The organism is Pantoea sp. JGM49, from assembly GCF_018257655.1.
GTDB lineage: Bacteria > Pseudomonadota > Gammaproteobacteria > Enterobacterales > Enterobacteriaceae > Pantoea > Pantoea communis.
On the sequence record NZ_JAERJM010000012.1, the window covers coordinates 86,439 to 144,109 of the forward strand.

Consider the following 57,671-nt stretch of genomic DNA (forward strand, 5'->3'; position numbering starts at 1 on the left):
GGGGTGGAGCAGCCTGGTAGCTCGTCGGGCTCATAACCCGAAGGTCGTCGGTTCGAATCCGGCCCCCGCAACCAATTGTCTTAAGAAGAATACAATGTGAAAAGTCGCTTAATGCGGCAGACGGACGCGGGGTGGAGCAGCCTGGTAGCTCGTCGGGCTCATAACCCGAAGGTCGTCGGTTCGAATCCGGCCCCCGCAACCAATTACAGATAAGCACCTTAACGGGTGTTTTTTTGTTTTTGGCTTCCGGTAAAAAAAGCGGCGCAGTGGCCGCCCTCCTCTCAGCGACGCGCCAGCACCGCACCTTTATCGAAATACGCCTTAATCCCATGCAGAATCGCCTCAGCCACCTGATGCTGATAACGCGGCGTGCGCAGCTTACGCTCCTCCTCCACATTACTGATAAACGCGGTCTCCACCAGAATCGACGGAATATCCGGGGCTTTGAGCACCGCAAACCCCGCCTGATCCACCGTGCGTTTATGCAGGTGATTAATGTGGCCCATGCGCGATAACACCTCTTTGCCGAACTTAAGGCTGTCGCTGATGGTCTGCCGCTGCACCATATCGAACATGGTGTGATCCAGATAGCGGTCACCGCTCATGCTCACCCCACCAATCAGATCCGATTCGTTCTGGGTTTGTGCCAGGAAGCGCGCTGCGGTTGAGGTTGCGCCGCTGGTCGAAAGGGCGAACACCGACGAACCGCGCGCCGCACGGCTGGTAAAAGCATCGGCGTGAATCGAGACAAACAGATCGGCGCGCTGTTTACGTGCTTTCGCTACCCGCACGCGCAGCGGGATAAACACATCCTCGTTGCGCGTCATATACGCCTTCATGTTGCGCTCTTTGTCGATCAGCGCCTTCAGATAGCGACCAATCTTCAACACAATGTCTTTTTCGCGCGTTTTGTATTTGCCATGCGCACCGGGATCTTCGCCACCGTGGCCGGGATCGATCATGATGATGATCGGACGATCGCGCCCCGCTTTGCCCGGCAAAGGTGCTTGCGCCGGTTGATCACGCTCAAGATCGCCCTGGTTGTAATCGTTCAGTAACGCCAGTAGCGGATCCTCTTCCGGCGAGGGCTGGCTCGGATAGAGATCGACCACTAAGCGATGTTTGATGCCCGCAACCGGTGCCAGCGTGAAGATCTTCGGCGCCACGTTGCGTTTCAGCTCCAGCACCACTCGCACCGTGTTGGCATCAAACTGGCCAACTCGCGCATGTTTGATATAGGGATCGTCAACGCGCACTTGCTTATCCACCCCTCTCAGGACCGGATTGATATGCAGGTTATCGATGTCGATCACCAGACGATCGGGATTGCTCAACGTGAACTGTTTGTACTTGAGGGGGACGTTCGACTCCAGCGTCACGCGGGAGTAGGTTGACGATGGCCAGATGCGCACCGCCACAATGTGCTGACTGGCCGCCAGCCCGGTTCGCGTTACGCTTAATAGCATGAGCGCACCCGCGCCCTGCAATAATCGTCGTCGTGTAAAAGCCTGGGACATGCCGCTCCAACTGCCGTGTAGTGTCTAAAATATCGTCAATTGACGAGAGGAAGGCGAAAACTTTGCTTAACAAGCCATGGGTTGTTTTGCCAGAAAAACCAGATAATGCAGGCTGTTAGCATGGGTTGCATCAGGAAAATCGTAAAGTAACGTCAGGCCCGGCGCTTGCAATAGCCGGCAAAAGAGCATAAAAATACACAAATTACGAATAAACATTCACAGAGGGTTTGCCGTGAAGGAACGTAGTACTGAACTGGTTCAGGGTTTTCGCCATACCGTTCCCTATATAAATGCCCACCGTGACAAGACCTTTGTCATTATGCTTGGCGGCGAAGCTATCGAGCATGAGAACTTTTCCAACATCGTTAACGACATTGGCTTGTTGCATAGTCTCGGCATTCGCCTGGTGGTTGTCTATGGTGCCAGACCGCAAATTGATGCCAGCATGGCGCAACAGCAGCTGGAACCGATTTACCACAAACACACGCGCGTAACCGATGCCCAATCACTGGAACTGGTGAAGCAGGCAGCAGGACGTTTGCAGCTGGATATCACCGCACGCCTGTCGATGAGCCTGAATAACACCCCGCTGCAGGGCGCGCACATCAACGTGGTAAGCGGTAACTTTATTATTGCCCAGCCGCTGGGCGTCGATGATGGTGTGGACTACTGCCACAGCGGCCGTATTCGTCGTATTGATGAAGAAGCCATCCATCGTCAGCTGGATAATGATGCCATTGTGCTGCTCGGCCCAGTCGCGGTGTCGGTGACCGGTGAAAGCTTTAACCTGACATCAGAAGAAGTGGCCACGCAGTTGGCGATTAAGCTAAAAGCCGAGAAAATGATTGGCTTCTGCTCTGAACAAGGCGTCACCAACCGCGAAGGTACGATTATCTCTGAGCTGTTCCCCAACGAAGCGCAGGCGCGTATCGATGAGATGGAGAACGACGGTGATTTCCTGTCAGGCACCGTGCGTTTCCTGCGCGGCGCGGTGAAAGCCTGCCGCAGCGGCGTGCGTCGTAGCCACCTGATCAGCTATCAGGAAGATGGCGCATTGATTCAGGAACTGTTCTCGCGTGACGGTATTGGTACGCAGATTGTGATGGAGTCCGCTGAGCAGATTCGTCGCGCCACCATCAACGATATTGGCGGCATTCTCGAATTGATTCGCCCGCTGGAGCAGCAAGGCATTCTGGTGCGTCGTTCGCGCGAGCAGCTGGAAATGGAGATCGACAAATTCACCATTATTCAGCGCGATAATCTGACCATCGCTTGTGCCGCACTCTATCCGTTCCCGGATGAGCAGATTGGTGAAATGGCCTGCGTGGCGGTGCATCCCGATTACCGCAGTTCTTCACGCGGTGAGCTGTTGCTGGAGCGTGTGGCGCTACAGGCTCGTCAAATGGGCCTGAAGAAGCTGTTTGTACTGACCACCCGCAGTATTCACTGGTTCCAGGAACGTGGCTTTACGCCGGTGGATATTGAGTCATTGCCGGAGAGTAAGAAGCAGATGTATAACTATCAGCGCCGGTCCAAAGTGCTGATGGCGGATTTGCGCTAACGGCGGGGAATGCCAGCTAACGCGGTTAAAGGCGGTTAAAGGCAGTTAAAGGCAGTTAAAGGCAGCGTAGGGTAGGTTTCGCTAAACGGTCTGGAATTGCCCAACGTCTTAAACTGATAACGTTGTCAGGATGCGCATCCACGCGCATCCAATAAAACATCTGCATTGCCTGCGGTCGGTTTCTTTACCGACCTCAACTCTCGCTCAGAATGACTCTCCGCTTAACCGGTCCAACAATCCGCTGCGACGCTGAGTGCGTAATTGCACCGCACGACGAAATACGCCTTCATCGCTGTAAAGGGTTAACTGTTTGCGCGCACGCGTAATGGCGGTGTAAATCAGTTCGCGGGTGAGTACCGGTAAAAACTGTGCCGGCATCACCAGCGCGGTATGCTCGAACTCCGATCCCTGCGATTTATGCACCGTCATCGACCAGGCCGTATCATGCGCCGGTAACCGGCTTGGCTGTACGGCTTTGATGCTGCCATCCGGCAACGGGAAGAAAACTTTCAGCAGCCCTTCATCATCAAACAGCGTAATGCCAATATCGCCGTTAAACAGCCCAAGCGCGCTGTCATTGCGAGTCACCATCACCGGACGGCCCTGATACCAGCGGCTCCCCCCCAGCGGACGACGAATCAGCTGCATCTGCATCAGTTTTTGCTCAATACGCTGATTTAATCCCTGCACGCCAAACGGCCCTTCGCGCAATGCGCACAGCAGCTGATAATGCCCAAATGCGTGCAGAATCTCTGCGGGCTGTGCTCGCTGGCTCACCAGCCGCAGGAATGGACGGTAGCCTTCCGCGATAGCATTCAGCATTGCCTGATAGGCCTCGCCATCATTGAGTGGCTGGCGTGATATATCGCTGAAGCCCGCGTTAAATGCCGCCTCAACCGCCTTTGGCTCACCGGCATTGACCGCAGCCGCCAGCTTGCCGATGCCCGAGTTAGCATCAAAGCGATAGCTCTTGCGTAGTAGGCAGATGGCGTCGCGCACGGCTGGCGCGCTGTCATCATCGTGGCCTTCAACCTGGCAACCGGTTAACGCACTCAGCTGGGCTGCACGCGCGACGCTGTATCCCGCTTCCGCACAGCGGCAAATATCGCCCAGTACCGCACCGGCTTCTACTGACGCCAGCTGATCGCGGTCACCAAGAAAAATCACGCGCGCCTGGGGTGGCAGTGCGGCGATGAGATTGGCCATCATGCCCAAATCAACCATTGAGGCTTCATCCACCACCAGCACATCCAGATGCAGCAGGTTACCGGCGTGATAGCGCAAGCGCTGGGTTTCGGGCTGGGCACCTAGCAAACGGTGCAGCGTGGTAGCTTCCGCTGGGAAGCGTTGGCGCTCAGTGTCGCTGACCGGCAGTTTTTGCAGCGCTTTACCGAGCGATTCGGTTAAACGCGCCGCCGCTTTGCCGGTCGGGGCTGCCAGTTGAATGCGCAGTGCCCCCTGGCTCAGGCGAATCAATGCCGCCAGCAATTTTGCCACGGTGGTGGTTTTCCCGGTGCCTGGGCCGCCGGAAATGACTGCTGTTTTCTGCGTTAGCGCCACCGCCGCCGCGATTTTTTGCCAGTCATCGGGTTCAGTACCAAACAGGTTATCCAGTACAGCACGCACCTCTTCATCAGGAAATGCCTGCGGAGCAGACTGCGCCTGAAAGAAACGCGCCACCTGCCCTTCATGGTGCCAGAGACGATGCAGATAAAGACGGCCTTCGGTCAGTACAATCGGTGCTGCCTGATCGTTGTTGCTGTTGCTCAGAGCAGGCCAGCCAGCCAGAATTTGCGTCCAGTCCTGCGGCTCGCCCGCCGCCAGCCAGATGGCCTGCGCCAGTTCAGGATGGCGGCCATTGAATAACCCTTCACGGCTCAGCTGTGACAGCGGTAAGCAGACGTGCCCCTCACCCGCTTCCGCGCTGAGACAGGCAGCCGCCAGGAGGCGTGCTGGCTGCGTGTCATCCGCCAGCAACAGGGCGAACTGAACATCCAGTGAGCGCAGCAAACGCAGCTCAACCGCCTGTTGAAGTAGCGCTGTAATGCCACTCATGCCGAGGCTCCCTGCCCGCGAAACAGGCTATCCAGTTGTGAAACAAAATCCAGAGTTGGCCGTGTGTGGAATACGCCGTTGGCCGGTGAAGTGCCATCCATGCCACGCAGGAACAGATAAAACACGCCGCCAAAGTGCTGCTCGTAGTCATAATCTGCCAGGCGATGTTGAAGATAGCGATGTAGCGCCAGCGTGTAGAGTTGATATTGCAAATCATAGCGGTGGTCGATCATCGCCTGTCTCATCGCTGCTGGCGTATAAGCTTCGTGGCTGTCGCCCAGCCAGTTGGATTTGTAATCCAGCAGGTAATATTTGCCTTGCCAGCGGAACACCAGGTCAATGAAGCCTTTCAACATGCCCTGTACCTCACGAAAATCGAGCGGCGGCGCATCGGACGATAAAGCATCCTGACGGATCAGCGCATCCAGATCATTCGCGGTCAGCAAACCGTCAATCGGCAAGTAGAAGCCCATCTCCACGAGTCGATCGCTGGTCTGTACCTGACCGAGCTGTATCCCCTGATAGTTGAGCGGCGTACTCACCACGCGCGCAATCCAATCCGTCAGTATCGGTTGCCAGTACAATGGATAGCCATTCTGCTGCAGATGTTGCTCCAGCAATGCGGCCGTGGGGGGATGTGGGAAATCGAGAGATTCGAACAGTTCATGCAGGAAAGTCCCCGGCGCGGCGCCGCGCGGGAAATGGTGCGGTGTCAGTGCAGCTTCAGCGATCTCTTCCTGCTGTTCTTCGCCTGCGGCTTCCAGGTCAAAACTCGGCATCACATCTAGCAGCCGCTGGCTGCCATGCTGCTGCAAACCGGAGTAACTGGTGACACGCCAGGGTTCCACCAATGTGCGGCTGACGGTGCGGGCGGCCAGCGCGTCATGAGCGGCATCAGGCGCCTGCCAGCGTTCGGCTTCCTGATCCTGCACGCGCATCACTTCAGTGCCCGCGACATTGATCTGATTGAGTAACATGTCCAGCTGTTCCGCTGTCGCCGCTTCACCGCGCTGCAAAAGATGGCCCAGTGCGCTTTTATGCAGATCGCTCTCGCCTTCTTTTTTGCGCGTGCCGCGAAACAGCGGTGCCACACCTACGCTACAGTGATACACCGAACGGGTAAGTGCCACGTACAGCAAGCGCAGGTCTTCGGCCAAACGCTCCTGCTCGGCCATCGCCAGGCTTGCGTCATCTGCCTGCAGATCCAGCACCGCCTCAAAGTTGTCGCGATCGTGATACAGCGCGGTATCTGCCTCGCGGAATCCGGCAGCGAACGGCAGCCACACCAGCGGATATTGCAGTCCTTTAGATTTATGGATAGTGACGATCTGCACCAAATGGCGATCGCTTTCCAGACGCAATTGCTGGCTGGACGACTGACTGTCCGGGCTGGCTATCTGCTGCGCCAGATAACGCACCAGCGCGTGCGGGCTGTCGAGCTGCGCCGCCGCTTCCTGCATCAGTTCACCCAGATGCAGCAAATCGGTCAGGCGGCGTTCGCCATTTTCTGAGGCGAGCAGGTTTTCCGCAAGCTGGCGTTCCTGTATCAGCTGGCGCAGCATCGGCAGTACGCCGCGCTGCTGCCACAGCAGTTGCCAGCGGGCAAAAGTCTCTACCAGCTCATCCCAGCCTCGCGCATCCTGATCCAACGCATCCAGCTGTGCCGCATCGAAGGCAAACAGCGAGGTAGCGAGCGCCGTGCGCAGCATGCGCTCCTGCTCGGGAGCCAGCACCGCCTGCAGTAACCACAGCAACTCGCGCGCTTCGGGCGTGGTATAGACGCTGTCGCGGTTCGATAAATAAACCGAGGGAATGCCAAGCTGGTTAAGTGCTTCGCGGATCAGATTGGCTTCGTTGCGGCTGCGCACCAGCACCGTGATGTCCGATGCCTGCACCGGGCGTTGCGCGGCCGCTTTACCCAGCAGTGCACGCTGTTGCTGCCCCGCCTGTAACCAGTGGCTGATATCCGCGGCACACTGTCGCGCTAACGCCTGCTGATAATCGCCTACGCTGCACCCGTCGCCCGGCAGCAGCCAGAAACGCAGTGCCGCCTGATCCTGGTTATCCAGTGTGAGAGAAAGCGTCTTATTTGGCTCTGCGAAGTGCACCGGCAAGAAAGGGATAGCATCAAAGACAAAAGGCGCTTCGAGCCGATTGAACAGCTGATTGACGCTCTCCACCATTGCTGGCGAAGAGCGCCAGTTGGTGTCGAGGGTGTAATGCGCGCTCACTTCATTGCGCGCGCGGATATAGGTAAAGATGTCTGCGCCACGAAAGGCGTAAATGGCCTGTTTTGGATCGCCAATTAACAGCAATGCATGGTCAGGCTGATTACCGTACAGCGTACGGAAAATACGGTATTGCTGCGGATCGGTGTCCTGGAACTCATCAATTAACGCCACCGGGAAACGCTGACGAATCGCCTGCGCCAGCATTTCTCCTGCAGGCTGCTGCAGGGCATCATCCAGTCGGCTCAGGAGATCATCAAAACCCAGCAGCGCCTGCTGGCGTTTCTCTTTCCGTACGGCGGCGCGGATATCCACCAGCGCGCGCGCAATCAGCAAATCGCGTAGTGAAATGGGCTGAGTCAGAAACAGGTCGATGGCCGCAAACAGGGCATGGTGTGGAGGATGGCCTTTTTTGGTTTTCTCCTCCAGCACCCGTTGACCAAAGCGCGCCAGCTCTGCGGGCACCTGATAATCCAGGGTTTCACTCTGTGCCCAGAAACTGACTTTATTCACCCACACCGGCAGATTTTTACTGCTGTAGCTGCGTTTGTCCACGTCGGACTGCCCCACCAGCGTCAGCACCTCTTCACCCACCGCGCGCCACTCGGCTTTCATCGCGTTAATACGCGCCAGGTTTTCGTTGTGGCGCATCGTCAGCGTTTCGTCGTCAGCGGGCGCTAAACGCAGGTTAGGTGATTCGCCTTGCAGCCACGGCCGCAACGTCGCCAGCAATTGCTCCGGACCACTCCACTCACTGACAATCACGCGGGCGATATCCAGTGAGAGTGGATAACAGTGGCGACGCCAGAAATCGGCAGTGGCCTGACGCAGCAGCTGTTGTTCATCTTCAATCAGCTGCTGTTCAAACAGCATGCCGGATTCAAAGGCGTTGAGATTGAGCATGCGCTGACAAAAGCCGTGGATGGTAAAGATCGCCGCTTCATCCATCTGCCGCTCTGCAGCCAGCAGTAGCGATGCCGCTTCTGCAGGTTGCGGCATCTCCAGTAGCAACTGCATCAGCATCGGATTGCGGCTGGTACCGCGAATGCAGGCCAGCCGCAGCTCATGGATGTTGGCACGGATACGTCCGCGCAACTCTGCGGTGGCCGCCTCGGTAAAGGTCACGACCAGAATTTCTTCGACCGACAGTGGCCGGGCATAGGCATGTTGCCCGCCCAGCCCCAACAAAAGCCGCAGATAAAGCAGCCCAATAGTGAAGGTTTTGCCGGTTCCAGCAGACGCCTCAATCAGCCGCTCACCACGCAACGGCAGCGTCAGCGGATTGAGCGATTCTGGCGGCTGAATCAGACTCATTGCGCGTCACTCTTAACCGGCAGGGATTGCTGTAGCTTCTCCACCTGATCCCAGGTCGTGAAGCCCGGCAGAGGTGCATAATCATCTTTGGTGGCGCCATCGTGGCTACCGCCAATCTGCGAAATCATCGCCATGCCCTGCTGTTCCAGCACCGCTTTATGGAAGAAATCGGCCACGCCCTGCGGCGTGAGCTTTTGAATCTGCTCGATGGCTTTTTCACGGGTATCGAAAGCAAAATTCTGCCGGTTGAAGTCACGGCTGTAGCGATTCGCTTCTTCATCAAGCGTTTGCGGGCGCTGTTTTAAGTCATTGATCAGCGCCTGCTGATACTGGGCAAAATCTTCCGGTTTCATGTCGCGCAGGCGTTGCTCAGCCTGCGGATAAAACGCCTCAAAGCGCTGCATCAGATAGGCTGGCTGCTTGCTGTTACTTTGCAGCAGGAAGCCAATCCCCCACTGGCGACCAATCGGCATCTGATACGAGAACACCGCATAGCCCAACTGTTCCTGGGTGCGCAGTTGGTTATAGAACCAGGGTTGGACAATCTGGCTCAACATGGTGCTGTTGGCCATGCTTTGATACTCGTCGTAACCCAGTGGCACGTAGAGTGCTGCCAGTGCTGAATCCGTGCTGCTTCCTGCGGTTTGCAGGTTGGCCTTCATGGCTTTATCGATCACCACGTAATCGCTGTGCCAGTAACTGTGACCATCGCTGTGCAACTGCTGTTGCAGATCGGTGCCCAGTTGTTTAACGCGATCGGCGGAGAGGTTGCCCACCACCATCATTTCCGGCGTGGCGTTGCGCAGTAAGGCATCACGGTAATCCGTCACGTCTTTCAGCGTCAGATCTTTCACTAACTTGCGGCGCGTCTCACGCTGGGTATACGGCAGCTGTGACAGCATCTGCATCGGTTGAATCGCCTGCTCGAAGGCTTTGCCCTTCTCGGCGGCTTCCAGTCGATCCAGATACCAGGATTTTGCCTGTTCCAGCTGCTGTGCATCAGGCTGGAAGCTGGCGTAACCCTCAACCAGTTTTTTCAGCAGTTCCGGTAAACGCTGGGTAAAGCCACTGGCGCTAAATACGATGCCGTCATCTTCTCCAGTAGAGAAACTGATGCCGCCCACCGATGCCTGCGAGTTCAACTCATCCAGCGCCACGCTTGAGAGATAATCATTCAGACCAAATAACACCTGCTGACGCGCGTCGCTTATTGCCGCTTTGTTGCGCAGTGCCAGAGTAATGGCTGCCTTTGGTTCACTGGCGTAGAACTGGCTTGGCATCCAGTAGATGCGCATGCTGTCACCGTCGGTCAGCGCCACCGGATGCGTATACGTTTTGCCATCACCAGGCATAATGGAGAAATCCGAAGGGATATACGGATTCAGCGTCGGCATCGACAGTTGAATCTGCGTGCCGCGCTGCTGCCAGTCACTGAACTGTGTATCACTGATTTTATCGACCTGGTAAGGCGCATTGACAAAATAGGCTTCTTTGTTGTGCGGCTCATTCGGGCTGATATACCAGATGCGGGCATTTTGCGGTGTCATCTCATCCAGACGAGATTTGATTGCCGCAGGGTCAAAGTTATCCGCGAGATAAGGTGCATCCAGCGTATGATCCACTGGCACGCGCAGCATGGTATCCACTAACCATTCAATATAATCCATGTCACGGGTGATCGACGGATAGCGGAAATCCAGCGCCAGCACATGCGACACCTCATCGAAATAACCCTTATCGATGCCTTTACTACGCAACATGTCGAGGTAGCTAAAGATCGCCGCCACCACTTCATCACGCTGTGCCAGGCCTTTGTCGGTCAGGGAGACCGTGATGGCAAACACGCCGCTGTTGCGGTCCGTCATCGGATCGGCACCGGCATTCACGCCGTCGGCCAGCCCCTGCTTTTGCAGCCAGTCGTTAAGGGTGTTTTTACTGCGGTTACCCAGGATGTAACTGATCAACGTATCGGTTTTGCTGCGGAACTGGTCGCTGTTGTTGGCGATGCGGAATTCAACTTTAAGCTGTTTTCGCGGTTGGGCAGGCACGTAGTGGATGATGATGCCTTTCTGCGCATCGGTCACCACCGGCACTTCGATTTTCGGTACGATGGCCTGATGGTTAGCCACTCGTCCAAAAGTCTGGACCGCAATGTCGGCCATCTCTGGCAGCGATTTGTTGCTGTATATCACCGCTTTCATCAGATTGGCGGAGTAGTGGCTGTGATAAAACTCGGTCAGCGCCTGATGCAAATTGCTGTCGGGTTTATCGCGCAGCGTATCAAGGTTACCGCCTGAGTAGCGGGAAGCTGGATGCGCTGGATTCAGGGTTTCCGCCCCGACCTGCGCCATACGCAGGCCGTCGCGCGAACGCGCCATAGTGAGCTCTGCATTAACTGCATGACGCTCACGATCGGCGTTGACCGGATCGAGCAAAGGCTCTGCAATGGCATCGGCCAGACGATCCACCGCCGGTTGCAGTGCATCGTTTTCCACTTCCAGATAGAACGCGGTGCGATAAGAAGCGGTACTGGCATTGTGACTGCCGCCGTGCTTTTTCAGGAATTCGGCCAGATTATCCGGTTGCGGATAGCGTTTTGAGCCCATCAACACCATATGTTCGGTATAGTGCGCCAGCCCTAGCTGCTGATTGGGATCGTCCAGCGAGCCGATAGGCAACGTCAGTGCGGCCAGTGATTTAGGCGCTTCTTTGTCAGACACCAGCAACACCGTCATACCGTTAGTCAGCGTGATGGCCTGATAACTGCGCGGATCGTGATCGCTTTTTCGAATTGTTTCATTGATGGGCTGCCAGCCGCGATCGCTATCGGCAAAGGCATTCAGCGCCAGCATGCTCAGCAGCAGCGCTCCCATCCAGCGTGCGTAAATCCGCATTTAAACCCCTTTCTTTACCCTTTACCGCTGGCTGTGTGCCCAGCGGCGCAATAGACAACTTTTTATGATTTTGGGAACACCCGCAAAAGCGGCGTTACCCAATTGCTATTCATCATCTTGATGCGCAAGGCGCACCGGTAAATACCACTGGCGAGCGGCGGCAACAATTACCTGCACCGCCTCATCATCCAGCGTCCGGCTCAGGCGCTGCAGATAAGGATCGCTGCCTTCGCCCTCCACCTGAAAACCACCCTGCCAGGCTTGCAGCAATTTGTTCAATGCCTTTTTCTGCGTGGCGTCATCGTCCAGCAACTGGCCGGATTTTCGATCAAAACTGGCATCCAGCCACGCGCCACCCGATTTGTTCAGCAACATCAACGGTTCCGTCATCCCCGCCTGATAAGCCGTCACGTATTCGTTCAACAGTGACAGCGCAGACTCAGCGTCGATGGCTTTAAAACGCCAGCGGCTTTGTTTGCGCCCGTACATGCGGCTTTCTCCTTTGCCGCCCAGCGCGCAATAAACCAGATGCTCCAGCCACAATAGCAGACCATCGTTCATGTTCAGCACACCCGGACGCCAGCGTAACAGTCCATCAGCTTGCACCTGGGTTAACCAACCGGTCAACTGCACCCCATTCAGCGGCAGATTGATTTCCCAACTCTCTGAGGGCTGACGCTGTCCACTCACTTCCGCAGCCACTTCCTGCATCTCTTCGGTTTGGCTCTGCCAGAAAAGTTCCCCAAAAGCACCATAAGGCAGATTGCCCGCAGCGCGATGACGCGCATAAAGCTGCGCGGGATCCTCACCGTTGACCAGGGTATTCAGTAGCTGCGCATTGATTTGATAACGCTCCAGACTATCTGGCGCAAACGGCTCGCTGTCCGGCAATTCGCTCTCTTCCATCCAGAAAGCCACGCCCAGCCGCTGTTGGAACCAGGCCCGTACCGGATGACGCCAGAAGCGCAGCAATTGCTCAAGCGAGAGCGTTTCCAGCGGCAGTGGCGGCAACCGTTGCACAAAGTCTGGCTGTGCCACGCCACTGTCGGTAGCAGCAGGCAACCACTCTGCGGCGAAGCTCTGGCCGTAAGCGTCAGGGCGGAAGTTCTCCGCTGCAAAGGGCATGCGGCTGTGGAGCTTCTGTAAATGCTCACGTACACGCTGCTCGCTGACGTCGGGTTCGCACGCTTCATCGCCTGGCAGACAAAAACTCTGACCAAGATAATCCACCAACTCTGTCACCAGCACTGAGGGATAACGCTCGGTGTTGTCCTGAATCGCGCGGCCGATATAGCTGATGTAGAGCTGATGCTGTGCCGAAATCAGGGCTTCAAGGAACAGGTAGCGGTCATCATCACGGCGGCTGCGATCGCCTTTGCGTGCCTGCTGCTGCATCAGGTCAAAACCGAGCGGCGCCAGCGTGCGTGGATAGACACCATCGTTCATCCCCAGCAAGCAGACGACTTTGAACGGAATCGAACGCATTGGCATCAGGGTACAGAAGTTTATCGGCCCGGCCAGGAAGCGCTGACTGATACGCTGCTGATCGAGGCGCGAGCGCAACTCATCACGCAGTAAGGTGACGGGAATCGGTTGCTGATAATCAGCCTGCGTGCCCTGCTCAATAATCTGTTTCCACTGGGTTTCAACCAGTAGTAATGCTGCGTCGCTTTCGGCATCGCCGTTGAAGAAGCTGTCGATCAGCTCGCGGCACAGCGGCAGCCACTCCGGTAGCGTACGCTCGCCGGTCAGTCGGGTGCGCCACGACTCTAAGCGAGAGAGCAATTCGGCCAGATGCCCGGCCAGTTCGGCAATCAATCCGCTGGATTCGTCGTAAGGCAGAATGCCCTGCCAGTCACCGTTGCGGCTTTCCAGCGCGTAACCCAGTAGCATGCGCTGCAGGCCAAAGCGCCAGGTATGTTGACCGGTGGCAGGCAGTGCCAATGCTTCGACGCTGGCATCATCCAGCCCCCAGCGAATACCGGATTCCATCACCCAACGGCGCAGCAGGCGCAAACCGCTTTCATCCACCGAGAAGCGCTGCGCCAGCGCAGGCACTTCGAGCAGTGCCAGCACCTCTTCGGAAGCAAAGCGGCTGTCTGGCAGCGCCAGCAAGCTCAATAAGGCCAGAATCGCCGGATGTGCCTGGCTGGCGCGGCGATCCGAGATGGCAAACGGCAGATAACGATCCGCAGGCGCACTGGCAAACGCCGCCTGAATGAAGGGCGCGTAGCTATCGATATCCGCCACCATCACGATGATGTCGCGCGGTTTGAGATCGGGATCGGCCTCCATCAGCGCCAGCAGATGATCCTGTAACACTTCCACTTCACGCTGAGCGCTATGACATACCTGCAGCGTGATGGTGCGATCATCAGGGTCGAGCACCCGTTTTTTGTGGCTGTTACCCAGTTCATCGGCGTGCAAACCGATCACGGCGTGGTCATCCAGGTTGAGCAGGTCGGCTTGCAGACTGTGTAGCAGGCTGTCCTGCGGCATCTCAACAAAGGCATCAATATCGTTAGCGGCGGATTCCATCTGACTCAGCAGAAACAGATTATCGCGCCCCAGTTTGCCCCACGAGGCCAATAACGGATTGGTGAGTTGTTGCTCGCCGAGTTCATTGAACAGCGTCGGCGCTGCTTCGGGATCGCGGAACAGCGGCTGTGCTTCTTCAGACTGCATGCGGCGACGTTTGCGGCTCTGCAATTTGGCGAGGAAAGCGTAATCCTGAATATCGCCCCAGTAGTGGCGGCAGGGGTTGGTGAACAGCAGGTGAATATCGATATGGCGGCCAAGCGCTTCCAGCGCCTGTAAATACACCGGCGGCAGCGCGGAGATACCACAAATAAACACGCGCTGCGGCAATCCCGCCGGTGGCGTTTCGGCCTGCTCCAGCGCATGGATAAAGCGCGCATACAGGTTGGCACGGTGCCACATCGGCTGGCCCAATTGTTTAGTGAACGCCACCAGATCGCGCCACAGCGGTGCCTGCCACTGTTGGGCATCGCTCAAGCCGTCGATGAGTTCTCCGCGCTCCCAACTGTTGAGCCAGTCAGATCGATACACCAGATACTGGTCAAACAGATCGGCCACGCGGGCGCTGAGCTGATAAAGCTTGCGCTTGTCATCGTCATCATTGAGGTAGTGACGCAACGGCTGAAAGGCCTCCTGCTCCAGCAAGGTGGGCAAGCGATGCATCAATTTCCAGCTCATGCTGGCTTTAGTGAAAGCGCTCTCCTCTGGAATGCCGGGCAGCACTTTGACAAACATGTTCCAGATAAAGGTCGCAGGGAGCGGAAAGTCGATATTCGCTGCAATACCAAAACTGTTTGCCAGTTCCATCTGCAGCCACTGCGCCATGCCGGGGCTTTGCACCAGCACCTGTTCGGCCGCGAACGCATCGTTCAGCGGCTGGTTTTCAATCAGAATACCTGCCAGATTTTTCAACAGATCAAGCTGATTGGAGTGGTAAACCCGGAACATAAATCTCCTTGAGAGGGAAAACAGCGCAGCCTGGTCACTCTACCCTGTATCGCTAACGATGCCTATCGCCGAGGTCACCTTAGTGACAATTGAGCTGGGCCAGACTGGCACTGCGCTGTTGCGAGCCCGTCACCGTGATACGCTCCAGCACGCATCCTATGCCCACACTCTGCTGCTGACGATCGATCTGCCAGCCCGCCACCTCACGCCCCAGCAAGGCTTGTCCGGCAACCTGCCACGCCTGGCGCTGCTGCCACTGTTGACTAAACCCTAAGGCCAGCGCGCGATGGTATTGCAACAGCATGCTGATGGTCATCGCCAGCAGCAGCATCGCCACCAGCGTTTCTGCCAGGCTAAAGCCCTGTTGATCCTTCCTGCGGCTGGCAGTGCTCCGGTTTAGACAATGGACAGTAGTCAATCCAGCCGTGCGCCTGGGGATGCAACCGTTGGTTGCGTGGCGAGACCCATTGCCAGAGGCGGAGATCACTCTTTTCATCCTGACCCGATAACAGCGCATTGCCCTCCTCCATCTGCAATAAGCAGCTTAACCACTGGTGCGCGGACTGTTGCTGACATTGCCAGCCGGACGCCGCTGGCCAACTCTGCATCAGCCCCCATTGCAGCGCAGTCTGTGCCTGCGCAAAATCTTTATGGTGCTGCTGCGTATCGGCCACCAGCACCATACCCTGTGACAACTGCGTGCGTGTGGCATGCAGCGTCAGGCTGCCGAGCAGTAACAGCATCAGCACCATGCCCAGCGTGCTGTTGCCGTGCTGGTTCATAAGTTTCGTCCTTCAATCCAGTGCTCCACCTGCAGGCTTTGTCTACCCGATCGCCCCGTCAGATGGAGCATTAATCGGGTGCCTTGCCGCACCACGCTAAAATGTTCGATGGTGAGGAAAGCGGGATCGGTTAGGCGTTCCCAACCGTTGCCGTTGCAGTTATCAACCGCGCGCTGCATTTCCAGCTGCCCGCTGCGCAACCGATAGCCGTAAAAGTCGCTGTCACTGCTGCCCACATCTTCCCAGCGCCCATTGCTGTTTTCATCCCAGCGCAGCAGCACACAGCTGCCACTCGCAGCCAGAGTCAGTGCGGGGCCAGTACATTGCCCACGACAGTATCCCGCGCGCTGTAACGCTTTTTGCAGCGTATGAGAAAGCTGCTGTAGCTCCTGTTGCAATTGCACGCGCTGCTGCAGGCGCAGATTTTGCTCCAGCAGTAGCGGCAAAAATCGGCCCACACTCACCATCAATATCGCGCCTACTGCCAGAGCAATCAGCATTTCCAGCAGGCTGAAACCGGCCTCCGCTACTCGCACCCTTTTTCTCCGGTCTGGCAGGCGCGAATACGTGCTCGCGCAGAGATAATCACCCGCCAGCGACCGGCAGCATTTTCAATCTCAATGCTGCCAGGGCGCGCCACGTCACGCCGTCCAAAGAAACCCGGCTCGCCGATGATGGTACTGAAGCGTACCCCGGCATGCGGCGGTGCTAGCCACCAGCGTGAAGGCAGTTCACAGCCCTCCGCCGGTTTTACACCTACGCCCAAACAGCCGCGTTCGCCGGGAATCAGCCACAAATTGAGATCGCTGTTATGCCCGTTCGCATGGGCGCGCAGCCGTAACAGAAACCCCTGCAGCTGCAGCACGCTATCGCGCAGTTGTTGATGCTGCTGCCAGCGCTGCCAACTGTGCAGGGCGCCGAGGCTGAGTATGCCGGCGATCACCATCACCAGTAGCAGCTCCAGCAGGGTGAAACCGAGGTTTGCGTGTTTGTTCATGGCAGCCAATGTGCGCTTCAATCGAACAGGCAACAAGGCATCAAGCGGCAGGATGGAAAGCGTCGCGCAGGCTGTTTTCGCGCGGTACAGGCTGAGACAAATTTTTGCGAGGCGGATACAGATAACAGAGATAAAAAAGCCCCGCACAGTGGCAGGGCTTCAGCGTGATGACGCGTGCGTTTACACCGCAACCGGCGCTTTAATGGCCGGATGCGGGTCGTAACCCTCAATCTCAAAATCTTCAAAGTTGTAATCGAAGATAGAAGCAGGTTTACGTTTGATCACCAGTTTCGGCAGCGGGCGTGGCTCGCGCGTCAGCTGCAGCTGTGCCTGCTCCAGATGATTGCTGTACAGATGCGTGTCGCCACCGGTCCAGACAAAATCACCCACTTCCAGATCGCACTGCTGCGCCACCATATGCACCAGCAGCGCATAGCTGGCGATATTGAACGGCAGACCAAGGAAGATATCGCACGAGCGCTGATAAAGCTGGCAAGAGAGCTTGCCGTTTGCCACGTAGAACTGGAAGAAGGCATGACAAGGTGCCAGCGCCATCTGATCCAGCTCGCCCACGTTCCATGCCGATACGATGATGCGGCGTGAATCGGGATCGCGCTTCAACTGCTCAATCACTTTGCTAATCTGGTCGATCTCTTCGCCTGACGCACTGCCCCAGCTGCGCCACTGCTTACCGTAGACCGGTCCTAAATCGCCATTCTCATCCGCCCACTCGTCCCAAATCGTCACCTTGTTATCTTTCAGGTAGCTGATATTGGTTTCGCCTTTCAGGAACCACAGCAGTTCATGAATGATCGAACGCAGGTGCACCTTCTTGGTGGTGACCAGTGGAAAACCATCCTGCAAATTGAAACGCATCTGGTGGCCGAAAATCGACAGGGTGCCTGTACCGGTACGGTCGGCTTTCTCTGCGCCTTCATTCAGCACATGTTGCATTAAATCCAGATACTGTTTCATTTTACCTCACGAGTTTGTTGCTGCGGACGACGACGAAACGCCCAGATCATCATAATCACACCGGCCAGAATCATTGGGATCGAGAGAATCTGCCCCATGCTGATGCCGCCTTCAAACAGGCCCAGTTGGGCATCCGGCTGGCGGAAGAATTCGACGATGATGCGGAAAGCGCCATAGCCAATCAGGAACAGGCCAGAGACGCTGCCCATCGGGCGCGGCTTGCGAATAAACAGGTTGAGGATGATGAACAGCACGATACCTTCGAGGAACAGCTCATACAGCTGCGAAGGATGACGCGGCAACACACCGTAAGTGCTCAGCAACTGCTGATACTGCGGATTGTTGGCCGCCAGCGCGATATCTTCACTGCGCGACCCCGGGAACAGCATGGCGAATTTGAAGTTGGGATCGACACGCCCCCACAGCTCGCCGTTGATGAAGTTACCGAGACGACCGGCGCCCAAACCAAACGGAATCAGCGGCGCAATGAAATCAGATACCTGGAAGAAAGTGCGTTTAGTACGACGCGCAAACACCAGCATCACCACAATCACCCCAATCAAGCCACCGTGGAACGACATACCGCCATCCCAGACTTTGAACAGATAGAGTGGATTATCGAGGAACAGCGGCAGGTTATAGAACAGCACATAGCCGATACGGCCACCGAGGAACACGCCGAGGAAGCCCGCATACAGCAGGTTTTCCACTTCTTCTTTTTTCCAGCCGCTGCCGGGTTTGTTGGCTCGGCGCACCGCCAGCCACATAGCAAATACAAAGCCCACCAGATACATCAAACCGTACCAGTGAAGCGAAATCGGTCCGATGGAGAAAATTACCGGATCGAATTGGGGAAACGAAATGTAGCCGTTAGTCATCTTTCACCATCGTTTTTTCTGCCCTGAAACGGGTCTGGCTAAGGGGTCATACCATAAAAGGCTGCGCATGATAGCACAGCCGCTTTTCACAATTGCCGTGGAAATGTAAACGCCGTTAACGGCCGCCGCGAATCAAACCGCCCAGGCCACGTCGTTCCATAAACGCGGACACCAGATGGCGCACTTCTGAAGCGGTATGGGCCGCCACACCATTTTCACTGAGCTTCTGCGTTTCCTCGTGATCGAGGTGACGCAACAGATACTTCACGCGCGGAATGTTTTTACCGTTCATGCTGAGGTGGTGATAACCCATGCCCACTAGCAGTGCCACGCACATCGGATCGCCGGCCATTTCACCACACAGGCAGAGTTCCAGTTTGGCCTGACGGGCTTCGTGGGCAATGCTCTGCAGCGCGCGCAGCATCGCCGGATGCAGCGGATCGTAGAGATTCGCCACACGGGTATTGTTGCGATCCACCGCCAGCAGATACTGCGTCAGGTCGTTGGTGCCCACCGAAATAAAGTCCACGCGATCCGCCAGATGCGGGATCATAAACAGCATGGACGGCACTTCGATCATCACGCCAATACGCGGTTTCGGGATCACATAGCCCAGCATCTCTTCCACTTCACGACCGGCGCGATCGATCAGACGACGCGCATCGTCGATCTCATCGATATGGCTGATCATCGGCAGCAGAATGCTGAGATTGCCGGAGGCCACGTTGGCACGCAGCATGGCACGTACCTGCACCAGGAAAATTTCTGGCTGATCGAGCGTCAGACGAATGCCGCGCCAGCCGAGGCAAGGATTTTCTTCACTGATCGGCATGTAAGGCAGCTGTTTATCGGCGCCGACATCCAGCGTACGCAACGTCACCGGCTTATCGTAGAACAGTTGCAGCATGCCTTGATATTGCGCGACCTGCTCCTCTTCCGACGGGAATCCGTTGTGCAGCATAAATGGAATTTCTGTGCGGTACAGGCCGATGCCATCCACCCAGTTATCCAGCTTCTGCTCATGCTCAGGGCTCAGGCCCGCATTCAGCATCACCTGCACCCGTTCGCCGCTTTTCAGCTCGCCGGGCTGCTCCACCACACCTTCAGCCATTTTGCTCAGCGCATTTTCTTCGCTGATCAAACGCTGATACTCCTGCACCAGCACGGGTTCAGGATCGATTAACAACTCGCCGCGATAGCCATCGACAATCAGCAGGCGTTTGTTGAGCTGCGCAGGGATGATATCCGCACCCATGACGGTGGGAATGCCCATCGCGCGCGTCAGAATAGCCGCGTGGGAATTGGCCGCACCGTCGCGTACCACCACACCGGCTAAACGCTCCGGTGGCAGCTCTGCCAGCGTGGTCGCGGTGAGTTCATCCGCCACCAGCACGAAGCGTTCAGGCCAGGCATTGGTGCCGACCAGCGTATCGTCGAGATGGAATAGCAGACGTTGTCCGAGCACGCGCAAATCGCCCGCACGCTCGCGTAAATATTGATCCTGCAGGCTGGCAAACTGTTCGGCGAACTTCTCGATCACCGTTTTCACCGCCCACTCGGCAACCGATCCGCGATCAATCTCGGCAAACAGATCTTTTTTCAAACGGGCATCGGTTAACAGGTGCGAGTAGAGATCAAAGATCGCCGCACTCTCTTTTTGCACGCTGGCGGTAAAGCGTTTGCTGAAGCGGCGAAATTCATTGCCCGCCTCGCCCATTGCCAGCACCAGACGCTCGCGTTCACGCTGCACATCCAGCGTGGAGGCCGCAGAGACTTGATCCAGCAAGGGCTGAGTTTCATCAACCCAACCGGGCGCGACCGCCACGCCAGGCGCCGCCGCGATGGCTTTCACCCGCGTCTGACGGAACTGACCAAACAGTTGGCCGAGCTGCGATTGCGATAACAAGCCCGCCATCTGCGTGGCCAGCGTCACCAGGAAAGATTCTTCGCTTTCGTCGAACTGACGATGTTCGCGCTGCTGAACCACCAGCACGCCAAGCAGTTGGCGACGGCTGATGATCGGCACGCCAAGGAAAGAGCGATAACGCTCTTCTTTAACAGAAGGAATGTATTTGAAGCTGGGATGGCTTTGCGCATCGGCAAGGTTGATCGGCTCGGCTAAACGTCCGACGAGCCCGACGATACCTTCATCAAACGCCAGCGTGACAGTGCGACCGCGCGGCTTTTTCAGCCCGCGCGTCGCCATCAGGTAGTAGCAACGACGATCGTGATCTGCGAGATAAACCGAGCAGACCTCGGTTTCCATCGCAAGGCAAATTTCGTTTACCAGAATGTCGAGTGCTTCATTCAGACGCGGAGCACTCGCCACTTTCTCTACTATTTCGCGCAACTGAGTGAGCATAAAGGGCGTGGCCTATCCTCTTTTACGTCGATGAGCGGCATTGTTATTACGCTGCCCCGCACTCTCCTGCATAGACATCACCACGCCAGCGAATTCTTTCATCACGCGGCGATAGACATCGCGCTTAAAAGAGACGACCTGACGCACCGGATACCAAAAGCTGACCCAGCGCCAACCATCAAACTCCGGCGTGCTGCTGTGTTGCACATTGATCTCCGCGTCACTACACATCAACTGCAGAAGAAACCACTTTTGTTTCTGGCCGATACACACCGGCTTTGTGTCCCAACGCACCAAACGTTTTGGCAACTTGTAACGTAACCAGTTACGGGTTGAAGCAAGTATTCGAACATCTTTGCGGTGTAAACCCACTTCTTCGAACAGTTCGCGATACATCGCCTGTTCAGCGGTTTCACCCGGATTGATGCCTCCCTGAGGAAATTGCCAGGAGTGCTGTCCAAAGCGCCTGGCCCATAACACTTGTCCTTGCCTGTTACAGATTACGATACCAACATTCGGGCGGTAGCCATCATCATCGATCACTGGACTACCTCAAAGCTAAATTTGAATAGCCTGATTGTTTCACACTCCTTACAGGCGGTAAACCACTGGATATCCGGGGCGATAGCCGAATAAAAACAGGATAACTCACAGAGTTTAGCCAAGTTATAAACAGCGGAGCGGTTTTCAGGGCGATCTTATTCACCTTTTCTGTGGATAGCTTTGTGCAGAACACGGGAATGAGTTGAATAACCACTTCGGAAAATTCTCATAAGGCAGACTAAGAATAGCACTAAAAACACCATTAATCATGGTGATAGGAAAAAATGACAGTGGTGTTTCAACGCGGATCACTTTCTAATTAACCTCAGGTTCCATTCGCTGCTCAAAGATCCACCAGCGCCGCTTTTATCCACAGAGAATGCCCTAAACCTGGTCAAAGAAAGGAAAAAAAGCGTTCAAATCGCTAAAGTCAAGGCTGTAAATCGAAACAGGGGTGCTCTGCGAGGGGGGTTATCCCACCATTCTGTGGATAAGTAGTCTTGAGATCCTGTTCATTGTCGATAACAAACTGGGATAACCTTGCCATAGCATCCACAACCGTCCGGCAATGCAAATAAAAAAGCACGCTTAATCATGCTATTATCACGGTTATTCACGCTGCGCGCATGTGGAAAACTCGCACCCGTCAGCGCTGTACATCCTTTAACCAATATGAGTTTTGCCATGAATTCCCCCGTTTTATTGCCGCCGCCACCACAAGATGAAGCGGAATTACTGCAACGTGCACAACAGCTGGCAGGCCAGACGTTTGCTGCACTGGCAGCTCAGCTGGGTTTGCCGGTGCCAGCCGATTTGCGGCGGGATAAAGGCTGGGTTGGCATGCTGATTGAGCTGCACCTTGGTGCCAGCGCGGGCAGCAAAGCGGAGCAGGATTTCGCCCATCTCGGTATCGAACTCAAGACCATCCCCGTGGATGCGCTGGGCAAACCGTTGGAAACCACCTTTGTCTGCGTTGCGCCTCTGACCGGCAACAGCGGCGTAACCTGGGAGACCAGCCATGTGCGCCACAAGCTGGCGCGGGTGTTATGGATCCCGATTGAGGGCGACCGTGCTTTGCCCCTCGCGGATCGTCGTGTGGGATCGCCGCTGTTATGGCAACCGAGCGAGGAAGAAGATCAGCAGTTGCGTGAAGACTGGGAAGAGTTGATGGATATGATCGTGCTGGGCCAAGTGGAACGTATTACCGCCCGTCACGGCGCCTGGCTGCAGATCCGCCCGAAAGCGGCCAACAGCAAAGCGCTGACGGAAGCCATCGGTGAGCATGGAGAGCCTATAATGACGCTACCGCGCGGTTTTTATCTCAAGAAAAGCTTCACCGGACCGCTGCTGGCACGCCATTTTCTACTGTAAATGACTCGACTCCTTTCACGAGTGGTTCGGTTCCCCTGATGGGGCCTTTTTTTGGTGCAGCAATGCGGCAAGTACGCGAATCCCCGGGAGCATACATAAGTAAGTGACTGGGGTGAACGTGAGCAGCCAAGGCAGCTGCAAGCCGAAACAGGACGTGTATAATCGCCGTTTAATTTTCGTTTAGGATTGAATGATTCATGTTTGACTGGATTGCTGATCCCAATGCCTGGCTGGCACTGGGAACATTGACCATTCTGGAAGTGGTTTTGGGTATCGACAACATTATCTTCCTGTCGCTGGTTGTCGCTAAGTTGCCGAAACACCAGCAAAACAAAGCTCGCCGCCTCGGTTTAATGGGTGCCATGCTGATGCGACTGGGTCTGCTGGCGTCCATTGCCTGGGTAGTCCGTCTCACCAATCCGCTGTTTACCCTGATGGATCACAGCTTCTCTGCGCGCGACCTGATCCTGCTGTTTGGTGGTGTGTTCCTGCTGTGGAAATCCAGCATGGAGATTCATGAAACCATCGAAGGCGCCGAAGGTGAGCACAAAACCAACGTCCACTCCTTCTTCGGCGCGATCGTTCAGATCATGTTGCTGGACATTATTTTCAGCCTCGATTCGGTGATCACCGCTGTCGGCTTGTCCGATCATCTGTTCATCATGATGGCTGCCGTGGTCATTGCCGTGTTGATGATGATGTTTGCCGCACGCGCCATTGGTGAATTTGTTGAGCGTCATCCATCGGTGAAAATGCTGGCGCTGGCATTCCTGATTCTGGTCGGCTTTACCCTGATTCTGGAGAGTTTCGGTATCCATGTACCAAAAGGTTACATTTATTTTGCCATGTTCTTCTCCATGGCCGTGGAGTGCCTGAACCTGATGCGCAGCAAGAAAAGCGCGGCTTAACGATGTCAAGGGCGAGCGCATCTCGCCCTTTAATTTTAGGAATGATGCGATTACGTCAGCCAGCGAAAGCATTTATTACTACACTTTTGCAGTTGAAGTAGGTTGAGGGAGATAAGAATGAAAGGGTTGGTGAGTGTCGTGGGTATTATGCTGGTCGCGCTGACGTTGAGTGGTTGCAGCAGTGATTACGTGATGGCGACCAAAGATGGCCGTATGATTAAAACTGATGGCAAACCGTCCATCGATAAAGAGACAGGTTTGGTGCAGTACACTGACGATCAAGGTCATGTGATGCAGATCAATGGTGACGAGGTCTCCACCATCATTGAGCGTTAAGTGCCAAATTCGATTGCCTGCACGATTTTTTCCCCAGTGCAGGCGATTTCCCGAACTTTCCCCCCTTCCTTCCGCGCCGCTTCACAGGATATAGTCCCAGAGGACACAACATTCCCTTTCATAATGAAAAAAGGAAGCCGGCAATGCATTATCACCGCATCCCCCACAGTACGCTGGAAGTCAGCCAACTGGGGTTAGGAACCATGACGTTTGGTGAGCAAAACAGCGAAGCCGACGCCCACGCGCAACTCGATTACGCGATGAGCAGTGGCATCAACCTGATTGATACCGCTGAAATGTACCCGGTGCCGCCACGCCCGGAAACCCAGGGATTAACCGAACAGTACATTGGCAGCTGGCTGAAGAAGCGCGGCAGCCGTGACAAGATCATTCTGGCCAGCAAAATTGCCGGTCCGGTGCGCGGCGCAGATGCGTCGATTCGCCCTAACCAGGCACTGGATCGCAAAAACATTCGCGAAGCGCTGGATGCCAGTCTGAAGCGTCTGAACACCGACTATCTCGATCTCTACCAGCTGCACTGGCCGCAACGTCAAACCAACTACTTCGGCAAACTGGGCTACCAGTACAGCGAAACCACCGCCAACGTGACGCTGCTGGAAACGCTGGAAGCGCTGAATGAGCAGGTGCGTGCGGGTAAGATTCGCTACATCGGCGTGTCTAACGAAACCGCATGGGGCGTGATGCGCTATCTGCAGCTGGCTGAGAAGCACGAGCTGCCGCGTATTGTGACCATCCAGAACCCGTACAGCCTGCTGAATCGCAGCTTTGAAGTCGGCCTGGCGGAAATCAGCCAGCACGAGGGCGTTGAACTGCTGGCCTATTCAAGCCTGGCGTTTGGTACTTTGAGCGGCAAATATCTCAATGGTGCGAAACCCGCCGGTGCGCGTAATACGCTGTTCAGCCGCTTCACCCGCTACAGCGGTGAGCAGTCGAATCAGGCGATTGCCGCTTATGTGGATTTGGCGAAGAAGCACAACCTGGATCCGTCACAGATGGCACTGGCTTACGTGCGTCAGCAGCCATTTGTCGCCAGTACCCTGCTGGGCGCGACGACGCTGGAACAGCTGAAGATTAACGTGGAGAGTTTCAACCTGACGCTGAATGCCGATGTGTTAGAGGAACTGGAAGCGATTCATCGTCAGTATACTTACCCGGCACCCTAACGGGATGTCATCGTTGCGGCGCAACGGTTTGCGTCGCAACGACCTGCAGCATTGATGGCCTGGTGGCTAAGACTTTGGCCCGATGTGCCTGGATGCACACCCTACAGGCGTATGACGCAGTTTTTGATTGTGCACACCCGAATGCGCGCATTTCGGATCTATGGTCGCCATTGCTGGCGACCTGGTTTTTCAACGCACCGCCTTAACGGCGCGATTTCCACCACAGCAACGCAATCGCCACAGCAAAAATCCCACCGAACCCGATACCGGTTGCCACTGCAGGTGCACCCAACTTAACAGCGATGGTGTACAGCGCCAGCATCACCAACATCGCGATGTTTTCACCGAAGTTCTGCACGGCAATCGCATTACCCGCGCCCACCGACTCTTTGCCGCGCTCCTGCAACAGCGCATTAAGCGGCACCACGAAGAAGCCACCGAGCGCACCCAACACCATCAGTACCAGATAGGCATTCAGCAAACTGGTTTGCAGTGAGAACACCACCACCATCACACCAATCAATATCCCGGCGGGCATGCAGCGGCGCACGGTTTGCAGCGTCACCAGTTTCGCCGCCGCGGCAGCGCCAATCACAATCCCGATCGCCACCATGGCATTTAACGTGGTGGGCGTTTTATTGTCGGTAATACCGAGCGCGACGGGCACCCACAGCACCAGCAGGAAACGCAGCGTAACCCCCGCGCCCCAAAACATGCTGGTGCCGAGCAGGGAAAAACGCGTCTCGCCGTTACGCCACAACAGCAAAGCGGAATCTTTGAAACTGCGGAACATGGCACCAAACTGCCAGCTCTGACCCGGTCGTGCCGCCAACAGCTTAGGAATAAAGATATTCGCCACCACTGCCAACGCGTAAGTGAGTGCACACACAATCAGTGCGGCCAGTAGATTCCAGTCCGCCAGAATACCGCCCGCCACTGAACCCAACAGGATGGCAGCAATGGTAGAGGACTCCATCAGACCGTTGGCCTTGACCAGTCGTTCACCGCTGGTGATCTCGGTGAGGATGCCGTACTTAGCAGGCGAGTAGGATGCCGCACCAATACCCACCAGCGTATAGCCAAGGAATGGATTGAAGCCAAAACAGATAACCAGTGCACCCAGCAGCTTGAGGCTGTTGGCGAACATCATCACCCGGCCTTTAGCAAAGCTGTCAGCCATCTGCCCGACAAAAGGTGCCAGAAGAATGTAAGTGGCTACAAACATCATCTGCAGAATCGGCTGGCTCCAGTCGGGATAGAGCTGACTTTTCAGCACCGCCAGCGTGGCAAACAGCAGCGCATTGTCGCCAAACGCGGAGAAAAACTGCGCCACAATCACCGCCATCATATTGCGTGACAGTAACGGTGAATCGGGATTAACCGCCTGACTCATGCTTGATCCTCTTCGGCCAGCTGTTTCAGGCTGACGTAGTCTGGTTTACCGCTACCCAGCAGCGGCAGCTGTTTCATAAAGCGAATGTCACGCGGCACAGCCAGTTCTGGCGCACCGATATCGCGGGCGGCTTTAAGCAGTTGCTCACGCCCCAGTTCGCCGTCAGTAGTGAACAACACTAAGGCTTCACCGCGATGACCGTCAGGGCGCAGTGACGCGGCATGCTGCTTCTCGCCCGAGGCTTTCAAAGCGATCTGTTCGACGCTTTCCAGTGACACCATCTCACCGGCAATTTTGGCGAAGCGTTTGGCACGGCCCTGAATCTGACAGAAGCCACCTTCATCGAAGCTAACAATGTCGCCGGTATCGTACCAACCGGCTTCCATCTCGCCTTCACCGTTATCGGCTACTGGCTTCTCCAGCACGCCAGGATTCTCGACGCGCAGATAACCGTTCATGATGTTCGGACCACGCAGTTGCAGACGACCGCCCTGCTCAATACCCGGCACGGAGATCAAACGTGAATCCATGCCCGGCAGGATACGGCCCACGGTATGGGTTTTCGCCGCCATCGGCACGTTGATTGCCACCACTGGTGCACACTCGGTGACGCCGTAGCCTTCAAGAATACGAATGCCGTACTTCTCGGCGTAGATTTGGCGCGTGCCTTCCTGCAACTTCTCTGCACCCGCTACCACATAGCGCAGGCGTGCAAAATCATACGGATTGGCAAAGCGCGCATAGTTGCCGAGGAAAGTCGACGTCCCAAACAGCACGGTGCAGTTACGGTCATACACCAGTTCGGGCACGATGCGGTAATGCAGCGGGCTCGGATAGAGGAACGCCTGCGCGCCGGTCAGCAGCGGCGTAAACAGGCCGACCGTAAGGCCGAAAGCGTGGAACAGCGGCAGCGCCGACATAAAGCGATCGCGCGGGGTGAAATCCGCCACGGTGCGAATCTGTTCAACGTTAGCCAGCAGGCTTTTGTGCGAGTGCACCACGCCTTTGGGATTGCCTTCCGAACCCGAAGTGAACAGCACCATCGCGGCATCTTCCGGCTGCTGCCTGACCTGTGCGCGACGCGGCATCAGTAAGTGCGTCAGAATCCACAACTTGTCTTTCAGTGTGACGGTATCTTTCAGATCTTCGAGGTAGATCCACTGGACTTCCGTTAAGCCCTGCGGCAGGTGCTCCAGGTTGCCTTTCTCAAGGAACTGGCGCGAGGTGAACACGGTTTTGACCTGCGAAGCGGTGAGCGCCGCGCGCATGCCGTTGACGCCCGCGGTGTAGTTGAGCATCGCCGGGATACGCCCGCGCAGTGACGCCCCGAGGATCGCCGCCGCCGTGACGGTGGCATTGGGCAGCAGCAGACCAACGTATTCCCCCTGCTGGCTGTAGCGCTCAAGAATTCGACCGACGCCGAGCGATTTTTTCAGCAGCCCGGTGTAGCTGTCCGGCTTGAAGTTGATGTCTTCGATGCAGGGTTTAGTCAGGCCATAACGCTGGCGTGCATTAAGGAACGCTTCAAAGAGCGTTTCTCGTGGACGCACCGCCATACGCGCTTCCATCATCACATGATGTAAGTGCTCACCCGCCAATACGCGACGATCGCGCGCGCGTTTGGCTTCCGGCATCGGTATGACGGTAGCAGGCAATACGCTCAGGGTAATACGTGGGAACAGGCGACGTTTAAATACCCCTGCCAGTCTGCCAAACGGCGTATATTCCGCGCCTTCAATGCGCATGGGCACCACGGTCGCACCCGATTTCGCCGCGACAAAGCCCGCCCCGCTGTAGATTTTCATCAGCGATCCGGTCACGGTGATACGTCCTTCCGGGAAGATCACCACCGGACGCCCCTCATTGATCATGCGCACCAGATGTTTGATCGACATCGGTTTAGTGGGATCGAGCGGCACGAAGTCGATAATCGGCTTCAGGAGCCGCATAAACCATTGATCGCTGATCGAGGAGTAGACGGCGAACACCGGTTTAATCGGCAAAAACAGCGCCACCAAAATGCCATCAAGGAATGACATATGGTTAGGGGTGATCAGCACTTTTTCTTTGTGCAGTGCGGTGAGATCGCCACGCAGTTCCACCCGCCATAACAGGCGAAACAGGAATCGCAGAACAGTGAATAGCATGCCAGCTCCTTAGCAGCGTTAAAATATGGCGCTTACCTTGCAGGATCTGGCGATTTTCGACAAGTGGCGCGGTGATTTATGGTGAGGAATTGAGGTGGGTGTGGTGTGTAGTCTGTAAAAATGTGCCGTTGGGGTGCTGTTTATTGTGAAATGCTGCTCAGTGCTAATGCAGACTGGGCTGCACTGGCGTAGCTGGTGATGCGCAGTCTGAGGGGGAAACAAGGCTGGGTAGACTGGGATGATAAACAGGTGCTGACGCAGGCTGGGATGATTAGCAGGTGCTGGCGCAGAGGGGCTATGGCCCATCCGCGCGCCAAAAAAGCCCACAACAGAATCAACAGCCTCAAACTCAGCTGTTCTAAACTGCCAGACAACCTTCATCTATGCTGCTAAAACTCATCCCTGCCAGAACGAATAACACTTATCCCTGCCAACCACCGCCTAGCGCAGCGATCAACTCAACGCTGCTCACCCACTGGGTGCTCTGCAATGACAGTAAGCTCTGCTGCTCGCTCAGACTGCTGTTTTCTGTGGTCGCCACATCAAGGTAATCAATCATCCCGGCATCATACTGATTACGCGTCACGCGTGCTGACTCCTGTGCAGCGCTGGTCGCCAGCTGCTGTGAAGCTATCTCACCCTTCAGCGTATTCAGCTGCACCAGATAATCTTCTACTTCACCCATCGCCGTCAGCACCGACTGGCGATAATCCGCCACGCTGGCGTCATAGGCGGCGCGGGCCTGCTCCACTTTGGCTGAGGTGGCACCGAAGTCCAGCAGCGTGCCGCTTAACTCCGGCCCTAATGACCAGACGCGATTTGGCAGTGAGAACAGACTGTTGATGGCCGATGAGCTCACGCCGCCCGTGGCACTTAACGTCAGATCGGGATAGTAACCGGCAATCGCTACGCCCACCGCCGCATTGGCCGCTGCCACGTTACGTTCGGCATAAGCAATATCCGGACGACGCTGCAACAACGCAGAAGGCAGGCTGTTAGGGATGGCTGGCAGCGTGGCATCCAGCTTCGCCACTGGCAGCGAGAAATCAGCCGGTGCACGGCCCAGCAACAGCGCAATGGCGTGTTCCGACTGCGCACGCTGCCACTGATAATCTTGTGCTGAGGCGCGCGCGCTCTCCAGCTGCATCTGCGCCTGTGCCAGCGTGGCGCGTGATTCGCTGCCCGCCGAGTACTTATTCTGAATCACCGTCATATAGCGCTGATAGGCATCGATACTGCGCTGATACAGAGCAATTTTTTCGTCGAGGATGCGCAGCTGGAAGTAATCCTGCGCCAGCTCCGATTGGGCACTTAGGGTGATATTCGCCAGTTCGGCCTTACTCGCCTGCGCGCTGGCTTTGTTCTCTTCCAGCGTACGGCGCAGTTTGCCCCACAAATCCAGCTCCCAGCTGGCGCTGAGATCGGCGGCATGCGCGTTGCTGACGCTGCGCTGCCCGGTGGTGCTGACGCGACTACCGCTGCGCGTGCTGCTGGCGTCGTAGCTTACCGACGGGAACAGTGCCGCGCGCGACTGCGAGGTCAGCGCCTGAGCTTCACGGTACTGCGCGGCATAGCTCGCCACGTTCTGGTTGGAGATGCTCACCTGACGCAACAGACTATCCAGCGTGGCATCGTGATACACCGACCACCAGTCGCCTTTGCTCTGCTCATCCTGCGGCGCGGCCTGCTGCCAGCCTTTGGCTTCTTTAAAATGCGTCGGCATCGCCATGGTGGGGCGCTGATAATCCGGCCCCACCGCACAACCCGCCAGAAACAGTGCCACTACCATCGGGGTAAATTTCAGAACATTTTTCATCGATCAGGATTCCACATGACGCATGCGCTGCCACTGACGTTTGGTGGCGCGGCTTAAACTATCGAGCCAGAGATAAACAACCGGCGTGGTAAAAAGGGTTAACAACTGGCTGAGTGCCAGACCGCCGGCAATTGCGATGCCAAGCGGACTGCGTAAATCCGCATCGCCGCCGCTGCCTAATGCCAGCGGCAAAGCACCAAAGAAGGCGGCCAGCGTGGTCATCATGATCGGACGGAAACGCATCAGACAGGCCTGCGTGATCGCCTGCTTCGGCGACATGCCCTGCGTGCGCTCAGCATGGATTGCAAAGTCAATCATCATGATGGCGTTCTTCTTCACGATGCCGATTAGCAGAATGATGCCGATCAGGGCAATCACCGTCAGTTGGGTATTGGTGAGCAGCAGCAGCAGCAGCGCGCCAACCCCCGCCGATGGCAGCGTCGAAAGAATGGTGATGGGATGGATGTAGCTCTCATACAGCACGCCCAGCACGATATACACCGCCGCCAGCGCGGCAATAATCAGCCACGGCATGGTGGCGGTCAGCTGCGCAAAGGCGGCTGCGGTACCGGCAAACCCGGCCTGAATGGTGGACGGCAGGCCGAGCTGCGCCATCGCCTGTTTAATCAGCGCCTGCGCCTGCTCCAGTGACACACCATCATTCAGGTTAAAGGCAACGGTGCTGGTGGCCGACTGCCCCTGATGCGCCACCGACAGCGGCGCGTTACCGCCTTTGAAGCTGGCGAAAGCGGAGAGCGGCACACGATCGCCGCTGTCGTTGATCACATATAGTTCTTTCAAAATCTCCGGATCGCGCGTGTAGCTGTCCTGCAACGACATCACCACATGATACTGATTCAGCGTGTGATACAGCGTCGCCACCTGGCGCTGGCTAAAGGCGTTGTTCAGCATGGTATCCAGCATCTGCACATTCACGCCGAGGCGTTGCGCGCGGTCGCGATCGATATTGATCACCACTTCCTGGCCGCCGGTTTGCGAATCGGAGTCCACGCTGTTGAGCTGTGGGATCGCCGCCAGCGCGGCCTGCACTTTCGGCGTCCACTCGCGCAGCACATCCAGATCGTCGGCCTGCAAGCTGTATTGATAGGTAGCATTGGCACTGCGCCCACCGATATGCAGATCCTGCGCCGCCATCAGGAACATCTGCGCCCCGGCGATATGGCTGGTCTTCAGGCTCAGTCGATTGGCGACTTCGGTGGCCGTGGCATCGCGATCGCTAAAGTCTTTAAGACGCACAAAGAAGTTGGCGCTATTGCGCGAGCCAAACATGCCGCTACCCATCGACGACATCACGCTGTCCACTGCGGGATCGGACTGGATGATCTTGGTGAACTCCAGCATCTTCGGCTTCATCGCCTGGAACGAGATGTTTTGATCGGCGCGCAGTGCGCCCATCAGCAGGCCGGTATCCTGATTGGGGAAGAAGCCCTTCTGCACCACGGTGAACAGAAACAGGTTGAGCAACACCGTCAGCACCAGGCTGAACATGGTGATCTTCGGGTGCGCCATCACCCACGCCAGACCACGCGAGTAGGCTGCCAGCAAAGCATTCAGCTGGTTTTCGATAAACTGATATAGCGGATGCGGGCGCTTGCTGACTTTCGGTTTTGGCTTCAGCAGACGCGCGCACAGCATCGGCGTCAGGCTCAGCGAGACAAACATCGAGATCAACAGCGAGACGGTGAGCGTCACCGCAAACTCGCGGAACAGACGACCGACAATACTGCCCATCAGCAGGATTGGGATAAACACCGCCACCAGCGACATGGTCATCGACAGCACAGTGAAACTCACTTCCTGCGCGCCTTTTAGCGCCGCCCGCAGCGGACTCAAACCTTCTTCGATATGGCGCGTGATGTTCTCCAGCACCACGATGGCATCATCGACGACAAATCCGGTGGCGATGATCAGTGCCATCAGCGAAAGGTTATCGAGGCTGTAGCCCAGCAGATACATCACTGCACAGGTGCCAATCAACGACACCGGCAGTGCCAGCGCCGGGATCACCACCGCCTGCACGTTACGCAGGAACACAAACACCACCGCGATTACCAACAGCATGGCGATCAGCAGCGTCTCTTCGGTGTCATACAAAGATTCACGCACCGTCGGCGAACGGTCCACCACCACCTTCAGTTGGGTATCTGCGGGCAGATCTTTTTCCAGCGCTGGCAACTGCGCTTTGATGGCATCAATGGTGTCGAGCATATTGGCGCCGGCCTGGCGCTTAATGCCCACCATCACCGACGGCTGCGAGTTAAGGAAACCGGCCTGGTACTGATCTTCCACCGAATCGTAGACGGTGGCGACATCGTGCAGACGTACCGCTTTGCCGTCTTTATAGCTGACGATCAGATCCTGATACTGCGCCGCTTTATCTAACTGACCGTTGCTGTCCACCACCCATGATTGCTGGCTACCCTGCAGAATGCCTTTGGGTTTGTTGGTGGTGCTGTTGGCGATGGCTTCACGCACCGTGTCCAGCGAGATGCCGTATTGCGCCAGCTTGAGCGGTTGCAGATCGATACGCACGGCGGGCAAGGCGCTGCCCATTAGTGACACTTCGCCCACGCCCTTGACCTGCCCCATCGCCTGCTCAATTTTGCTCTCGGCCAGGTCGTAGAGCTCACCCGGCGTGCGCGTGGCGGAGGTCAACGCCAGCATCACAATCGGTGCATCGGACGGGTTAGCTTTGCGATAGGTCGGCAGTGATTCCATCGCGCTCGGCAGCAGACTGCGCGCGGCGTTGATCGCCGCCTGCACATCGCGCGCCGCGCCGTTGATGTCGCGGTCGAGATCAAACTGCAAAATCACGCTGGTGGAGCCCTGCGAACTGGTCGAAGTCATTTCGGTGACGCCCGCGATCTGCCCCAGCGAGCGCTCCAGCGGCGTGGCCACCGTGGCCGCCATGGTCTCCGGGCTGGCACCGGCTAAGCTGGCGCTGACCATAATGGTCGGGAAATCCACCTGCGGCAGCGGGGCCACCGGCAACAGCCGATAACCCAGCAAACCGAGCAGCATGATCGACAACGTTAATAGCAACGTGGTGACCGGGCGAAAGATAAAGAGTCTGGTGAGGTTCATTACTCGCTCCGCGCCTGCTGCTGTTTACGCTGCATATAGCGCTTGCCGCGCTGCGCAATGCCATCGAACCACAGATAAATCACCGGCGTGGAGAACAGCGTCAGCACCTGGCTGACAATCAACCCCCCGACGATCACCAGACCGAGCGGTTGACGCAGCTCCGCACCCGAGCCCGAAGCCAGCATCAGCGGCAGTGCACCGAGCAGCGCCGCCATGGTGGTCATCAGAATCGGACGGAAGCGCAGCAAGCAGGCCTGATGAATCGCATCACGCGCGCTCATGCCCTGCTTGTTTTCGGCTTCCAGCGCGAAGTCGATCATCATAATCGCGTTCTTCTTCACGATACCGATCAGCAGGATCACCCCGATCAAGGCAATCAAACTGAATTCACTGCCCGCCAGCAACAGCGTCAACAGTGCGCCCACCGCCGCTGATGGCAGCGTCGAGAGAATCGTCACCGGATGAATAAAGCTCTCATACAGGATGCCCAACACCACATACATGGTGATCAGTGCGGCCAGAATCAGCCACAGCGTGTTACCGGTCGCGCTCTGGAATGCCGAGGTTTCCCCCTGATAGCGCAGCGTAATGCTGGATGGCAGATCCAGCTGCTGCGTCACTTCGGCAATCGCCTTCTGCCCATCCTCCAGCGAATAACCGCTGTTGAGATTGAACGACACCATCACCGCCGGGAACTGATTCAGACGCATATGCATCAGTGAACCGGTGCGCTGGTGAATGGTGGCAATCGAGGTCAGTTTCACCATCCCGGTAGTGGTGTCGCTGTCGGAACTGGTGGTTGAGCTGCTGCTGGATGTGCTGCCCGAACTGCTGCTGGTTGATGTGCTGGAACTGCTGCTCACCGGCAGATAAACATCATCAAACGACGCCGGAGACTGCTGATACTGCGGTGCCACTTCCAGCACTACGCGATACTGGTTAGCCTGGGTAAAGATGGTAGAAACCAGACGCTGACCAAAACTGTTGTACAGTGCCGTATCCACATCCGAGGCGGTAATGCCGTAGCGCGCGGCTTTGTCGCGGTTCAGTTCGACATAGGCGACACGGCCCTGATCCTGCAGGTTACTCACCACGCCGTTAAATTCCGGGCGCTGCTGCAAGGCCGCCACCATCTTCGGCGTCCAGCTCACCAGGTTTTCACTGTCTGCGTCATCCAGCGTGAACTGATACTGGCTCGGCGTGACCTGATCGTTGACCGTCAAATCCTGCGCCGGTTGCAGATAGAGCTGAATGCCCGCCACCTGCTCCGCCGCCTGCTGCAGCTGCTTGATCACCACATCGGCTTTGTCATCGCGCTCATCAAACGACTTCAGGTTGATTTGGATACGGCCACTGTTGAGGCTGGTGTTGCTGCCGTCAATCCCGATGGTGGAAGAGAGGCTATCCACCGACGGGTTCTGCAGAATCACTTTCGCCAGCGCCTGCTGACGCTTCGACATCTCGCTAAACGACACATCCTGCGACGCCACGGTGACACCCTGAATCAGTCCGGTATCCTGCGTCGGGAAGAAACCTTTCGGGATGGCGATATACAGCAGCGCTGTCAGCGCAAAGGTCGCCAGCGCCACCAGCAGCGTCAGTTTCTGATGATTCAGCACCACCGTCAGCAAGCGGTCGTAACCGTGCACCAACTTATCGAATATTTGTCCGCCCTTACGCGAAAAACGAGACTGCTTCTCTTCCGGAATATGCTGCAACAGATAGGCGCACAGCATTGGCGTCAGCGTCAGTGACACCACCATCGACACCAGAATCGACACCGCCAGCGTAATGGCGAACTCGCGGAACAAGCGCCCTACCACATCGCCCATAAACAGTAGCGGGATCAGTACTGCAATCAGCGAGAAGGTCAGCGAGATGATGGTGAAGCCGATCTGCTGCGAGCCTTTCAGCGCCGCCTGCATCGGCGTTTCGCCCTCTTCCAGCCGACGTGAAATGTTCTCCACTACCACAATCGCATCATCGATGACGAAGCCGGTGGCGATGGTCAGCGCCATCAGCGACAGGTTATTCAGGCTGAAATCGGCCAGATACATCACGCCGAAAGTGCCAATCAGTGACAGCGGCACCGCCACGCTTGGAATCAGCGTCGCCGCCACATTGCGCAGGAACAGGAAGGTGACCATCACCACCAGCGCCACCGACAGCATCAGCTCAAACTGCACGTCGCTGATGGATGCACGGATGGTTTGGGTGCGATCCGACAAGATGCTCATCTTCACGCCATCGGGCAACGCGGCCTGCAGGGTGGGCAGCTGCGCTTTGATACTGTCCACCACCTGAATCACGTTGGCACCAGGCTGGCGCTGCACGCTGATCACAATCGCCGGGCTGCTATTGGCCCACGCCGACTGGAAGCTGTTTTCCGGACCCTGTTCAATGTGCGCGATGTCTTTCAGGCGCAGTGCGGCACCGTTCTGATAGGTGATGATCAGATTGCCGTACTCATCGGCGGTGCGCAGCTGATCGTTGGCATCGATGGTGACCGAATGGTATTTGCCATCGAAGCCACCTTTTGAACCATTGACGTTGCTGTTGCTGATCAACGTATTCACGTCTTCCAGCGACAGCTTGTGTGCCGCCAGCGCTTTCGGGTCCATCTGCACGCGGATAGCCGGCTGATGACCACCTGCCAATGTCACCATGCCGACGCCGTTAATCTGCGACAGCTTCAGCGCCACGCGGGTGTTCACCAGATCCTGCACCTGCGTCAGCGGCAGGTTATCCGAGCTGGCCGCCAGCGTAATCACCGCCGTATCCGCCGGGTTGACCTTTTTATAGGTCGGCGGATTGGGCAGATCGCTCGGCAGCAGGTTGTTGGCGGCATTGATCGCCGCCTGCACTTCCTGCTCGGCGACATCCAGCGACAGATCGAGGCTGAATTTTAGCGTGATGATCGAGGAGCCACCGGAGCTGGTGGAGGTCATCTGGCTTAAACCGGCCATCTGCCCGAGTTGGCGCTCCAGCGGCGAGGTCACGGACGACGCCATCACATCCGGGCTGGCCCCGGGATACAGGGTGGTGACCTGAATGGTCGGATAATCCACCTGCGGCAACGCCGAGGTGGAGAGGAATTTATACGCGAAAATCCCGGAAATCAGCACGCCGACCATCAGCAAGATGGTGGCGACGGGACGCTGGATAAACAGACGTGACGGATTCATTTTTTGGCCGCTGTGGCAGTTTTGCTGTCATCGGCCAGAGAGACTTTACTGCCGTTGGTCAGGCGATCGATGCCTTCGGTGACCAGACGCTCACCCGGCTCGACACCTTTCAGGATCGACTGCTGATCTTCACCAAACGCCGGGCCGGTGGTCACGGCTTTGCGCGTCACGGTGTTGTCTTGATTGATCACAAACACAAAGCTGCCGTCGCTGCTCAGTTGCAGCGCCTGCGCCGGGATCACCGTGGCGTTATTCAGAATGTTGGTTTGCAGGCGCAGGTTGACAAACTGATTGGCAAACAGCGACTCATCTTTATTCGGGAAAGTGGCTTTTAGCTCGATGGTGCCGGTGCTGGTATCGATCTGGTTGCTAATGAACTGCACGCTGCCTTGAGCCAGCTGGGTGCTATTGTCCTGATCAAAAGCCACCGCCGGTAAACTCTGCCCGTTATGCAGCGCTTTGGTGAGCTGCGCGATATTGCTCTGCGGCACGCTGAAGGTCACGGCTGCGGGCTGCATCTGCGTCACCACCACAATGCCGGTGGTGTCGGTGGTTTGCACCATGTTGCCCGGATCAACCAAACGCAGGCCGACACGGCCGCTGACTGGTGAAGTGATGCGCGCATACTCAATATCCAGCTTCGCACTGGCGATCTGCGCCTGATCGGCTGCCACTGCGCCTTTGTACTGCCCAACGGTGGCCGTTTGCGTGTCGAGATCCTGGCGTGACAACGAGTCCTGGGCCGCCAGTTTTTTGTAGCGGGCCAGCGTCAACTCGGCGCTTTTCAGCAATGCCTGGTTCTGATTAAGGTCGCCCTGATACTGCGCCAGTGTCGCCTGATAGCTACGTGGATCGATCTGCGCCAGCAGCTGTCCAGCCTCGACTTTTTGCCCTTCGGTAAAGAACACTTTTTCCAGTTGACCCGCTACGCGGCTGGTCACGGTAACGCTGGCATTGGGGATCACCGTGCCCAGCGCATTGAGATACACCGGCACGTTGGCCGTGGTGGCCACGCCACTGTGCACCAGCGTGGCACTGCCGCCCATCATCGCCATGCCCGGAGGTCCACCTGCGCCCCCGCGATGACCGCCTTTTCCGCCTCCTGGTGGCATGCCGCCCGGCGCACCGCCATGGCCGCCGACAACGCGCCAAATCACGCCAGCCACGATTAACACAACAAGTAAAATGAGTAGCCATTTCAGCCAGTGGAAACGCGATTTGCCAGGGGAATTAATTGTCATCGGACTCTTCAGATAAACAGGAAAAAGGAAAATCCCCTGCACTGACAGGGGATTATTTCAAAGGAAATCATCACTGCTTGTATTATCAGCTGAAGTGCCATGGAATTTCCATGGAGAAACCGTAAGGGTAACGTTAAGGCACTCAGGCCTTCCAACCGCCTCCTAAGGCTTTATACAAGGTGATTTTCTCGCTCAACTGGCCCAGATGTGCACTGATTAACGACTGCTGCGAACTGTAAAGCGATCGCTGGGCCACTAATACATTGAGATAATTGTCTACACCTTGCTTAAAGCGCATTTCGGAATAGTCGTAATCGCGTTGATTAGCACCAACCTCCTGTTGCAGCGCTGTCAGCTGATCCTGCCAGGTATCCTGACCGGCCAGCGCATCATTCACCTCTTTGAACGCGGTTTGAATCGCTTTCTCATAGTCAGCAATTTCAATGCGTTTCTCGATGTGCGCGATGTTGAGATTAGCCTCGTTTTTGCCGCCGTCAAAGATCGGCAGATTGATCGACGGCACAAAGGACCAGGCACCGGTTCCGCCGCCCAGCAAACTGCCGAGCGAACTGCTGGTCGATCCCCCAGAAGCGGTCAGCGTGATGCTCGGGAAGAACGCCGCGCGCGCTGCGCCAATGTTGGCATTCGCCGCTTTCAGGCTATGTTCTGCGGCCATGATATCCGGACGACGCGTCAACAGATCAGATGGCAAGCCCGCTGGCGTGGCCGGGAACTGCCAGTTGACGTCCAGCGTCGCGTGGGACAGCAAAGTGGCGGGCAGATCGGTGCCCACCAGCAAGCGCAGTGCGTCCACATCCTGACGTACCTGACGCGTATAGCTTGCCACATCCGCTTGGGCAGCCCGCACCGTGCTCTCTGCCTGCGCCAGATCCTGATCGCTACTGGCCCCGCCGTTGTAGCTGAGTTGCGTCAGACGATACGACTCTTGCTGACTTTTGGCGGTATTTTGCGCCAGATGCAGCAGATCGTTATCCGAACTCAAGGTCAGCCAGGCGGTGGCCACCTCCGAAATCAGCGAGATGCGCGTGGCGCGTTCGGTCGCGGCGGTGGACAGATAGGTTTCCTGCGCTTCATCACGCAAGCTCTGTAAACGACCAAAGAAGTCCAGCTCCCACGAGGTGACGCCCAGACCGGCGTTCAACTCGTGATAGGTCACCGCACCGCTGGTCTTGGTGTTATAGAGGTTGGCCGGTTCATGCGCCGAGGTCTGGCTGGCGGTAGCATTGATTGACGGCATTAACGCCGCACGCTGCACCGTGACGCTCTGCTGTGCCTCTTCGACATTTAGCGCCGCGACGCGCAGGTCACGGTTGTTGTCGAGTGACAGCTGAATCAGATTGCGCATCGTGGCGTCAGTGAAGAAGTTCTGCCACGGCAGATCCGCCACGTTGCCCACCGGCGTGGGCTGATCGTACTTCGCGTCTACCGGCATTGCGGGGCGCTGATAGTGGGGGGCCAGCGTACAGCCCGCCAGCGTCATAGCCAGCGGCAGCAGCGCCATACGGAAAGTTTTAGTGTTCATGCGTTGTCACCTCTGCGGATGCTTTTTTCTTGCGGGCGAAGAACTGCGAAACCACCACGTAAAACATCGGAACAAAGAAGATGGCGAGGAAGGTGGCGGTGATCATCCCGCCTGCTACCGCCGTACCAATCGAGTGCTGGCTACCTGCGCCTGCGCCGTTAGAGATAGTCAGCGGCAGCACGCCGAGAATAAACGCCATAGAGGTCATGATAATCGGGCGGATACGCAACCTGGCCGCTTCCACCGCCGCCTCAACCAGCGTTTTGCCTTCCCGTTCGTGCAACTCTTTGGCGAATTCCACAATCAGAATGGCGTTTTTCGCCGCCAGTCCCACCGTGGTGAGTAAGCCCACCTGGAAGAATACGTCGTTCTGCAAGCCGCGCAGCAGTACGGCACTAATAGTCCCGAGAATGCCGAGCGGCACCACCATGATCACTGAGAACGGAATGGACCAGCTCTCATACAGCGCGGCCAGACACAGGAACACCACCAGAATCGAGATGATATACAGCTGCGTGGTCTGGTTGCCGGACGCCTGCTCTTCATAGGAAATGCCGTACCACTGCACGCGGAAGCCTTTGGGCAACTGCTTCGCCAGCTGTTCTACTGCTTTCATCGCTTCACCGGTACTCTGCCCTGCCGCGGGCGATCCGAGGATCTCTTCAGAGGTCAGGCCGTTAAAGCGTTCGAAGTGTGGCGAGCCGTAAACCCATTTGCCGCTGGCGAAGGCGGAGAAGGGCACCATGGTGCCGCTGCTGTTGCGGAAGTACCATTTATCGAGATCGGATGGCGTGACGCGTGAATCGGCTTTACCCATCAGGTAAACCTCTTTCACACGGCCGTTATACATAAACTGATCGATATAGCTGGAACCCCACGCCACTGACAGCGTGTTGTTGATGTCGGTCATGCTCAGGCCCAGCGCGCTGGCCTTCTCGTCATTGATCTCCAGCTGATACTGCGGCTCATCTTCCAGTCCGTTCATGCGCACCTGCGCCAGATGCGGATCTTTGTTGGCCAGATCGATTAACTGGTGCGTGGCATCCATCATCTGCTGATGGGTGTGCGCGCCCGTATCCTGGAGATAGAGATCGAAGCCAGTGGCGTTACCCAGCTCCATCACCGCAGGCGGCACCATGGCGAAGATTTTGGCGTTTTTGTAGTTGGCAAAATGCGCCATCACCCGGTTCGCCAGATCCTGCACGCTTTGCCCGCTGTGGGTACGATCGCCCCAATCCTTCAGGCGCACGAAGGCCATGGCGTTACTCTGGCCGCGACCGGCAAAGTTAAAGCCCGCCACGCCAAAGGTGGTGGTGACCACTGAGGCTTCATTCTTCTGCAGGTAGTCATTGAGATCGTTGATCACCTGCTGCGTACGCTGTGAAGAGGAGTTCACCGGCAGCGTCATCTGCACCATCATCAAGCCCTGATCTTCTGCAGGCAGGAACGTGGTGGGCACACGCGTGAACAAAAAGCCCGTCACGCCGACGATCACCAGGTAGATCACCAGGAACAGGCCGCGACGGGAAATAACGTTGTTAACGCCGCGCGTGTAGTGCATCGCGCCGCTATCAAACTTACGGTTAAACCAGCCAGCAAAACCGGTGGTCTTGTGCTCCGCCGCCGAAGGTTTGAGCAGGGTGGCACAGAGTGCAGGGGTAAAGATCAGCGCCATGATCACCGACAGCGCCATCGCCGACACAATGGTGATCGAGAACTGGCGATAAATCACCCCGGTCGAGCCGGAGAAGAACGCCATTGGCAGCAGCACCGCTGACAGCACCAGCGCAATACCAAACAGTGCGCCCTGTATCTGCTGCATCGACTTGATGGTGGCGGTTTTCGGATCGAGATGTTCTTCGTGCATCACACGCTCGACGTTCTCCACCACCACGATGGCATCATCCACCAACAGCCCTATCGCCAGCACCATACCGAACATGGTCAGGGTGTTGATGCTGTAACCGAAGGCCGACAGGATGCCGAAAGTACCGAGCAACACCACCGGCACCACCAGGGTAGTAATCAGGGTGGCGCGCAGGTTTTGCAGGAACAGCAGCATGACGAAGAACACCAGCACCACCGCTTCGATCAGCGTTTTCACCACTTCTTCAATCGAAGCGCTGACCACTGGCGAAGTGTCATACGGATACTGAATTTCAACATTATCCGGCAGTGAGTCTTTGAGATCGGCTATGGTCTGGCGCACCGCTTTAGCGGTATCCAGTTCATTCGCCCCGGTGGCCAGACGCAATGCAATACCGGCGGCCGGTTTGCCGTTCATGGTGGCGTCAATGCCGTAGCTCTGCGGACCGAGCGCCACGCTGGCAACGTCTTTCAAACGCACCTGTGAGCCATCGCTATTCACTTTCAACAGCACATTTTCAAACTGCTGCACCGTGGTGAAGCGAGTTTTCCCCAGTACCGTGGCCTGCGTTTTGGCGCCCTGAATGGTCGGTAACCCGCCGAGTGAACCGGACGACACCTGCACGTTCTGGTTGTCAATGGCGGTGGTAACATCACTCGGCATCAGGTTGTACTTGTACAGTTTGGCGGGATCGAGCCAGATGCGCATGGCATATTCCGAACCCAGTACCATAAAGTCACCGACGCCTGGCGTACGCGAGATCGGATCTTCCAGCTTCGACACCAGCATATCCGCGAGATCGCCGTTGCTCAGCTTGCCGTCTTTAGAGATCAGCCCGATGACCATCATGAAGTTCTTTTGGTACTTACGGATGCGGATCCCTTGCTGGGTCACGTCGGTTGGCAACTGCGATTCCGCCAGCGAGACGCGGTCCTGTACCTGCACCTGGGCGATATCCGGATTGATGCCCTGGTTAAAGGTGGCGATGATCTGCGCACTGCCGTCCGAGGCACTGCTGGATTCCAGATAGCGCAAGCCATCCAACCCGTTCAACTGCTGCTCAATCACCTGCACCACGGTGTTCTGGGTGGTTTCGGCGCTGGCCCCCGGATAAGTCACCGAGATCGACACCGCAGGTGGGGAGATATTGGGATACTGATTGACCGGCAAACTGATGGCCGCAATCCCGCCCACCAGCATCACGATAATCGCGATAACCCAGGCAAAAATGGGACGTTCAATAAAAAACTTCGACATGCCGCCCCCTTATTGCGCTGCTGCGTCGGTCATCGACAGACTGACAGCGTTGGCAGATGGCGTGTCATGGGTGTTGGCAGCGGTGGTGGTGACTTTCGCCCCAGCACGCACACTTTGCAGATTGTTCACCACCACGTTTTCACCTTCGCTCAGGCCGGAGGTCACCAGCCATTCACCTTTGATCATCTCGCCGGTGTGAATGCTGCGCTGCTCAATGGTGTTATCGCTTTTCACCACGTAAACATACGGCTGGCCTTTGGTGTCATGCATGATCGACTCCTGCGGCACCAGAATCCCCTGCTGCTGAATGCCCTGCGGGAAGCTGGCGTGTACGTACATGCCTGGCAGCAGTTCATTATGCGGGTTCGGGAACACCGCACGCAGCACCACGGTGCCGGTGGCGGTGTCGACGTTCACTTCCGAGAACGCCAGTTTGCCCTGCTGGCCATACTGGCTGTTGTCTTCCAGAGAGAGTCCGACCGCCGCGGTGTTGTCATCCACTTTGGCGATCTTGCCGTCGGCTAAGGCACGGCGCAGACGCAGCAGGTCGGTGGATGACTCACTGACATCAACATAGATCGGATCAAGCTGGGTGATGGTGGCGAGATAGTCGGTCTGGCCGTTGGTCACCAGCGCACCGGCGGTATACAGCGAACGGCTGATATGTCCGGAGATTGGCGCCTTCACCAGTGTGTAATCAAGATTGACCTTAGCGGTTTCCACATCGGCCTGTGCTTCACGCTCTGCCGCAACGGCATCGTCGTAAGTCTGCTGGCTGATGGCGTGTGCAGAAGCGAGCGGCTGATAGCGTTTTGCCACCATCGCATCGTTTTGCCAGGTCGCCATCGCTTTGTCGTAAGCGGCTTTATAGGTCGCCGGATCGATCTGATAGAGCGGCTGGCCTGCTTTCACTTCGCCGCCTTCGGTAAACAGGATTTTCTGGATCACGCCGCTGACTTGTGGGCGCACCTGTGCGGTGCGGACCGCCGTGGTGCGGCCAGGCAGTTGTGTCACCAACGTAACGGGCTCAGATTTTAGGGCGATGACACCCACCTGGGGTGTCGCGGATGCAGCGGGCTTTGCTCCGCCCTGGTCACAGGCTGCCAGTAAAAACACCACGCTGGCAGAAAGAAGTTTCAGGCGCATAATTTTTCTCTGGATGAAAGGAGGGATAGTCACTGATGTGATGACATGCAAAAAATCATTGTAGGGAGGGAGTGATAAGGCGGTTGTTAAGGTTGCGTAAAATATATTTTCCAAAGGAAAATGGTAAACCTTTCGTGCCATAAATGGCTGTGAAAATTAGCTTTTTGCGGGTTTTTTACCGCCATGCAGAGCAACAGGTTTACCCTTTCGGCTCGATCCCGCGACGGCGCAGTTCGCGACGCGCCAAATCTTTCAACCAGCACGATAGCGTGATGTTTTCATCTTCGGTGACTTCGCGCAGTTGATCATGCAACTCCGGATGAATGCGTAACTGAAACGCCGTGGAGCGGCCCTCGCCTTTTGGCGTTCGGTCTTTGGTTTTTGGCATCGGGTCACACCTCAACGAATGGCAATAAAAAACGCCCCAAAGCCGCGCTACCAACACGGCAAGGGGCTGGCGAACCGAAATGGAATGCGGCATCGCGGTGCGTTACATACAGGTTACACGGCAAGATATTTTTATGTTGGCGGGGAAGTGTTAAGACTCAGACAAGAGGTGTGAGCGAGTTCGCTGAGTGCTGAATTTCAGGCAAAAAAAACCCACGCATCCGCGTGGGTCGGTGCAACCGAACAGGGTGAATACCTGAAGACAGGTATTGCTGCCGCAGCAGCCGATCTTCACACCAATCAATACCTCTGGGACTTTTATCGTCGCCGAAAGTGGTGTGAGAAAACAGCCGCAAATCGCAACGGAGTTCGGCGAAATGCAACGAGGTGTGAAAAGCACCTCACGGCAGTTACATCCTGATTTTACTAAGATTTATCCGAAGTCGGTTTGCTGTAAATGGCGTCAGGCGCAATGTTCATATGCTTCAACACCGGCCCCATAATGCTGCCGAAAATCGGCGCCGCTACCGAACCACCAAAGTGATCGCCCGCTGTCGGATGGTTGACCATCACCACCAGCGCCACCTCAGGATGGCTGGCAGGAGCAATACCGGCGGTGTAGTTAACGTAACCGCCATCGTACTTCCCGCTGGTGCCCATTTTCTCTGCGGTACCGGTTTTGGTCGCCAGGCGGTAACCCGGCACAGCGGCTTTGACGCCGGTACCGCCAGGCAATACGTCACTCTCCAGCATGTGCACCACGGTTTGCACGATTTGCGGATCGGCCACCTGCTTGCCCAACACCGGCGGTGTCACTTTGGTGATCGACAGTGGACGATATACGCCGTAAGAACCAAGCGTGGCGTATTCACGGGCGATTTGCAGCGGTGTGACGCGCAGGCCGTAGCCAAAGGCAAAGGTGGCGCGTTCGATATCCGCCCAGCGTTCACGGTGCAGCGGGAAGTAGCCCACGCTCTCGCCGGTTAACCCGAGTCCGGTCGGCTTACCCAGGCCAAACGCCTGATAGGTGTTCACCAGCGCTTCAGCAGGCATCGCCAGCGCAATGTGCGATACGCCGATATCACTCGATTTCTGCAAAATGCCCGTCATGGTCAGGCGCGGCCAGTGGCCGACGTCACGAATCAAGTGGCCGTTAACGCTGTAGGGTGTGGTATCGATCACCGAGTCAGCACGCACCAGATGACGCTCCAGCCCTTCCATCACCACCAGCGGTTTCACCGTTGACCCGGGTTCGTAGCTGTCATTGATCGCCGTGTTGCGCATCTGTGCAGGCGTGGCGTTATCGAAGTTGTTGGGGTTGAACGAAGGATAGGAAGCCATCGCCAGGATCTCGCCCGTATCAATCTTGATCAGCACTGCCGCACCGGAATCCGCTTTATTCAGCAACACGCCATCGCGCAGTTTGCTGTAGAGGGTGAACTGGTCAAACTTATCAATACTCAGCTGTACCGTTGGCGGCTGCTTCGGCGGCTCGTAATCCAGCATCGCCACGATATTACCCTCTTTGTCCTGACGATAAACCTCTTTGCCCGGCTCGCCTTGCAGCACGTGGTCGAAACCTTTCTCCAGTCCGTTCAGGCCATTGCTGTCAGCACCGACAATGCCAATTAACGGCGCAGCGGCTTCACTCATTGGATAGAAGCGGCTGTCGTTGTATACCGAGCTGATGCCCTTCAGGTGCAGTTCGGCGATGTCTTTGGCGATGCCCAGTTCGATTTTACGGCCAAGATAGAGGAAGCGTTTTTTCGGGTTCGCGGTGATCTGCTCACGCAACTCTTCCGGACGTAAGTTCAGCGCCGAGGCAAGATAGGTCCATTTGGCGTTGGTAAAGTCGGGATTGGCTTCCAGCAAGCGCATCGGGTCGGCGATGATATCGCGCGCCGGTACGCTCAGTGCCAGTGCCTGGCCATCACGATCCAGTAAGGTGCCACGGTTGGTGGGCAAGGTGACGGTGCGCAGTGAACGCTGATCGGCCTCGTGCTCCAGCATCGGATGCTTAATCAGTTGCAGGTCACCGACGAAGATCAGCAGCAACACCATGCAGCTGAAGACACCCAGACAAATCAGGCGAAAACGAAACGGGTTAAATGGGGCTTTGATCTGGTCTTTTCCCAGAAGTTTTTTTATACGGGGCATAGCATTCCGCTGCAATAAACAGTTTTTTCAAGCTTGTTATCCGCAGTTATAAAGAAAGGTAAAGCGAGTTGACAGGAAAACTGTGTTTCAGTTCGTTAGCGGGAACGACAGGCAAAAAAAACCTGCGCATCTGCGCAGGTCGGTGTAATCAAGAAAACTTTTTGATGTTCACCCATCAATACCTCTGGGACCCTGACTGTAGCAAGGTGGCATGACGGTTCTCCATCTCTCAAACGCAACAGTTACCCGCAAAATGTAACCAGCAGTGAGATTGTTAGCACCCCATTCACATCAGGTGTTTTTTGATTTCCACCAGGCAACTCATGGCGTTAGGGCCTTGCGTCAGTGACGAGGTGCCGATGTCCAGCGTCAGTACATTGGGGTTACCGGCACGGTCCCACGGCTGCCAGGTGCGGCCGAATCCGGGATCAAACCAGGCGCCGGTGGCGATGATCACTACTCCCGGCGTTAAGCCATCAGTGAGACGCACACCGGCCAGCATGCGGCCACGTGCGTTACTGACTTCAATCTCATCGCCATCGACGATTTGGCGAGCCTCAGCGTCCTGTGGATGCATATATAAGGTTTCGCGCCCGGCAGTTTTATTCGCCTGCACCGTGGCGGTGGCGTCCATCTGGCTGTGCAGTCGATCCGAGGGCTGAATCGAGATCATATGCAGCGGGAAATCTTCGCTCAGCGGCGCGCCCAACCACTCCTGTGGCTCGCGCCACTCCGGGTGTCCGGCAAAATCTTCCAACTGATAATCGGCAATGGTCTGGCAGAACAACTCGATTTTGCCGCTGGCGGTCTGGATCGGATGCGCAATCGGGTTAGCGCGGAAATCATCCATAAACACATAAGGCTTGCCGCCTTCCGGGATCTCAACGAAACCACGCTCCCAGAATTCACCAAACTCCGGGAAGTGAATATCTTTACGCGCGTGCGCCTCCGCACACTGCTGATACAGGTGCTCAATCCACTGCATCTCGTTGCGCCCTTCGGTGAACACCTCGCGGTAGCCAAGTCGATCGGCGATATCCGCAAAGATATCGAAGTCATGACGCGCCTGATGCTGCGGTTTCACCGCCTGATGCATCGCAAACACAAAGCGATCGCGTGAAGATCCGCCGATGTCGTTGCGCTCCAGCGTGGTGGTGGCGGGTAACACGATATCCGCCATCTGCGCCGCCGGGGTCCAGACGATATCCTGCACGATAACGGTATCCGGGCGCTGCCAGCCTTCCACCAGGCGGTTAAGCTGCTGATGGTGGTGGAACGGATTACCGCCAGCCCAGTGCACCAGATGGATATCGGGATAGTGCAGGGTTTCGCCCTGGAAATGGTAAGGCTGGCCGGGATTGAGCAACATATCGCTGATGCGCGCGACCGGAATCGAGAAGTTGCCGGGATTCGGCCCGGTGCTCATCATCGGCGCGGGCCCTTCCTGACGCGGATTGCCGACGCTGTTCATCGACCCATGACCAAACGAGAAGCCGCCCCCCGGCAAGCCCGGCTGACCAAGCATTGAAGAGAGCGCAATCATCATCCAGTACGGCTGCTCACCGCGATGGGCACGCTGTACCGAGTAAGAACAGGTGATAAAGCTGCGTTTGCCAATCAGCTGCTGTGCCAGTAACGCGATACGCGCCGCCGGAATGCCGGTGATGGCACTCGCCCACGCCGGCGTTTTGGCGATGCCGTCGCTTTCGCCCAGCAGATATTCACGTAACTGCGGCCAGCCGGTGCAATGGCTGGCGAGGAAACTTTCGTCCAGCGCATTGCGGCGGGTGATTTCGAAGCCAAGCGCCAGCATCAACGCCACATCGGTATTCGGGCGAATCGGAATCCACTCGGCATTCACAAACGCCGGGCAGTCATCGCGCATTGGGCTGATGTTGATGATCGGCGTGCCTTTGGCGCTGAGTTGCTCCAGCGCCGGTTTCAGGCTGTGCTGTCCGGCACCGCCCGACGCCACCTGGGCATTTTTCAGCGCCAGACCACCGAAGGCGATAAAGATGTCGGCATGTTCCACCACGCTCGGCCAGTCGGTGACGCGGCCGGTGAGCGGCATATAGGTGCCAATTACGTAAGGCAGGAAGAACTGCGCGGCGCCCCAGCTATAGTTGCCCTGCTGATCCACCCCGCCGCCGCCCTGGAAGTAGAAACGACGGATCAGGGTGCGCGCATGGTTAACGCGTCCCGCCGAAGACCAGCCATAAGAACCGTTGAAAATACCCGATGCGCCGTATCGATCGCGCACGCGGCGATTCTCTTCTGCCACCAGATCCAGTGCGGTATCCCAATCCACGGCGACAAAATCTTCACGTCCACGCAGCGTGCGATCGCTATTCTCACGCGACTTTAGCCATGAACGACGTACCATTGGCTGGCGGATACGCTTATCCGAGTAGACCAGTTCCGGGATGGTGTTGAGCATCGGCGACGGATCGGCGTCAGCAAAAAAGGGCTCACAGCCAATCAGGCGGTCGTTTTCCGTGACGGCAGTAAATGCGCCCCAGTGCGCCAGGTGTGGCACGCGTGTTTTCATGGTTATTGGGTCCGGCAGACAGGTCTGAATCGTGCTGGCAGCATACCATGCCGCCCTGACGCGCTGAAGTCTGGCTGTGAGCGCCTGATTTTCCGCACTTTTGCGACAGCGCTGGCATTCTCGCGGGTTGCTACAGGTACTGTTTTCCGTAACACTGATGGGATGTGTAAACGTTTTCCCGGATGCAAGTAACCGCATGGCTACCATTAAGGATGTTGCCCGCATGGCCGGGGTATCGGTCGCGACCGTTTCCCGCGTCATCAATAATTCGCCCAAAGCCAGCGAGAGTTCACGTCTCGCCGTGACCCAGGCAATGGAGCAGTTGCAGTATCACCCGAACGCCAATGCGCGTGCGCTGGCACAGCAATCCACCGAAACCCTCGGTCTGGTGGTGGGTGACGTTTCCGACCCGTTTTTCGGCGCGATGGTGAAAGCGGTCGATGAAGTCGCCGGTGCCACCGGCAACTTCCTGCTGATTGGTAACGGTTACCACATTGAGCAAAAAGAGCGTCAGGCGATTGAGCAACTGATGCGTCATCGCTGCGATGCGCTGGTAGTACACGCCAAGAAAATTCCTGATGCCGACCTGGAAGTGCTGATGAAGCAAGTGCCGGGCATGGTGCTGCTCAACCGACTGCTGAAAGGCTTTGAATCGCGCTGCATCGCGCTGGATGACCGTTACGGTGCCTGGCTGGCAACGCGCCATCTGATTCAGCAAGGTCATACGCAAATCGCCTTTATCTGCTCGACCCACCCTATTTCTGACTCCGAAGACCGCCTGCAAGGTTACTACGACGCGTTGAAAGAGCACGGCTTACCGTCCAACGACCGCTTAGTGGCGTGGGGCGAGCCGGACGAAGTCGGGGGTGAACAAGCGATGACGGAATTGCTGGGGCGCGGTAAGCAGTTCACAGCGGTGGCCTGTTACAACGACTCCATGGCGGCTGGCGCGCTGGCGGTGTTGAGTGATAACGGCATTCGCGTGCCGGAAGAGATGTCGTTGATTGGTTTTGATGATGTGCTGGTGTCACGCTATGTGCGTCCACGTTTGACCACGGTGCGTTACCCGATTGTCACCATGGCGCAGCAGGCGGCGCAGTTGGCGCTGGCGTTAGCCAACGGCACGGAAATGCCAGAAGTGACCAATATGTTTAGCCCGACGCTGGTGAGAAGGCATTCGGTGAGCGGACCGGGTTGATCTCCAGGTGCGCTTCAATGCGCACCGGGTCACAAATACTGCGAATAGACCTTCACCCGCACATCCGGGAACTCCAGCGCATCACACTGATACTGCCAGCCAAAGCGCTCGTAGTAGCCGCCGAACGTTGACCACAGCCACAGCTTTTCATGCCCGCGCTCGCGGGCATAATTCAACACATGCTGCTGCAGCGCTTCACTCAGGCCATTGCCGCGCGCATGTTCATCCACATACAGCGCGGCGATCCACGGATAGAGATCCTGACGGCTGATGAGATCACAGCGCCAGAATCCCACCGTGCCCAACGGCACATCACCATCCAGCGCCACGAAAGTCACCGGATACTCGGCACCGTTCAGGCTGCTGCGCACAATGCTGTCGTAAAACTCGCGCGACGTTCCCTCGCCAAACGCCTGCCACAGCCAGTCGGTAATATGACTGGCGTGATGTGGGACTTCACTGAGTGGAACAATGTTGATCACATCAGCTCCAGCGCCAGCAGCTCCTGAATGGTCTGCGCGCGACGAATTTCACGCGGAGCGCCATTCTCAAACAGCACTTCCGGAATCAGCGGACGGCTGTTGTAGTTGGAAGACATCGAAGCGCCGTACGCGCCGGTGTCGTGGAACACCAGATAATCGCCGACCTGCGTCGCAGGCAGTGCACGCGTCTCGACTTTACCGCCTTCCAGCTGGGTGAACACATCGCCAGACTCGCACAGCGGCCCCGCCACCACGCTCTCCACCGTTGCATCACTCAATGCACGACCATCAGCTGGCAGCACAGAAATGTGGTGATAGCTGCCGTACATCGATGGACGCATCAGATCGCTGAAACCGGCATCCACCAGCACAAAGTGACGGCTGCCCATCTCCTTAACCGCACGCACCTGCGACACCAGCACGCCAGACTCCGCCACCAGGAAACGACCCGGTTCGATCTCCAGTTTCACCGCATGACCAAGATGCGCCGCAATGCGGTCACGTGCGCCACTCCACAAACCGAAATAGTGCTGGGTATCAATAGATTCTTCACCGAAGCGATAAGGAATCGACAAACCACCACCGGCTGAAATTGCTTCCAGATCCTGACCAAATTCGATGACCTGATCGACCATCGCGTCACACACCTGCTGCAGGTGGCCGTAATCAACACCGGAACCGATGTGCATATGCAGACCCACTAATTTCAGGCCGTGCTGCTGAATCGCTGCCAGCGCCAGCGGCAGATCGCTATGCCAGATGCCATGCTTGCTGTTCTCGCCACCGGTATTGGTTTTTTGACTGTGCCCATGACCAAAACCCGGGTTGATACGCAGCCACACTTTATGGCCCGCAGAGACCGCGCCAAGCTGATGCAGCATATCCACAGAACCGGCATTGACCGGCACTTTTAACTCCGCGATACGCGCCAGGGTTGGCTGATCGAAGACGTCAGCGGTAAAGACGATATCTTCGCCACCCGGCTGGAAACCGGCGGCCAGCGCGCGCTCAATTTCACCCAGGGAAACGGAATCGACCTTCACGCCTGCGGCACGCATCAGGCGCAGAATGTGGATATTGGAGCAGGCTTTCTGGGCGAAACGCACCACGTCAAACGCACTCAGCTGGGCAATACGCTGCTGAATGATGGCGGCATCGTAGGCCCAGAATGGACCAGCATAGCGCTGTGCCAGCGGCAGTAAATTAGCGGCGGTCAGGGCCGTTTCGTTGTTGTTCAGTGGACGTGGCATCTCAATTCTCCTGTGTCTTTACCACTATTTAGCCACAGCAAGACGATTCAGAAAAATATCTGTTTTAGCGTCAGCTATACAAATATGATATGGATTAACGGAGGAGTGATGGCAAAAATTAACTGGCGACATATCGAAATTTTCCACGCGGTGATGACCAGCGGCAACCTGACGCAAGCCGCCGCGTTGCTGCACACCTCGCAGCCAACCGTTAGCCGTGAGCTGGCGCGGCTGGAGCAGCAGCTGGGTCTGGAACTGTTTGAGCGGGTGCGTGGACGATTGCAGCCCACGGTGCAGGGTTTACGGCTGTATGAAGAAGTACAACGCTCCTGGTACGGGCTGGACCGCATCATGGATGCCGCCGAAGGATTGCGCCAATTCCGTCAGGGCGAGCTGTCGATTGCTTGTTTGCCGGTGTTCTCGCAGTCACTGCTGCCACCACTGCTGCAACCCTTTCTGCAACGCTATCCGCAGGTCAGCCTGAACATCATTCCGCAGGAGTCGCCGCTGCTGGAAGAGTGGCTGTCGGCACAGCGCTACGATCTGGGTTTGACTGAGACTCAACATGCGCCAGCAGGCACCGAACGCGTACCGCTGCTGACCTGCGATGAAGTGTGCGTGTTGCCGCCCAACCATCCGTTGTGCCAGCGTGAGGTGCTGACGCCGCAGGATTTTCAGGGAGAGAATTACGTCAGCTTGTCGCGCAGTGACAGTTATCGCCAGCTGCTGGATTCACTCTTTCATGAACAAGAAGTGGAGCGCCGTCTGGTACTGGAAACACACAGTGCGGCATCGGTTTGCGCGATGGTGCGCGCCGGCGTGGGGATTTCGATTGTGAATCCGCTGACGGCGCTCGATTACGCCGACAGCGGTGTGGTGATGCGCAGATTCAGTATCGCGGTGCCGTTCACCGTCAGTCTGGTGCGGCCACAGCATCGCCCGGCGTCAGCGCTGGTTGATCATTTCTGCGACCACCTGCAACAGCAGGTGGCCACCTTTACCCAACGCATTGCCGAGCGTCTGGTTTAAGCGCGTACCGTTTCGCCCTGCCTGCCTGATTTGCGGAAGGTGATCAGACAGATGACCAGACCGACCACCGCCAGTGCAGCGGCGGCCACCGGCACTGACGTCAGCCCGTAGCCTTTATCGATCACCGCGCCGCCTACCCAGGCACCGAGCGCATTACCGACGTTGAACGCCGAGATGTTAAGCGTGGAGACCAGATTAGGTGCGTCTTTACCATGGCGCACCACGTTAATCTGCAAGCCAGGCACGGTAGCAAAGGTCGCCATCGCCCACAGGAACAGCGTGATTTCCGCCAGCCACAGCGCGTGGCTGGTCCAGCTGAACAGCAGCGAGAAGACGGCGATCAGCACAAAGCTGAGGATCAGGCTAAACGAGACTTTCCAGTCGGCCAGCTTGCCGCCATGGATATTACCGACGGTTAAGCCTGCGCCAATCAGGAACAGCGTCCAGCTCACCCCACGATCGGTGATGCCCGTGACCTGCAACAGCAGCGGCGCGATATAGCTGAACAGCGCAAACATCGCAGCAGCAAAGAACACTGTCATCAGCAGCGACAGCCACAGTTTGCCATTTGCCAGCGCGCTGACTTCACTCGCCAGATGTACCGGTTTCTCTTCTTTGTTGGTTGGCAGACTGACAATCAAAGCGATAAAAGCGAGGATGCCGATGATCGCCACGCCCCAGAAGGTGGCACGCCAGCCAAACATCTGACCAAACCAGGTGCCGAGCGGCACACCCAGCACGTTGGCGAGGGTTAAGCCGGTGAACATCAGCGCCACCGCCGAGGCCTGACGGCTCGGTGCCACCAGACTCGCCGCCACTACCGCACCGATCCCGAAGAAGGCCCCGTGACAGAGTGCTGTGACCACGCGCGCCAGCATCAGCAGGTTGTAGGTGTACGCCAGCGCGCACAGCACGTTGCCGATGATGAAGATGATCATCAACAGAATCAGGGTTCGTTTACGCGGCAGCTTCGCCGTCAGCAACGCCATGATCGGTGCACCGATGGCTACGCCCAGTGCATAACCACTGATCAGCCATCCTGCAGAAGGAATCGTTACCTGCAGATCGCCCGCCACTTCCGGCAGTAATCCCATAATCACGAACTCCGTGGTGCCGATGGCGAACGCACTCAGCGCCAGCGCCAGTAATGCAACAGGCATAACACACTCTCCTAAAATGTTTTGCAGGCAGGCCGCACAACGAACGCCGTGCGGTTACAACGGACGCTTATAGATATTTGAACTGCGTCACATTCTGATTAAAGCACAGGCTTGGCAGCTCAACCAGCCTCTGCGCTGCAAGGCTTTTTTGCTCACAGCGCAATAATCCCCGCGCGCGAAAGTGACTCCGCCTGACCATTGAGACAGATGGCACTTTTCACGCTACGCTTGATCCAGTTGTGATCGCTGTCACAGCTCATCAGCTTTTGGCGAGAAATCAATCAGTAAAGGATGAGCGCGCATTGCCGATACCTCAACCAGTTACGCGGTGATGCGGTGTCAAACAATGCAGGGGGAACACCTATGCGATGGCTGATCGCACTGACAGTGGGCTGCCTGAGCGGCTGCTCCGTGGGGCACTATGAGTACAGCAAAGAAGCCGCAAAACGCGTCGATATGACCGTAACCGGCATTCCTACCGTGCTGGGCATTGGCGCGCTGGGCACCACCATTCCACTGACGCCTGAATACAGCTTAACGGCCGCGCACGTGGCGAAATACTCGATGTATCGGGTGAAAGCCTGGCATCCCGAGTGCGATATCGCCGTGGTGTACCACAAGAACACCGAACCCAATCTTCCCCCACCGTTCCGCAATAGCCATATCGGCGACAACGTCAATCTCTACGGTTACAGCTTTATCTCTGCCATGCCGGTGGCCTCAAGCGGCAAGAATTTGATCAACACCACACTGGCCAACGACTGGAATAAACCGAGTTGTGTGGTGGTCGCGGCGAATGCCGGTGTAGTGAAAGGCATGTCGGGTGGTGCGGTGTACAACGCCAGCGATGATACGCTGGCGGGGGTAATTGTCGGCTACAGCAGCGCGATTGACGACAATAAAAGCGGTAAGACCTTGTATAAGGATGTGGCGCTGTATGTGCCTTATTCGCGTTTTCAGGTGTGGCTGGATCAGGTCGTGAAATCGTAATTACGCTGGCACCCAGGCCCCTTTCAGCTGCACCTGCGGGAAGCCGGCAGTCAGAATACGCAGTTCCGCATCACGCGGGGTGTTGTCGCCCTGCCCCTGAATGCTGACGATATCCTGTGGGCAGGCGGAGAATGCCACGTAGCAGTCCATCTCAGCGCGCAGCACAATGTAGTCGCCGGGCTTAGTCACCACCGGCAGCGTTTTCAACGTGATACCATCCGGCTGCACCTGAATATTCATAAAAATATTCAGAGACGCCAGATTACCGTGCGGCAGTTCAACACCTAACTCGCGCATGCCCTCAAACAGGTTATCGTGGCAGTTGCGGTGATACTCGGTGCAGCCCAGCAGCTCATAACGACGCGCATCGCAGGCCGCCATAAAGGAATCATGCACGCCGGGTGAAGTATCTGCCACCAGGGTCAGAATCGGGTGGCGCTGGCTGGTGATAAAGCTGTCACCGACTTTGGGATTAAGACGCTGGTTCCACACGCGCGTCGCTTCCATACACATATATTCACTGACGTCTTCGGCGTTGTACGCCCAGCAATCCACTACCTGAGTGCCATGCAGATTGATCACCTGCACCGCTTCCCCTTTCTTCAGACGCACCGCTTTGCCGTAGCGCGCGGGAATGGTGATCGCTTCACGATGCTGATATTCAGCTGACATAGTGTTCTCCTGATTAATGCTGCATGCCGCGACGATAGCGCGTCATGCGAGATTCAAGGCCGCGTGCCAACCAGTCGATCAGACTGTTGAGCAGCCAGTAACAAAGCGCCACCGTGAGATAGATCTCCAGCGGCGCGTAGGTATCTGAAATCGCCTGTTTGGCGGCGTACATAAACTCCTGCACCGAGACAATCGACAGCAGCGCCGAGTCTTTAATCAAACCAATCATCAAACCGACCAGCGGCGACAGCATCTGCGGCAGGGTTTGCGGCAACACCACATCGCGCAGCTGTTCGCTGCGGCTCAAACCCAGCACGCGGCAAGCTTCCCACTGCCCCTTCGGCAATGCCTCTATTGCCGCACGAATAACCTGTGCGATATAGGGCGCGTAATAGAGCGTCAGGGCCAGCACGCCCACCACCGGCGATGACAGCGTGATGTCGTACTCCGGCAGCACAAAATAGAGCAGGTAGATCACCACCAGCAGCGGCAACGCGAGGGTTAATCCGCTGTAAAGATTGAGTAAACGCAACCAGAACGGCGAAGCGCGCATTAGCAGTAATGCCATCAGCCCGCCCCATGCCAGTGAGCAGAGCGCGGCAACAATGCACAGTTGCAGCGTGGCGATCATGCCGTCTCCCAGCGAAGGCAGGGAAGTGAGAATGGCTTGCCAATCCATCAGGCAATCCTCCGTTTGGCTTCCAGACGTCGGGCAGCGGCAATTAACGGCATGGCGATCAGCAGATATCCAGCCGCCACCAGCAGCAGCACCTGCGTAGCTTCATAGGTATGCGCAATCACAATCTGTCCTGCGTAGGTCAGTTCCGTCAGCGCCACCACCGAGGCCAGCGGCGTGGTTTTCAGCAGGATGGTGAACTCGTTAACCAGCATCGGCAGGCTGGCGCGCATCACCTGTGGATTAATCACATACCACCAGGTTAAGAAGCGGCTGAGACCTAGCGTGCGTGCGGCTTCGAGCTGACCGCGCGTCACCAGTGAACGGTTCACCCGCAAAATCTCCGCCACGTAAGCGCCACTGTTGAGGCCGATGGCAATCACCGCCGCCAGCATCGGCTGACCGCCCAATCCGAGGCGCGGCAAGGTGAAAAACACCACGAACAGTTGCACGATGGCCGGTGTACCGCGCATCAGGCTGACGTACAGCCGGCCGATGGCGCGCCAGATCCAGGCACGGCGCAGTTGCAGGAAGCAGCCAAGCTGCCCCATCACCACGCTGACCAATGATGCCAGTACAGTGAGTACCAAAGTCATCAGCAGGCCGTGTCCGAGTTCCGGCAGCGCGGCCACTAGCTGTTGATCCAGCCCCATGCGTTACTCCGCGTTAAAGTCGTGCAGGTTTTCCGCCACCGACAGCAGCAGCGGTGCAGGTTGATCGTTGCCCTCGATGCCGGTGTTGCAGGCCGAGACGATAAACTGCGTGTCCATCACCACGCGACAGGTGATGCTGTCGCCTGCTTTGGTGAGGTTCGGCTCCGGCAGGATGTCGCCGGCCCGCGTCAGCTTGACGTGCATAAACAGGTTGATCGGGTCCGGCAGCTTCGGCACCACCATCCCCAATCGCGCCAGCTCGCCGCTCACCGCTTCCAAACAGCCTTCACCCTGATACCCTTTTTCCGTCAGGAAGGCGCGGGTAGAGGCAGGCAGCAGCAGGTCGTGACGCTTCACGCTGTCTTTGCCCAGCACCAT

General features: G+C 56.8%; 40 protein-coding genes and 3 tRNA genes (1 of these 43 only partly in view). 11 read left to right on the forward strand and 32 right to left on the reverse strand.

The genetic code is table 11. The annotated features are described in order from the left end of the window. Both JK231_RS19435 and JK231_RS19440 read left to right on the forward strand, forming a co-directional pair. Positions 1 to 74, forward strand: a tRNA-Met gene (locus JK231_RS19435). A 51-nt stretch (positions 75 to 125) separates the two neighbouring features. After that, positions 126 to 202, forward strand: a tRNA-Met gene (locus JK231_RS19440). 79 nt (positions 203 to 281) lie between these two features. Here JK231_RS19440 and amiC read toward each other — a convergent pair. Then, positions 282 to 1,517: an N-acetylmuramoyl-L-alanine amidase AmiC gene (gene amiC, locus JK231_RS19445; protein ID WP_034823092.1), complete on the reverse strand. Its 1,236-nt coding sequence runs from the start codon at positions 1,515 to 1,517 to the stop codon at positions 282 to 284. A gap of 232 nt (positions 1,518 to 1,749) precedes the next feature. Between amiC and argA the strand changes: the two genes are divergently transcribed. Continuing rightward, entirely contained in the window at positions 1,750 to 3,078 is a 1,329-nt protein-coding gene (gene argA, locus JK231_RS19450) for an amino-acid N-acetyltransferase (RefSeq protein ID WP_034823094.1), read from the forward strand. A gap of 204 nt (positions 3,079 to 3,282) precedes the next feature. On the opposite strand, the gene recD is transcribed toward argA, so the two are convergent. The 12 genes from recD to rppH form a co-directional block, all read right to left on the reverse strand. Further along, on the reverse strand, positions 3,283 to 5,133 hold the full coding sequence (gene recD, locus JK231_RS19455; RefSeq protein WP_211729272.1) for an exodeoxyribonuclease V subunit alpha: 1,851 nt from the start codon (positions 5,131 to 5,133) through the stop codon (positions 3,283 to 3,285). Then, the gene (gene recB / locus JK231_RS19460) at positions 5,130 to 8,675 is read right to left on the reverse strand and encodes an exodeoxyribonuclease V subunit beta (RefSeq protein ID WP_211729273.1); all 3,546 of its coding nucleotides are present in this window, start codon (positions 8,673 to 8,675) and stop codon (positions 5,130 to 5,132) included. Before recB ends, recD begins: the two co-directional genes overlap by 4 nt. Continuing rightward, positions 8,672 to 11,569: a pitrilysin gene (ptrA, locus tag JK231_RS19465; RefSeq protein ID WP_160833096.1), complete on the reverse strand. Its 2,898-nt coding sequence runs from the start codon at positions 11,567 to 11,569 to the stop codon at positions 8,672 to 8,674. Before ptrA ends, recB begins: the two co-directional genes overlap by 4 nt. A 105-nt stretch (positions 11,570 to 11,674) precedes the next feature. Further along, on the reverse strand, positions 11,675 to 15,055 hold the full coding sequence (gene recC / locus JK231_RS19470) for an exodeoxyribonuclease V subunit gamma (protein ID WP_211729274.1): 3,381 nt from the start codon (positions 15,053 to 15,055) through the stop codon (positions 11,675 to 11,677). Positions 15,056 to 15,134: 79 nt separating this feature from the next. Next, a complete protein-coding gene (locus tag JK231_RS19475; protein WP_249221762.1) occupies positions 15,135 to 15,473 on the reverse strand; it encodes a prepilin-type N-terminal cleavage/methylation domain-containing protein in 339 nt (112 codons plus the stop codon). Then, positions 15,409 to 15,837: a DUF2509 family protein gene (locus tag JK231_RS19480; protein ID WP_249221763.1), complete on the reverse strand. Its 429-nt coding sequence runs from the start codon at positions 15,835 to 15,837 to the stop codon at positions 15,409 to 15,411. Before JK231_RS19480 ends, JK231_RS19475 begins: the two co-directional genes overlap by 65 nt. Beyond that, positions 15,834 to 16,373: a prepilin peptidase-dependent protein gene (locus JK231_RS19485; RefSeq protein ID WP_211729275.1), complete on the reverse strand. Its 540-nt coding sequence runs from the start codon at positions 16,371 to 16,373 to the stop codon at positions 15,834 to 15,836. The genes JK231_RS19480 and JK231_RS19485 overlap by 4 nt, the downstream gene beginning before the upstream one ends. Further along, a complete protein-coding gene (locus JK231_RS19490; RefSeq protein WP_211729276.1) occupies positions 16,364 to 16,834 on the reverse strand; it encodes a prepilin-type N-terminal cleavage/methylation domain-containing protein in 471 nt (156 codons plus the stop codon). Before JK231_RS19490 ends, JK231_RS19485 begins: the two co-directional genes overlap by 10 nt. A gap of 180 nt (positions 16,835 to 17,014) precedes the next feature. Continuing rightward, positions 17,015 to 17,809, reverse strand: a complete 795-nt coding sequence (gene thyA, locus JK231_RS19495; RefSeq protein WP_045816400.1) for a thymidylate synthase — start codon at positions 17,807 to 17,809, stop codon at positions 17,015 to 17,017. Beyond that, entirely contained in the window at positions 17,806 to 18,687 is an 882-nt protein-coding gene (gene lgt, locus JK231_RS19500; RefSeq protein WP_034823111.1) for a prolipoprotein diacylglyceryl transferase, read from the reverse strand. Before lgt ends, thyA begins: the two co-directional genes overlap by 4 nt. Positions 18,688 to 18,802: 115 nt before the next feature. Continuing rightward, positions 18,803 to 21,049, reverse strand: coding sequence for a phosphoenolpyruvate--protein phosphotransferase (gene ptsP / locus JK231_RS19505; RefSeq protein ID WP_038645088.1), 2,247 nt, complete (start codon positions 21,047 to 21,049; stop codon positions 18,803 to 18,805). Between the two features lie 12 nt (positions 21,050 to 21,061). Further along, the gene (gene rppH / locus JK231_RS19510; RefSeq protein WP_034823115.1) at positions 21,062 to 21,592 is read right to left on the reverse strand and encodes an RNA pyrophosphohydrolase; all 531 of its coding nucleotides are present in this window, start codon (positions 21,590 to 21,592) and stop codon (positions 21,062 to 21,064) included. Between the two features lie 684 nt (positions 21,593 to 22,276). Between rppH and mutH the strand changes: the two genes are divergently transcribed. From mutH to JK231_RS19530, 4 genes are all read left to right on the forward strand, one after another. Next, on the forward strand, positions 22,277 to 22,963 hold the full coding sequence (mutH, locus tag JK231_RS19515) for a DNA mismatch repair endonuclease MutH (RefSeq protein ID WP_034823117.1): 687 nt from the start codon (positions 22,277 to 22,279) through the stop codon (positions 22,961 to 22,963). Positions 22,964 to 23,160: 197 nt separating this feature from the next. Next, on the forward strand, positions 23,161 to 23,871 hold the full coding sequence (locus JK231_RS19520; protein WP_211729277.1) for a TerC family protein: 711 nt from the start codon (positions 23,161 to 23,163) through the stop codon (positions 23,869 to 23,871). 117 nt (positions 23,872 to 23,988) lie between these two features. After that, the gene (locus JK231_RS19525) at positions 23,989 to 24,207 is read left to right on the forward strand and encodes a YgdI/YgdR family lipoprotein (RefSeq protein ID WP_034823127.1); all 219 of its coding nucleotides are present in this window, start codon (positions 23,989 to 23,991) and stop codon (positions 24,205 to 24,207) included. 143 nt (positions 24,208 to 24,350) lie between these two features. Then, a complete protein-coding gene (locus JK231_RS19530) occupies positions 24,351 to 25,391 on the forward strand; it encodes an NADP(H)-dependent aldo-keto reductase (protein WP_097117995.1) in 1,041 nt (346 codons plus the stop codon). 202 nt (positions 25,392 to 25,593) lie between these two features. Here the strand turns inward: JK231_RS19530 and lplT are convergent, their stop codons facing one another. The 11 genes from lplT to JK231_RS19585 form a co-directional block, all read right to left on the reverse strand. Next, positions 25,594 to 26,784, reverse strand: a complete 1,191-nt coding sequence (gene lplT / locus JK231_RS19535; protein WP_097117996.1) for a lysophospholipid transporter LplT — start codon at positions 26,782 to 26,784, stop codon at positions 25,594 to 25,596. Further along, positions 26,781 to 28,931 carry a bifunctional acyl-ACP--phospholipid O-acyltransferase/long-chain-fatty-acid--ACP ligase gene (gene aas / locus JK231_RS19540; RefSeq protein ID WP_211729278.1) on the reverse strand — a complete coding sequence of 717 codons (2,151 nt, stop codon included), beginning with the start codon at positions 28,929 to 28,931 and terminating at the stop codon, positions 26,781 to 26,783. Before aas ends, lplT begins: the two co-directional genes overlap by 4 nt. 421 nt (positions 28,932 to 29,352) lie before the next feature. Beyond that, positions 29,353 to 30,747, reverse strand: a complete 1,395-nt coding sequence (locus JK231_RS19545) for an efflux transporter outer membrane subunit (protein WP_211729279.1) — start codon at positions 30,745 to 30,747, stop codon at positions 29,353 to 29,355. Positions 30,748 to 30,750: 3 nt separating this feature from the next. Further along, positions 30,751 to 33,852: an efflux RND transporter permease subunit gene (locus tag JK231_RS19550; protein ID WP_211729280.1), complete on the reverse strand. Its 3,102-nt coding sequence runs from the start codon at positions 33,850 to 33,852 to the stop codon at positions 30,751 to 30,753. Further along, positions 33,852 to 37,037, reverse strand: a complete 3,186-nt coding sequence (locus tag JK231_RS19555) for a multidrug efflux RND transporter permease subunit (RefSeq protein ID WP_211729281.1) — start codon at positions 37,035 to 37,037, stop codon at positions 33,852 to 33,854. Before JK231_RS19555 ends, JK231_RS19550 begins: the two co-directional genes overlap by 1 nt. Continuing rightward, positions 37,034 to 38,278, reverse strand: a complete 1,245-nt coding sequence (locus tag JK231_RS19560) for an MdtA/MuxA family multidrug efflux RND transporter periplasmic adaptor subunit (protein WP_211729282.1) — start codon at positions 38,276 to 38,278, stop codon at positions 37,034 to 37,036. The genes JK231_RS19555 and JK231_RS19560 overlap by 4 nt, the downstream gene beginning before the upstream one ends. 142 nt (positions 38,279 to 38,420) lie before the next feature. Then, positions 38,421 to 39,821, reverse strand: a complete 1,401-nt coding sequence (locus JK231_RS19565) for an efflux transporter outer membrane subunit (protein WP_211729283.1) — start codon at positions 39,819 to 39,821, stop codon at positions 38,421 to 38,423. Continuing rightward, a complete protein-coding gene (locus JK231_RS19570; protein WP_211729284.1) occupies positions 39,811 to 42,945 on the reverse strand; it encodes an efflux RND transporter permease subunit in 3,135 nt (1,044 codons plus the stop codon). The genes JK231_RS19565 and JK231_RS19570 overlap by 11 nt, the downstream gene beginning before the upstream one ends. A 9-nt stretch (positions 42,946 to 42,954) precedes the next feature. Next, complete coding sequence (locus JK231_RS19575) at positions 42,955 to 44,091, reverse strand: efflux RND transporter periplasmic adaptor subunit (protein ID WP_097118004.1); 1,137 nt, start codon at positions 44,089 to 44,091, stop codon at positions 42,955 to 42,957. 199 nt (positions 44,092 to 44,290) lie between these two features. Continuing rightward, positions 44,291 to 44,479, reverse strand: coding sequence for a hypothetical protein (locus tag JK231_RS19580; protein ID WP_058961818.1), 189 nt, complete (start codon positions 44,477 to 44,479; stop codon positions 44,291 to 44,293). Positions 44,480 to 44,904: 425 nt separating this feature from the next. Continuing rightward, a complete protein-coding gene (locus JK231_RS19585) occupies positions 44,905 to 45,294 on the reverse strand; it encodes a penicillin-binding transpeptidase domain-containing protein (RefSeq protein WP_153012330.1) in 390 nt (129 codons plus the stop codon). An 81-nt stretch (positions 45,295 to 45,375) separates the two neighbouring features. On the opposite strand from JK231_RS19585, the gene JK231_RS19590 reads away from it, so the two are divergent. Continuing rightward, positions 45,376 to 45,488 (forward strand) — tRNA-OTHER (locus JK231_RS19590). 1,433 nt (positions 45,489 to 46,921) lie between these two features. Here JK231_RS19590 and JK231_RS19600 read toward each other — a convergent pair. Then, complete coding sequence (locus tag JK231_RS19600) at positions 46,922 to 49,183, reverse strand: molybdopterin-dependent oxidoreductase (protein WP_211729285.1); 2,262 nt, start codon at positions 49,181 to 49,183, stop codon at positions 46,922 to 46,924. Between the two features lie 196 nt (positions 49,184 to 49,379). On the opposite strand from JK231_RS19600, the gene galR reads away from it, so the two are divergent. Next, positions 49,380 to 50,381 (forward strand): HTH-type transcriptional regulator GalR, encoded by a 1,002-nt coding sequence (gene galR / locus JK231_RS19605; RefSeq protein ID WP_034823157.1) that lies wholly within the window; start codon positions 49,380 to 49,382, stop codon positions 50,379 to 50,381. A gap of 29 nt (positions 50,382 to 50,410) precedes the next feature. On the opposite strand, the gene JK231_RS19610 is transcribed toward galR, so the two are convergent. Then, positions 50,411 to 50,863 (reverse strand): GNAT family N-acetyltransferase, encoded by a 453-nt coding sequence (locus JK231_RS19610; RefSeq protein ID WP_211729286.1) that lies wholly within the window; start codon positions 50,861 to 50,863, stop codon positions 50,411 to 50,413. Further along, the gene (gene lysA / locus JK231_RS19615) at positions 50,860 to 52,113 is read right to left on the reverse strand and encodes a diaminopimelate decarboxylase (protein WP_211729287.1); all 1,254 of its coding nucleotides are present in this window, start codon (positions 52,111 to 52,113) and stop codon (positions 50,860 to 50,862) included. Before lysA ends, JK231_RS19610 begins: the two co-directional genes overlap by 4 nt. Before the next feature lie 108 nt (positions 52,114 to 52,221). On the opposite strand from lysA, the gene JK231_RS19620 reads away from it, so the two are divergent. Then, positions 52,222 to 53,142 carry a LysR family transcriptional regulator gene (locus JK231_RS19620; RefSeq protein ID WP_097118009.1) on the forward strand — a complete coding sequence of 307 codons (921 nt, stop codon included), beginning with the start codon at positions 52,222 to 52,224 and terminating at the stop codon, positions 53,140 to 53,142. Here the strand turns inward: JK231_RS19620 and JK231_RS19625 are convergent. Further along, positions 53,139 to 54,302, reverse strand: a complete 1,164-nt coding sequence (locus JK231_RS19625) for an MFS transporter (RefSeq protein WP_211729288.1) — start codon at positions 54,300 to 54,302, stop codon at positions 53,139 to 53,141. The genes JK231_RS19620 and JK231_RS19625 overlap by 4 nt on opposite strands. 363 nt (positions 54,303 to 54,665) lie before the next feature. Here JK231_RS19625 and JK231_RS19630 point away from each other — a divergent pair, with 363 nt between their 5' ends. After that, the gene (locus JK231_RS19630; RefSeq protein ID WP_160868305.1) at positions 54,666 to 55,292 is read left to right on the forward strand and encodes a trypsin-like peptidase domain-containing protein; all 627 of its coding nucleotides are present in this window, start codon (positions 54,666 to 54,668) and stop codon (positions 55,290 to 55,292) included. Here the strand turns inward: JK231_RS19630 and JK231_RS19635 are convergent, their stop codons facing one another. The 4 genes in view from JK231_RS19635 to JK231_RS19650 are tightly spaced (at most 13 nt apart) and all read right to left on the reverse strand, a layout consistent with a single transcriptional unit that may run on beyond the window. After that, positions 55,293 to 55,964 carry an urea carboxylase-associated family protein gene (locus tag JK231_RS19635; RefSeq protein WP_097118012.1) on the reverse strand — a complete coding sequence of 224 codons (672 nt, stop codon included), beginning with the start codon at positions 55,962 to 55,964 and terminating at the stop codon, positions 55,293 to 55,295. A gap of 13 nt (positions 55,965 to 55,977) precedes the next feature. Beyond that, positions 55,978 to 56,643 (reverse strand): amino acid ABC transporter permease, encoded by a 666-nt coding sequence (locus JK231_RS19640; RefSeq protein ID WP_034823167.1) that lies wholly within the window; start codon positions 56,641 to 56,643, stop codon positions 55,978 to 55,980. Then, positions 56,643 to 57,293, reverse strand: a complete 651-nt coding sequence (locus JK231_RS19645; protein WP_211729289.1) for an amino acid ABC transporter permease — start codon at positions 57,291 to 57,293, stop codon at positions 56,643 to 56,645. The genes JK231_RS19640 and JK231_RS19645 overlap by 1 nt, the downstream gene beginning before the upstream one ends. 3 nt (positions 57,294 to 57,296) lie before the next feature. After that, a protein-coding gene (locus tag JK231_RS19650; protein WP_211729290.1) for an urea carboxylase-associated family protein crosses the window boundary here: on the reverse strand, positions 57,297 to 57,671 show its 3' portion. 273 nt of this gene lie beyond the right edge of the window; only the last 375 of its 648 coding nucleotides appear in the window; its start codon lies beyond the right edge, outside the window; the stop codon is at positions 57,297 to 57,299.

Coding starts and splice junctions, on each gene's coding strand:
- lysA (WP_211729287.1), bottom strand. CDS start 52,113: ATGCCACGTCCACTGAACAACAACGAAACGGCCCTGACCGCCGCTAAT.
- JK231_RS19625 (WP_211729288.1), bottom strand. CDS start 54,302: ATGCCTGTTGCATTACTGGCGCTGGCGCTGAGTGCGTTCGCCATCGGC.
- JK231_RS19525 (WP_034823127.1), top strand. CDS start 23,989: ATGAAAGGGTTGGTGAGTGTCGTGGGTATTATGCTGGTCGCGCTGACG.
- JK231_RS19530 (WP_097117995.1), top strand. CDS start 24,351: ATGCATTATCACCGCATCCCCCACAGTACGCTGGAAGTCAGCCAACTG.
- aas (WP_211729278.1), bottom strand. CDS start 28,931: ATGCTATTCACTGTTCTGCGATTCCTGTTTCGCCTGTTATGGCGGGTG.
- ptsP (WP_038645088.1), bottom strand. CDS start 21,049: ATGCTCACTCAGTTGCGCGAAATAGTAGAGAAAGTGGCGAGTGCTCCG.
- JK231_RS19645 (WP_211729289.1), bottom strand. CDS start 57,293: ATGGGGCTGGATCAACAGCTAGTGGCCGCGCTGCCGGAACTCGGACAC.
- JK231_RS19550 (WP_211729280.1), bottom strand. CDS start 33,852: ATGAACCTCACCAGACTCTTTATCTTTCGCCCGGTCACCACGTTGCTA.
- mutH (WP_034823117.1), top strand. CDS start 22,277: ATGAATTCCCCCGTTTTATTGCCGCCGCCACCACAAGATGAAGCGGAA.
- JK231_RS19545 (WP_211729279.1), bottom strand. CDS start 30,747: ATGAAAAATGTTCTGAAATTTACCCCGATGGTAGTGGCACTGTTTCTG.
- JK231_RS19560 (WP_211729282.1), bottom strand. CDS start 38,278: ATGACAATTAATTCCCCTGGCAAATCGCGTTTCCACTGGCTGAAATGG.
- JK231_RS19630 (WP_160868305.1), top strand. CDS start 54,666: ATGCGATGGCTGATCGCACTGACAGTGGGCTGCCTGAGCGGCTGCTCC.
- JK231_RS19490 (WP_211729276.1), bottom strand. CDS start 16,834: ATGAACAAACACGCAAACCTCGGTTTCACCCTGCTGGAGCTGCTACTG.
- JK231_RS19640 (WP_034823167.1), bottom strand. CDS start 56,643: ATGGATTGGCAAGCCATTCTCACTTCCCTGCCTTCGCTGGGAGACGGC.
- JK231_RS19620 (WP_097118009.1), top strand. CDS start 52,222: ATGGCAAAAATTAACTGGCGACATATCGAAATTTTCCACGCGGTGATG.
- JK231_RS19635 (WP_097118012.1), bottom strand. CDS start 55,964: ATGTCAGCTGAATATCAGCATCGTGAAGCGATCACCATTCCCGCGCGC.
- JK231_RS19575 (WP_097118004.1), bottom strand. CDS start 44,091: ATGCGCCTGAAACTTCTTTCTGCCAGCGTGGTGTTTTTACTGGCAGCC.
- JK231_RS19565 (WP_211729283.1), bottom strand. CDS start 39,821: ATGAACACTAAAACTTTCCGTATGGCGCTGCTGCCGCTGGCTATGACG.
- lplT (WP_097117996.1), bottom strand. CDS start 26,784: ATGAGTCAGGCGGTTAATCCCGATTCACCGTTACTGTCACGCAATATG.
- recB (WP_211729273.1), bottom strand. CDS start 8,675: ATGAGTCTGATTCAGCCGCCAGAATCGCTCAATCCGCTGACGCTGCCG.
- thyA (WP_045816400.1), bottom strand. CDS start 17,809: ATGAAACAGTATCTGGATTTAATGCAACATGTGCTGAATGAAGGCGCA.
- ptrA (WP_160833096.1), bottom strand. CDS start 11,569: ATGCGGATTTACGCACGCTGGATGGGAGCGCTGCTGCTGAGCATGCTG.
- lgt (WP_034823111.1), bottom strand. CDS start 18,687: ATGACTAACGGCTACATTTCGTTTCCCCAATTCGATCCGGTAATTTTC.
- amiC (WP_034823092.1), bottom strand. CDS start 1,517: ATGTCCCAGGCTTTTACACGACGACGATTATTGCAGGGCGCGGGTGCG.
- JK231_RS19520 (WP_211729277.1), top strand. CDS start 23,161: ATGTTTGACTGGATTGCTGATCCCAATGCCTGGCTGGCACTGGGAACA.
- JK231_RS19480 (WP_249221763.1), bottom strand. CDS start 15,837: ATGAACCAGCACGGCAACAGCACGCTGGGCATGGTGCTGATGCTGTTA.
- galR (WP_034823157.1), top strand. CDS start 49,380: ATGGCTACCATTAAGGATGTTGCCCGCATGGCCGGGGTATCGGTCGCG.
- JK231_RS19600 (WP_211729285.1), bottom strand. CDS start 49,183: ATGAAAACACGCGTGCCACACCTGGCGCACTGGGGCGCATTTACTGCC.
- recD (WP_211729272.1), bottom strand. CDS start 5,133: ATGAGTGGCATTACAGCGCTACTTCAACAGGCGGTTGAGCTGCGTTTG.
- recC (WP_211729274.1), bottom strand. CDS start 15,055: ATGTTCCGGGTTTACCACTCCAATCAGCTTGATCTGTTGAAAAATCTG.
- JK231_RS19570 (WP_211729284.1), bottom strand. CDS start 42,945: ATGTCGAAGTTTTTTATTGAACGTCCCATTTTTGCCTGGGTTATCGCG.
- JK231_RS19555 (WP_211729281.1), bottom strand. CDS start 37,037: ATGAATCCGTCACGTCTGTTTATCCAGCGTCCCGTCGCCACCATCTTG.
- JK231_RS19580 (WP_058961818.1), bottom strand. CDS start 44,479: ATGCCAAAAACCAAAGACCGAACGCCAAAAGGCGAGGGCCGCTCCACG.